Below are 57,671 nucleotides of genomic sequence, written 5' to 3'. Positions count from 1 at the left end.
TTGCGCACAGGCGGTGGCCGAAGGACACACCCAGGCCCTTCGCTGCCAAGGAGGCGCGAGTGCTTGCTGGGAGGATCTCTTTTTTCACGATGGTCAATCTATAACTCACCTGAAACTGCAAGGCAAGTGCAACACACTAATTTTTGATCCTTTTATTGGTTAGGTCAGCACCTTCCGCTTCTTTTGAGTGACCGAGGGTGTTTCTGCTGGAGGCGGCTTTGAAAGGAGCTCGCAGAGACGAATCAAATCCTCTTCCGTGATGTCCACAAAGGAATCCAAACTGCGCAATGCACTGACAATCTCTTCATGGGAAGGCGCAGGACCTGCGCCTGCTGATCGGCGACGGTGATGATTTAAATAGGCTGGATAACGCCGCCAGTGAAAGCACGCATTCAGCAGCACTGCTAGGCCCACCAGGAGAAGGGCATTGCTCAGAATGGGGAAGAAAATGAACCCAAACCCCAGATCATGAACGCTAGGCCCTCCGATCACCGCCGTTAGCGCCGTGGCACCGCCCGGCGGGTGAATGCATTTGCACTGGTGCATCATGCCGATGGCCAATCCTACCGCACTGGCACTGGCGAGTGCCTGATGTGGGATGTAACGGGCACAAAGAACGCCCACTGCGGCGGAAATCCCATGCCCTGCAATCACAGGCCAGGGCTGGGATAACTGGCCGTGAGGAACGGCAAAAAGGAGCACGGCGCTGGCCCCCATGGAGGCCACTACAAAATGCCCCCCGCTGCCATCCAGCCCAAGTTCTGCGAGCAGGATAAGAATAAGAATGGAAGCAATGCCTCCAGCGGTGGAGATCAGTTTTTCTTTGTAGCTCACAACGCTGAGCTCCAGGCCGAGCTTTTCTTTCCAGGAGTCCATATTCAATGAATGGAACGCTGTGTTGACGGATTGGGCATGGACAAAAAGCTCATGTGGATGAGTGCGGTCGCTGGGAAATCATGTCGGCATTGCTTTGAACGAATCAATCGTTCCGCGATTATATCGTGTTACGATAAAAGTCAAAACCAGCCTCTGCTTTTGGCATGGTTTGTGATTCATCTTGGGCATCCAATCCATGCCCACTCCTCGCAAGATCACCCAGAAACAGTATGAGACTCTAGCGGCCTTTCGTTTTGCCCTGCGTCAATTTTTACGTTTTAGCGAGCAGGCCGCCCACGGGGCTGGGGTGACTCCGCAGCAACATCAGGCATTACTAGCCATCAAGGGGTTTCCGGGTCGTGCCAAAGTGACGGTGGGAGAGTTGGCTGAGCGATTGCAAATCGCTCATCACAGCACTGTCGGACTGGTGGATCGGTTGACGAGTGAAAAACTGGTGATTCGGGAAGCTTGCAAAGAAGATCGTCGGCAGGTCCATGTCAGCCTCACGAAGCGTGGTGAGCGCTTGCTGGAAGGGCTGTCTTCATCTCACCAGGAGGAGTTGCGCCGCATTGGGCCTGAACTACGTGATTTGTTAGAGGAAATGGCAGGGCCCAAAAAGGAAAAGTAGCAGGCTTTTCTCCCTCATCTAGCGGTTGAAGAATACGGCAGTAGGGCCTAGCAAATGACCACATGAAACTCTCCACCTGGAACGTCAATGGCATCCGTGCTTCCCTCAACAAAGGTCTTCGGGAATACTTGCTGGAGAGTGATGCGGATGTCATTTGCCTCCAGGAAACCAAGGCCATGGAATCCCAGGTAGATCTCTCCTTTCTGAACGGTTATGAGGCCGTCTGGAACAGCGCAGATAAGAAGGGGTATTCAGGCACCTGCATTCTGAGTCGCCAGCCGTGGCAAAGCCATGCCTTGGGGCTCGGCATCGGTGAGCATGACCGGGAGGGGCGTGTCATCACGGTGGAGTATGCAGATTTTTTCCTCGTCACGGTCTATACGCCTAACAGCAAAGCCGAGCTAGCCCGCTTGCCCTATCGCCTCCAGTGGGATGAGGCTTTCCGCCAATACTTGAAAAAGCTGGAGGAGAAAAAACCGGTGCTCACCTGCGGTGACTTGAACTGCGCTCACCAGGAGATTGACCTGGCGAATCCGAAGTCAAACCGCATGAACCCAGGGTTTAGTGATGAAGAGCGTGCCAGCTTCACTCAGCATCTGGATGCGGGCTTTCTCGATGTCTTTCGGGAGTTTGATCCGAGCCCGGGCCGGTACACTTGGTGGACTCAACGCACTCCAGATGCACGGGCAAAAAACATCGGGTGGCGGTTGGATTACTGGCTGGCTTCCGCCAGCTTGCGTCCGAAGATCACATCCTGCAAAATTCGCGACGACATCCATGGCAGTGACCACTGCCCGGTGGAGATCACCATCCAACCATGAACTTCATGAAATCTCTTTTCTTCCTGACGCTTCTCACCACGCTCAGCCTCATCGCTGGTGAGGAGGCTAAGCCTGCCGAGGTCACTTATAAAGAATTGAAGTGGCAGAACGATGTCTATTTCCTCCATGACAAGCCCTTCACCGGGTTGGCAAAGGACAAGCACAAGGATGGCAAGCCCAAGGGCGAATACCCCTTTTTAGAAGGGCGGCTGCATGGGGTGGTGAAAGAGTGGTGGGACAATGGCCAACTTTCCACCGAGACCCATTTTGATAAAGGTCAGCGCCATGGCCTTAACCGTTATTGGTCAAAGAAAGGCAAATTGATGAAGGAGCAGGTTTATGAGCACGACAAGTCGGTGAGTGAGAAGCACTACGACGTCGAATGATTTTCATCACTACGGATCTACCAGCCGTCCTTGTTTGTGACGATAGCCTTGGATGAAACCTTGCCCCAGATCCAGGTTGTACATCTTTTGCAGGTCGGGCAGTTCTAACAGGGTCCAGGGGACGAGGGGGTTCGCTCCATTTTTGGTGTAAACCAGATCGTCCGCGAGGTAGATGCAGGAGTGAAAGGCATTGCCTTGAGGGTTGATAAACATCAGCACATCACCAAACCGATACGGTGCTTCCACTTGCTGGAAGTTTTCCAGCACTGCGCTGGAAGCGAGGTGCGAGTCCAGGTAGTAATCCTGGGCCGTAAAGTTGAAGAAATTCAGAGTCGTCCAGTGACAATCTGGAAAGCGGATGTGGGTGGTGAAGTCATCGCCAGGAAAGGTGTACAGGAGCTTGCGAGGTAACGCGGGAAGAACATGCAGCAAATCCAAATGCTCCATGCCTGACATAGCGGCAGTGGCTTGAAAGAGTGGTTCCAGCTCTTTGCGGCGCAGATTCAGCCCGGTGGACCAGTAGTCCAGCATCTCCTGGATGTTGCTTTGTGGATTTAACTCCAGCCGCGCGATGAGTGTGCGTGTACGCGTGAGTTTCTTTTTGATGAATTGGGCTTCAGAGTTGGTCTTGGCAAGGCTGAGTAAAAAGGGAATGTCACTGAAGGCTAGCGTTTCTCCCCGGTGGTAGGATAACTGACGGATGGTGGTGACCAGCTCTGGCCGCAGGCCGGACCCTTGAGCCCACTCCTCCACATCACCGCCTAAGAAGAAGATGGGAAATTCATAAAATTCGTTGTGCGGGTAACTGGCTAGTTTGGCATAGATGCGCTGGCGTTCAGGTTCGCTCAAAGCTTCGATCAAGGCCCCACTGGGAAAGAGATTGGCGATGCCATTCCGGCGAATGACTCCACGGGGATTGAAGAGTGGGCTGACCACATCATTGGTTAACTCAGTGTTTGATATGAGTGCTTCAAATTCAGAAAGAGCCTCTTCAGGGATTCGCCAACGCGTCTGTGTATCGGGTGTGGGGGCGCGTGAAACCACGTTTTCTGGAGCTTCAAGGTAAAAGTAGTAGCATTGCAGTTTCCCCCAGGGGCCTTGTTTGGTGAAGAAGGATCGTTCCTTCGGTAAGGCATCTTCCTGTGCCTGAACTGGAGCAATAGCGCTCAGCGCGATGATTAAGGCTATCCAGGTGACTGCCTTGGCAAAGGGAGAGGGCGTGAGAATGTGAAGGGCCGCAAACATGGTTAGACGTAGCCTTACTGAAGCCTGCATGGAGCAGCCTCTGCAAGCTCTGAGTGGTAAAGCTTTGGCGTATCAATGAGGGGCAATGCTTTGCAGTCGGGTTGTCCGAGGCTTAGGCGCAGGCAAGCCATCGTCTAATAGCCGTCGAGTGGCAAAACGGTTCAAAATTCGAACTGAAATTAAATCGGTGAGGTACCTACCACCTCATTGAACCGCCTTTTGCACGGCGGGAATTCCAACCCCTAGCCCACCAACCAGCCTGATGAAGCCACGCCGAACAACTCTCCTTTTGCAATCGAAGATCCTGGCTTTCAGCTTGTTGAATGCATGCGCACTTACCGCCTTAGCCTTGGATCCGGCTGCTCCGGCCACTGGTTCATGGAATCTCACGGGTGCCAATGGAAATTGGAGCGAAGCCATCCGCTGGCAGGGCAGTATCCCGAATGGAGTGGATCAAATCGCCGAACTCATCAATAACATCACCGCAAATCGCACGGTCACCATTGATTCGGGGATTCCTGGTTCCAATGTGACTCTCGGTGGCATGCGTCTTGGAGATCTCAGCGGTGGCAATTCATTCACCATTTCAGGTGGAACACTTACACTCCAAGCCTCCGAGGGGAATGCATTCATCACAAAACAAGGGAAAGGTGGCAATGATACAATCAGCTCTGCTTTGCAGCTTAACAGTGCGGTGGATTTTTTGATTGCCGATACCAACGGCAACAGCCTGGGTCTAACCCTCGCAGGAAAAATATCTGGAGGCACAGTCGGCTCTGCCACCATGAATTTGGCCGCCGTTGACGGTGAGAACTTCGTTCGACATCTGCTCTTGAATAATAACACGAACGACTTTGCCGGACAGATCGTTGTGAATTCTGGTTTACTCCGTCTAGAGGGCGGTGCACGCGGGACATCAAATACTTTTGGGGCACGTGTGGCAGGCCTAAGAGGCGTGGGCAATGAGGTGTGGGTTAAAAATGGAGGTCGCGTGGACCTGCGTGACAGCGACTTCGATGTGCAGGCGGACGATACAGAAATTTTCATCATCGAAGGATCGGGCATGAACGGTCTAGGCGCCCTGGTCAATACTGCCAATACAGCATCCTTGTCCCATTTGGCTCTGTCAGGAGATGCTTCCGTCGGAGGGTATTCAAGCATCGAATTAAAGCGCTATCTGAATGCCGCAGGCACCTCAGAAATAGCCGCTGTGCTAGACCTTAGTGGCCATGATCTAACAAAAATTGGATCTGCAATGCTGGTCATTGAGAATGCAGACATCCGCAATGCCACAGGCTCGGCTTTCAATATCCATGAAGGTTCTCTGATGTTCCGAAATAAGGGAGGTTTAGTGGGTGGCGGTTTGATCGGTGACACCGCTTATGGGAACCAGATTGATGGATTAACTTTCAATGTGGCCTATTATGACGGGGCCTTCGATGGTCTGGATGTGACTCAGGGCAGCCGCACTTCGGACCCCTTCAATCCGAATCGTCTCGCCAGTGATCTATCTGGTAACACCGTCATCGCGGCGCGGCTCATCTTCCGCACCGATTGGGGGACGGGAACGACTCACGTTCCCAATCAAAAGGTGGTCGAGACGTATGATAACCTCACCATCAATCTCAACAACGGCTCACTCGTCCGAGAAGGGAATGGTGAGACGGGGCGCACCTTTGACCACATCTTTGGTCCTGGCACCGTGGTCAATTTAGTCGGGGGCGGATTGGAGGGAAATATCCTCACCATGGGGGGCGGTGCTACGGGTTACAACAGCGCCACAGATCGCTACGATCACCCCGGTGTGACAGAGATCCAGGGCCAGATTGATAACACCACTGCTGACAATGACGGGACGGGATTCACCAAGCGTGGAAACCGCGAACTACGTCTCACTGGCAACAACGTTAATTTTAACGGGGATGTTTTAGTCAAACAAAATACCGGGCGCTTTTTGCCTCCGCAGTACACAAACACGTCTCTCACTGGGGCGGCGGAGTCGCAGTTTTTCAGTCTATCCCTAGCGGGTGCGCAGGGTAGCCTCAATCAGGCCAACTCCATCACCCTGAGCCGATGGGGATCCCTGGCGTTGCTGAATAATTCCCAAAACGGTATATATGCGAGCAGCAACAATAACGACCGACTCAATGACCAAGGGACGCTCAGCCTCCGGAATGGATTTCTCACTCTGGAAACGGATGTGGCTGGCACCAATACAGAAAACTTCGGGAATGTGGCCGTGAATGCTGGAACGAACTACCTCTATTTAGACACTCGCGCTGGGGGGCAGTTCGATGGTAGTTTTAACTCCCTCACGCGGAGCCAGGGCGGCATTCTGAAAATCTACAATCTCAATGGCAGTCACACTTGGGGAACTGGTGCCGCAGATGATCGTCTTAAACTCAATAACACCACGGGCATCAACTTGATCGGTCAGTCTGCCCCTGGCAGTGCTGGGCAGCAGGTCATCCCTGGACTTTTTGGCGGGAGCTTGCCAGCCAGCTTCGCCGCAAGCATCGGTGCTGCGGCCAATCGTACAGCTTACACGGTGCAGAATGCCTACGCTTATGGTGGTTCAGGCATTGGCCTGATGACTCTGGAAAATGGGTATCTACGGCCACTAACGGCCAATGAGTACAGCGTGGGTGGCAGTCCGATTGCTGGAACAAACTGGTTGTTAGACCGATACCTCGGTTCTGAGAATGCTTTGGGTCGCAGCAACTACGCGAATCGCAATGTCACACAGGATGTGGCGGTGAATTCTCTCACCCTCGCGTTTAACTCCACCACCTCGGGCCAGGCTGCACCTGTGGCCGCCCGTGACTACCTCATTATCGAGCCTGGTCGCACGCTGACGATCAATTCTGGGATCATCAATTTTGCGTCGTTCATCGAGTCTGATAACTCCAATCCTGAAGCCATGATTCGTGGTGGGACCATCAATATGAATGGTCAGGCGGCGATCATTAATTCGGCCCTGTCACGCCATGATCTGGATGCCAACAGTGGCTCTTTTGGCACCTTCATGCCTGGTAGCAATGCTTTCATGCGTAGCAACATCGTGAATGCGACGGATCTTGTGAAGACCGGGCGAAACAATCTTTACCTAGATACCTGGAATCAGGTTTCAGGGAACATTTATGTCAGCGAACAGGGCGGCCTGCTGGTCCGTCATTCTGGAGCCCTCGGGGCAGGGGCACCCGGTCGGGAAGTGGTAGTCGGGGGAGCAGGAAACTTCTATCTGGAGTACGGAACCAACATCACAGGTCTGAACCTGCGTGTGAGCAGTACCTTTGATACGAGTCGTACGGTGCTGCGGAATGAGGGCACCACTCACAGCACTTGGGGAGGGGACGTTATTTTCGACATCGCCGATGAAGCTGGTTCGGGCGAATTTCAGTCCCATGTGATCACAGCTCGCAACAACGGCACACTCTCTATTTACGGGAATATTTACACGGCGAACAATCAGAATCAGTCGGACAACGATTCCTGGAATGATCCTACCATCCTTTCGACATCCATTGGTGAAAGTGCGACGATCAATTTTCGAGGACAGTTCCGTGATCTTGAATCCGGTTCATTGAGCAATGTTGGAGCCACGGGAGACAATGCGACCCGGCTGGATCGCAATCACTCGCTGGTCTTTCAAATGCGCGGGCATGATGAGATGAATGTGAATGCTTTCCAGCAATGGGATGCCACGGGATCCATCTTTGCGACTCAGGGGTATTTCCGTATCCAGTATGATCCCTCCGCTGCGGGGCTAGATGGTACCGGCTTTCAGACTCAGGATGCACGGCTGGCCATCACGCAGGACAATCAGTGGAACCAAATGTGGTTAGGCAGTCCACAAAACTTTTTGGGCGTATCAAACATCGCGACCAATGTCTATCATGGGCACGTTTTGCTAACGAAGGCAGATCAGGTGTTGAACTACGCAGACCGCATCAACATCAGCAACAATAACCGCAATCATACCCTCACCCTTGGCGGTGAACACACGAGTGGAAATGCCTACATCGGCAGTGCCGATAATAGCTTGCCCTATCGCATCCTTTTCCAAAATGCCAATACGGAGCGTGACCTGCGCTTTCTCCAGGTGCGTGGGGGAACTTTAGTGGTGAATGCACGACTCGAAGATAGCAACACCACAGCGGATAGTTTTAACGCCACCATCTCTCTGGTTGGTCCCGGGACGGTGATTTTTAATCGAAATGCTGTGGGTAACTCGAATGTGGATCGTTGGAACTTTATGGCAGGCACGGCGGTTTGGGCTGGTATGAATGGGGATAACCAGTTTGCACGCACTCGCACGACCGGAACAAATGCTCTCGCGGCGATTTCGACATGGGGCGGAGGAAATTTGGTTCTTGAACAACCTGCAGGAACCACCATGCGCACGCAAACTTTGGATGGAGATATTTACCTGCTGAATGGGGCCAGCTCTGCAACGACGAATACCAATACCACGCTGACTCTCGGTGCCGCGACCCGTTTGCTCCAGAGAGATTCAGGGTCTTCTCTCGCCTTTCTGGAAAATGGTAATGGGGCCATCAACTTCAGTGCAAATGGACTTTCCACCACGGCAGGGGCTTTCCTGGGTAGCTGGGCCGTTTATGGCAACTCTACAAGCGGCGTGACGGACTGGGCTGCTCGCCAGGGAACCACAGGGGTGCAAGGATTTACGGCTTACAGCAACGATGCTTTTGGTGCAGCTCTACATACCAACCTAACGGGAAGTGCAGTTTTAACAGGCAATACGGAAAGCCAGACTCTTCGCTTTGGGGCTGCGGCCCAGCTAGACATCGGCGCAGGCAATACACTCACTTTGAATCAAGGCGGCTTGTTGATTCCTTCGTCTGTGACTGGTGATGTAAGCTTCTCAGGCGGCAGCATTACCAGCAGTTGGTCACAGGGATCCAGGGACTTGATGCTGCATCATTACGGTCAGGGGACACTGACCGTCGGCTCGGTCATTTCGAACGACGGTGCGAATAAGGTGAATCTCGTTCATGCAGGAACTGGCACGACCATTTTGACGGAGGATAACACCCTCACCGGGAACGTGTATCTCAACAATGGCGTGTTGAAGATCAGTCGTGATTCTCAGCTTGGCCAAGTGAATGGCTCCATTGCCCAAGTGGTCTTGGTGAATGCAGGCAGCAGCTATACCAATAGCCAAAATAATGCTGTTGCGTCTCTGTTAGGCGGTAATGGCACTGGGGCTTCGGTGACTTTTAACACTGGTACAGGAGTGGTGAGCGCTATCAATGTGGTGAACGGCGGGAGTGGTTATACCGAAGGGGTGCGAGTGACACTGGATGGCACTGCGGCAGGGAACAATGCTGGGGCTTGGGCGATCTTGGACAGTGGCAATCTTTACTTTGACGGTGGGGTGCTGCACGTGACAGAGAGTCTGGCGCTTAACAGCGGGCGCACGCTTTTCCTAGGGGGTAATGGCGGCACTCTGCGTGTGGACCCCAGCAAGACGCTCATCGTGGATGGGTTCATCAGCGGTAAATACAATCATGCAGACACGGATTACGGTTACACGTTGTCGGATAGCTTGGGTAGCCCCTGGGAGGCTTCATCTGTGCGGAATCCTGATATCGGAGACCTCACCATTGATGGCGGTGGCACGGTGGTGTTTCGTTATGCACCGCTGGGAGATGGCTCCACTCCAGCGAATCTGGGCCATGTTTATGGCGGCATCACTTGGATCAATGATGGGGTTTTGAGCTTGCAAGGGGTTGGCAGCACGGGTGTCACAGGGGCTCTAGGCACCCATCGCTCTTTCCTGGACAGCACCGTCATTGGTAACAATGGCAGTTTGGACCTGTTCTTCAGTTCTTCAGATCCGAGCCTTCTTGAGTGGATGACACTGCGTGGCAGTGGTTTTGAAGGCGGCGGAACGATTCGTTCCATCATCACTGGAGCGACTCGCTCTTATAACCTCACTGGGCAGATCCACATTGAAGAAGATGCCATCTTTAAGATCTTCAACTCCCACAATATTTACATCAACAACGGCGGTGGGGATCTCTTCGGTCAGGGTGACCTCACCCGCATCGGCAATGGGGATTTCCGCTTTTATGGGAATAACCCTGAGTGGAAAGGTGCCTTTCTTTCAGCCAGTGGAACAACACGCCTCATTGGAGCCGGATCGCTCGGTGGTTTGACCCGAATGGAGTTGGATCGCAACTCCATCTTTTATCTCTCCACGGCCAGTACCACGATCAATGAATTTGGTGATCGCCTTCCAGATGATTTAACCATCACCACAGATGGCTACATCCGTCTGCGCATGGATGCCACCGGGGGGGTGCATTCTGGTTTTGAGAAAGCTGGAGTCATCACCGCCGAGGCTGGCGTGCTGGGCTTGGAATACAATTTGGGGGCTGATTATGTCACCACGGCAGGTGTCACGTCAAACCGTCTTCAGGGAGACTACGCAGGCTGGCATTTCACGGAGATCGTTCGTCAGCCTGGAGCCTCGGTGCATTTGAGAAACTTCGATTCGGGAACCTCTTTTGCAGGACGAGATTTTTCCAGTGGCAATGTCACGAACAAGGCTGTCTTGCAGGTGGATGTGGCGCCTCTGGTCATCGGCAGTGGCAATGGACTCAATGGCAATGCTCCAATCGTTCCCGGTTTCTTTGGTGGCACACGCGATCTCTTGGTTGCTTCTTCCGATGGGGTGACTCAGAGGTTTGATGAAGCTTACACGTCTTTCAGGCTGGTGACGCTGGATAGTGATGGCAATGGCAATCATTTTCTGCGCCCGCTGGAACTGTCTGAATACAAAACAGTGGCGAATCCCGATGGTGCTGTGACCACCACCGTCTCACTGGATGATCAAGGACTCACCAGTGATCAGAATTTGCGCATTGTCGGGCGGGATTCGGATTCTTTGGAATCAGGTCAGCTTGGCTCGACTCGGCAGAATTCGCTGCTCACGCTGAATGCCTCTAAAACGGTGAACTCACTGAGTTTCAATTCCGAAACGTATGTGCAAAACGGTGCTGCTAACCCCACTTCCGCTGCGACTCAGGGGGGGGATCATACCACTCTGCAAATGCGGGATGACACGAAGCTTACCGTGGCTTCAGGGATGATCCAGGCGGCTAACTTTGGGGTGCTGGACCGTATGGGCATCACCAACAGCGGAAATTCTAACTTGGACATTCGTTCGCAAATCAATGGCGGCGAACTCGACTTCGCTGGACGAGAAGCCCATATCTATGTGGGTGGTTTTTTCACCCGTTATGATACGGCAGGGCAGCCCAAGGGGTATGAGGGCATTGATGGTGACAATACCACGCTGACGATTGCCTCCGGCATCACGAACTCCAATGGGTTGGTCAAGACAGGGCCGGGAGCTCTCATCCTCACAGGTTTTAATACCTACTCGGGAGATACGCATGTTAACCACGGCACACTTTACGCACGCAGTGATTTTGCCCTGGGGCAAAGTGAGAATGTGAATGTGACTGGCGGAGGAAATTTCTACCTCGGCCATGGGGCTAATGTGCTTGGCGCGGATATACGTGTGGGCAACATCAGCGGAAACAACATCGCCTTGGCGATCGAACAAGGCGGTACTTGGGGTGGAAACATCATCTTGGATAATGTGGACAATGCGGGGGCTACAGGTTACACCCGCAACTTTATTCCCCGCGTCTTGGTGAACTCGACCAATATCGGGACGGTGCGGGGTGATATTTATGGCGGGGCAGGTCTGCTAGCTGCTGGGGTACAGGCCACGGAGTCACGTATCTTCACCACTTACACGGGAGCGGCGGGGATCCTGGATCTTCGTGGGCAGGTTCGTGACAATGCCTCGGGCCCAGTGAGTTCCCTGGTGACTGCGGCCAATCAAAATCAGATTCTGCGCATGGAGGTGATCGCCACGACGAATGAGGCGAATGTGCAGCTTTGGCAGCCTTATGATTCGGCAGGCCAGATCATTCTGAAACGCGGCTACCTGCGCTACTCGGGTGAGGGGCAGTTTTACACCGCAGCTGCGGCGGCAGCCCTGAATCCAGACAATGCCATGTCCGGTTTCCACATCGGAGGGCGTGGCCTCATCGCCAGTGGCACGGCGGATGGACTGACCACATCGAATGCGACCTTTGTTTTAGCCAATGAAGGCTCCAGCTTTAATCTGGCCTCCTTCACGGTGGGGGGAGATGTTACTGATCCTAACAATGTATTTGGACATGGAAATTGGGGTCTGGGTAATACCACGGGCAATACCACCATCGGGGGTGAAAACCGTTCGGGTGAGGTGGTCTTCGGCACTGGTTCAGGCACTATTCGATTCACTCCCTACACGACATTGGCAGATCGCGACCTACGTCTGTATGCCGCCCCAGGAGGTGAAGTCACCATCCGGGCAAACTTCGTGGATGGTGGAACGACGGCAAATCCGGTGAATACCTCCATCACTAAAATCGGAGCTGGTCAGGTGAATCTTCAGGGTTCCAGCGCTGGCGCTGGCACGGTGGAAGGCTTGAACGTTCTTGGCGGGATGTTGTTACTTGAAGGTTATGATGTTAACCCCAGCCGCCGCGTGGGCCTGAATGCCAGCTTGTTGATGGCTGGCGGCACCCTGGCTGTGGATGGCGGACAGGAAAACTTCGGTAGTTTGAGGCTTAATGCAGGGGGGAGCGCTCTGGCCGCTATCGGGGCCGCGCAAGTGGATATTGCTTCCTTGGGCACACGCAGCAATGGTGGCACGTTGCATTTCCAGAGCATCGCTGGCGGCACGCTTCGTCTGGGTGGAGTAGCCAGTGGCACCCGTTTAGGATCGTACGCCACTTTTGGTTCGGCAGTAAACGGCGCACCCTTGGCTTCTAGCTGGGCATCCGTGAATGGAATGGGGCAAGTGGTGGCTTTTTCTAACTTTGCAGACAATACCTTTGGTGCCGGGTTGCACACGGATCTCACGGGCTCATCCATGGTGGGTGGTGTGACGGAGTCCATTCGATTCAATACTTCTGGAGCTGCGGTGACCAGTGGGACTCTCACGGTAAATGATGGAGGGCTGCTATTTACCAATAGTTACTCTGGTGGCACGGCCATCGCTGCAGGAGTGAATGTCACCTCCAGTGCAGGAAGGGACCTCATCTGGCATAACTATGCCTCGGCTCCAGTCACGGTGGCTGGCAATATCACAGGCGGGCAGAATGTGGTCTTCACTGGCGTGGGAGAGACCATTCTCACCGGTTCCAATACATACACCGGGGCCACATACGTCACGGGTGCCTCAACGCTAGCGATGGATGGCATCAGCCGACTAGGCACGGGAGCACTCCAGTTAAATGGCGGCACGGTTAAACTTACGGGTGCGAATACGGATACCTATGCAGCTAACATCACTTTGGGCAGTGGGGATGGCACGTTGAATGTCGAAAATGAGGATAAGATCCTGGTACTACGTGGGATCATTTCATCGGAAAACAATCCCGTGGCTAGCCTTTCTGGGAACCCTAACAGTGGCGGGCTTCGCATCGAGGGTGCCGGGACTGTGCAGTTTGGCTCACGTACAGATGGAGCGAATCTGGTTGGCGTGGCGAATACCTACACTGGACTGACTATCTTGGGCGATGGCATCAACTCTCTGCGTGTGGATCTCCAGGGCGGTGGGGCCAACAACACGCAACACACGCCTTTCGGCAGCACGGATTCATGGACAGATGGCACCATCGTAAAGAATAACGTGACGCTGGAATTCTCACCTCAAGAAGGTGGAGCAGCGGGCACGGATCAGGTGCGTTATCGTGAATGGATGCAGTTTGGCGAACAAGCCGGAGATCAGATCTTCCTGGCCCACACCACGCGCCGCCAAGTGGTTCTCGACGGTTTTTACAACGTCGTTGGGGATCTGAACATTCACACTCAAAACGCTCTGCTCCCCGGCAGCAGCACGGGTAACCGGGAAGTCTATATCAATCCCAATGAAGGCGGATTGGTTGGCTCAGGGAATATCGTGAAGACGGGTGCTGGCTCGCTTTACTTTTACAATAGCCTTACCGAGTGGACTGGGGACCTGGACATCCGCGAAGGGCTGACTCTGCAATTGATGTATCCAGGGGCATCTCTTGAAAGCACGGGAAACATCTTGTTAGGTGATCCATCCGGGGTCTCCACCACAGCCCTGCAATATCGTGTGCAGTCCCGCTATGGGAATTCGGATACAGCAGTGGACAGTGGCCGCCAGACCTATCTCATCCCTCGTGACATCCAGGTGCGTGACAACATCAAGCAAGAGGTCCGCATCGGTGGCAGCTATGCTTCTGAATCCACCTTGGAGTTCACAGGTGATATTTATCTGGGCTCTGGCAGCACGGGTGGAGGTGGCGCCCTTTCTGCCAACCACGTGCGTTTCTACTATGAAGACTCCACGGCCTACAATGCAGCTGTGGTGGGGCATCAGCAGCACGTTCTCATGAATTTCCGGGGTAACCTCAGTGGTTCAAATAATTTGATGCTGGAAAATTCAGAAGATGGCTCGGCGAACAATGATCCTTATGACCAGTTTGTGACTTACTTTTTGAGTGGAAATAACAGCGCTTTCACAGGCAAAGTCACCGTCGGCGGAGAGCAAGGGGTGGGCACCAATAACTTTGATCGTGATGACAATGAGATTCTCCGCATGGGTTCTTCCACAGCGCTGACTTCAGCGAATATGGTGGAAATGCGGAATTTGAGCACTCTCCAAGTGGGTGGTCAGGGCGTGACGATCGGGGGATTAATTTCCAATGATGGTGTCAGCACCTCAGGATTGTATTCTTTCACGAGTCCAACCTGGGACCCTACACGGCAGACCACCGCAGACCTGGCTGCGATCAATGCCAATGTGGATGCTGCCTCTGGCACGCTGCATGGTGCTACAGGTACGGCGAACTTCACCCCTGTGGGGAACAGTTCGGCCATTGTTGAAAATGCTTCCGTGACTCCTGGCACTCTTAGCATTGTGCAAAACGGCAACACGTCTTGGGATGTCTATTTCCGGGATGGAGTGCCTTCCGCTCAGTATGAAAACAGTGCGGCCACACCGGGTTCATTGAGCTTGGATAAGCAAGGCACCGGAGCGGCTACCCTGACCATCTTCAATGACTATACGGGAACGACCACTGTCTCCGCCGGAGCTCTGCAAGTGGGGCAGGGGGGGACGGGTCAGTGGGACTTTGTGAGTCAGGGTAGCACGGCTGTATTTACTGCCACCACCGATACCATCGGCCGGGTCGCGGGCAGCACGGGCACAGGGATGACCACGGTCCTGGCGGGGGCCACGCTGAGTGGATCTGGCCATGTCAGAGGCGGCTTGACCATGAATGGCAGGCTAGCTCCTGGAGATGCGATTCTGGATGTCGTCGGTGCGGCTCGTGGTACCTTGTTCATTGGAGATAGCAACGGCGGCAACATGGTGTTCAATCCTGGGGCGATTCTTTCGATGCAGCTCATGGCACCTTCTCTGGTGGATGCTGAACTCTCTGCCGGTAACTTCATGATCGGTGGTTTTGAATACGAAGACTACATCTCCGTTCTGCCGCTGTTTAATCCCTCCTCGAATGCTTTCCCTGACTACTTTGGGCAGCCTGGTACCGGGATTTCCTCTGTGGCGCATGACCATCTCGAAATCGGTGGAGACTTAACTTGGAATGGCGGGCGGATCGAAATCAGCTCTACGGTGACTGGCTTCTCACCACAGGCTGGCCATGTTTATAATTTGTTAGACTGGTTTGGCGTGTCAGACTGGGGTTCCTTCAATTCTGGGTCCAACCGTTACCTCGTCGGAAATGGTGATGACAATGGCGACCTCGACCTGCCAGACCTTTCAGCCTATCCGGAACTGCGCTGGGATACGGGCCTCTTCAACAGTCATGGTGTCTTGGTCATTTCCACCATGATCCTCGTGCCTGAACCCGGACGTGCGATGCTGATCTTGGTTGGCTGTATGTGGATGGCTTTCCGCCGTCGTCGTTGAAGATGGTTGTTTGAGGAGGGAGAGAAGCGCTCTCGCAGTGTGTTTCTCCTTCTGAGTGGTTGTCACCGCTATAAAGCAGCTTTGACCAGCGTTAAATGCGACTCTTCATGCTACGCTTTTTCATTGTCTTCTTGTTCTCATGGCCTGTATTCGCTGCGCCGAATACGGAGCCTTTCCCTAAACCTGCCAGCATCAAAGGTCTTCAGGTGCAGATGGTGCCAGATGCTCTCGATCTAGGCATTCACCATGCGGGTATTAATATCAACCTTACCGCCCTGCCGGACCTAGCGAAGAAACCGGGTAATCCCACCCACACGGTGGAGGGCCAAACCTTTGCTTTTAACGCCAGTTATCTGGCCAGTCTGGATCGTCAGATCAAACCCCTGTCTGACAAAGGCGTCGCGGTTTACCTCATTCTCATCGCTTACCCTTCTAAGGAACCTGTACGCGATGCCTTGGTCATTCATCCCCAGGCGCGTGCCGACTACAAATACAGCGTGGGCGCCTTTAACAGCGTAACTCCTGAAGGCCGACTCTTGCTCCGCGCAGTGACGGAATTCCTAGCGGCCCGCTGGTCGGGGAACCAGCCTCAGCATGGCCGCGTGTGGGGCTGGATCGTGGGAAATGAGGTCAATTCTCACTGGCTCTGGTACAACCTCGGCAAGATGCCCTTGGAGAAAGCGGCCAGCGAGTATGAAAACGCCTTTCGCATCGTCCATCAGGCCGTTCGCACCGCCTCTGCCCATGCACGTCTCTACATTTCCTTCGATCATCACTGGGCCGCTTCCATGCATGGCATCAGCGCAGAGGAGGCCACTCCTGGTCGCGATTACCTGGACACCTTTGCCCGTCTTGTGCGTGAGCGTGGAGACCTGGACTGGCACGTCGCTTGGCATCCGTACCCGGAGGATCTGGGGAATCCTCGAGCCTGGGCCGACAAGAGCGTAACCAACGATGATACCACGCCAAAAGTGACTTTTAAAAATCTCCAAGTCCTACCGAAGCATCTGGAACAAAAAGAGTTGCTCTATCAGGGGCAGCCTCGCCGCATCATCTTGTCAGAGCAGGGTTTTCACACCCTACTCATCCCGGAAGGGGAAAAACTTCAGGCTGCTGCCTACGCCTACGCTTGGGAAAAATGTCTCACGCTGCCCACGGTGGATGCCTTCATCTACCACCGCCATGTGGATCACGCGCAGGAGGGCGGTCTGCGTTTGGGCCTTTGGCGTAATGCGCCCGGAAGCATCGCCGATCCTCATAGCAAGAAAGCCATTTGGGATTTGTTCCAGAAAGCCGGGACGGTCGAATGGAAAGCTGCAGCGGCTCCACTGTTGCCAGTCACTGGAATGACAGGGTGGAGCCAGCCTTAAATTACCGCGCCAGCAATTCCTCGCCGCGATAGATCACCCGCTCCACCAGTCCCTTCAGCGTCTTGTTCAAGAACGGTGTGTTGATGCTCTTCGACTTCATGAACTCAGGAGTAAAGGTGGTCGTGCGCTCCGGATTAAAAAGGATGAAATCGGCGATGCCGCCTTCTTTCACAGGCACAGGCTCCAGTTTCATCAGGCGGCGCGGCTCAGCAGAGTAGCGTTTGACGATGAGGCCCCAGTCCAGGATGCCTTTGGAGATGAAACAATCATAGAGGCTCGGCAGGGCCGTCTCCAGGCCAGTGATGCCGAAGGGGGCGCTAGCGAAGGCTTGGTTCTTTTCAAACGGCGTGTGTGGCGCGTGGTCAGTAGCGATGACGTCGAACCACCCATCTTTGAGCCCTTGCAGCAGCAGCGCATTGTCTTCCTTCGTGCGCAGTGGTGGGTTCATTTTGTAATGCGTGTCATAGTCGCCGATGTCCTCATGACTGAACATGAGATGGTGGGGCGCGATCTCGCAGGTGACGCGGATGCCCCGGTCCTTGGCGCGTTTGATGGTGCCCATGCCTTCAGCAGTCGTGACATGTTGGATGTTCAGATGCACCCCCGTGTATTCCGCCAGCCGGATGTCCCGGGAGATGCAGATCTCTTCGCTGATGCTGGGGATGCCTTGCAGGCCCAGGGCGTAGCTGATTTTTCCCTCATGCATGCTGCCTTTGCCGCTGAGTTCCTTCACCTCGCAGTGGCTGGCCAGGGGGATGTCAAAGTCCCGCGCGTATTCCATGGCGCGGCGGAGCACCTGCGGGTTGTCCACGGCGTAGCCATCATCTGTCAGCATCACACAGCCGGCGGCCTTCATGCCGGCGATGCCTGCCAGTTCCTCCCCCTTGCGCCCTTTGGTGATGGCTCCGGAGGTGTAAATGCTGGCCCCGATGCGGGTGCGGCGTGCGGTTTCCAACACGGTTCGGACGACCCCGGCATTGTCGATCGCGGGGGAAGTGTTCGGCATCATGACAAAACCCGTCACCCCGCCGTTGATAGCAGCCTCGGCACAGGTGGCGATGTTCTCTTTGTCTTCCTGGCCCGGCTCACGGGCGTGGACGTGGATGTCAAAAAGAGAGGGCAAAAGGATGCGGCCCGTGCAGTCAATGACCTCGGCATCCATCACTCCGGTGATCTCCTCAGCCACGCCGATGATGCGATCCCCGTCCACCAAAACGTCCCCGCGCAACAGTTGAGCGGAGTCTTCGGAGGCGATTTGGGCGTGGCGGTAGAGACGTTTCATGAATGATGACCATGATATGACGCGCGAAAGCCGGGTGGCAAGGGGGACGCTGAAAGTTTGCACGCCCCTGAGCAGGGGATGTTGGTCTCCCGTGGATTTTTTTTTTCATCGCTACGGAATATCTTTGCCTATTGGAGGCTCCCAAAGTGCGGGTGGAATTTGCCGTTCCCAGACGTAACCAGTCAGGTCACGGCGAAAAATCCTTTCCTGCGTCGTAATTCTCCCCCCAATGCAAAGACTCCTTGCCCTCAGCCTGGTGCTGGCTGCGCTTTCCTCCTGTGAGCGTTCTCAGCAAAAGACCGCCGCAGCCCCGCCGCCTTCCCCGGTCACGGTGGCTAAACCTCTGGCAACTGAACTGACGGAGTGGGACGAGTTCATCGGCCGCCTGGATGCTCCCGAATCGGTCGAAATCCGTGCCCGCGTTTCCGGTTACTTGGAAAAAATCCATTTTCGGGAAGGTAGCGACGTCAAGGCTGGTGACCTGCTGTTCACCATTGATCCGCGTCCTTACCAGGCCGTGGTGGACCGCACCCAGGCCGATGTGGAACGCGCTCAGGTACGGGTGCAATTGGCAAAAATGGAGGCCGAGCGTGCCAAGGAGCTCATGGAATCCAAGGCCATCGCCGTGGAGCAGATTGATCAGCGCAATCAAGCCCTGGCGGAGGCCGAGGCTAGTCTTCGCTCTTCCCGGGCCACGCTTCAGCAGGCGCAGCTAGACTTAGAGTTCACCCAGCTTAAATCCCCCATTTCGGGGCGCACGGGAGATGTCCTCATCACTCAGGGAAACCTCATCAATGGCGGCAGTAACAATTCCAATGCCACGGTGCTGACCACCATCGTCTCCGTGGATCCCATTCACTGCTACTTGGATGTGGATGAGCAGTCCGCCCTAAAATACCGCGAACTTCGCCGCCTGGGGCAGCGTGCCAGCGCCCTGGACCAGAACATCCCTGCCGAGATGGCCCTGGCCAATGAGCAGGGTTACCCTCATAAAGGGGTGATTGATTTTGTGGACAATCGGCTTGACCCCGGCACGGGCGTCATCCGTTCCCGTGCCCTGTTTCCAAACCCAGATGGTCTCATGGCCCCCGGCTTTTTCGCGCGCGTTCGCATTCCTGGCAGTGGCAAATACAAAGCTCTCCTGGTGCATGACAACGCCATCGGTAGCGATCAGGGAAAGCCGTTCTTGTTCGTGATTTCCACGGATGGAGTCGCTAAGCAGGTGCCGGTTGAGATCGGGCCGCTGCATGAAGGTCTGCGCGTGGTGAAAACGGGCATCGCCCCAGATGACCGGGTGGTGGTGGAAGGCATGGCCCTCGTCCGCAATGGAGCGATGGTCTTGGTGAAGGAAGAGCGCGAGATGAAAGTCGCCCCGCTGCAAACCGCCACGAAATAAAGCCGCATGAACATCTCCCGCTTTTTCGTGGACCGGCCGATTTTTGCCACGGTTCTCAGCATCGTTATCACCCTGCTGGGTGGCCTATCTTATTTCGGTCTCGCGGTAAACCAGTACCCCGACGTGGTGCCGCCCACCGTGGTGGTGAGTGCCACTTACCCTGGAGCCAATGCCCAGGTCATTGCCGATACCGTCGCCACACCGCTGGAGCAGGAGGTCAATGGGGTGGAAAACATGCTCTACCTGTCCTCGTCCTGCACGAACGATGGGCGCATGAACCTCACAGTGACCTTCAAGCTGGGCACCGATCTGGATCAGGCCCAGGTGCTGGTGCAAAACCGTGTGAATGCGGCCCTGCCACGTCTGCCGGAGGACGTGCGCCGTCTCGGCGTGCAGGCGCAAAAGCGCTCGCCGGACTTGACCCTGGCCGTGCAGTTCTTTTCGCCGGATGACTCGCGTGACGTCATTTACCTCTCCAACTACGTCCTGCTGCAGGTGCAGAATCAGCTCGCCCGTCTGCCGGGTGTGGCGGAGGCCTCCACTCTAGGTGGGCTGGATTTCTCCATGCGCATTTGGCTGGACCCAGACAAGATCGCTGGACGCGACCTGACGGCTGGCGATGTGCTGAAGGCCATTCGTGAGCAGAACGTCCAGGTGGCTGCGGGGCAGCTCGGTGCCATGCCCGCCCCTGAAGGCACCAGTTTTAATTATACCCTCACCACCAAAGGCCGACTGATCACCGCCGAAGAATTTGGTGACATCGTCATCAAGACGAATGCCGATGGCCAAGTCATCCGCGTTAGCGATGTCGCCCGCATCGAACTGGGGGCCCGTGATTATGCGGTGAAGAGCTACATGGATGGTAAGAATGCCGTCTCTCTGCGTATCTTCCAGCTTCCGGGCACCAATGCTCTGGACACAGCGGATGGCGTGTATGCCAAAATGGCAGAGTTGAAAAAACGTTTTCCACCAGGGGTGGACTATCGCATCAACTATGACCCGACTCGTTTCGTTCGTGCCTCCATGGAGTCGGTGCTCCACACTTTGGTTGAGGCCATCATCCTGGTGGTTCTTGTGGTGGTGGTGTTCCTGCAAAACTGGCGAGCCTCTTTGATTCCCTTGCTGGCTGTTCCTGTGTCCCTCGTGGGCACCATGGCGGTGATGCAGGCGTTTGGCTTCACGCTGAATAACCTTTCCCTCTTCGGTCTCGTGCTCGCCATCGGGATTGTGGTGGATGATGCCATTGTCGTGGTGGAAAACGTGGAGCGTTTCATTGCCAAAGGGCATTCCCCACGGCAGGCCACCCTGCTGGCCATGAAGGAAGTGACCGGGCCGGTTGTCGCCGTGGCTCTGGTACTTACTGCTGTGTTTGTACCCACCGCTTTCCTTGGTGGCATCACGGGGGAATTTTATCGCCAGTTCGCCCTGACCATCGCGGCTTCTACGATCATTTCAGCGTTCAACTCGCTCACGCTCAGTCCTGCTCTCACGGCCCTGCTATTGCCTCCACATGGAGCTAAGCCGGATATGCTGCAGCGTACGATTGACCTGCTCTTCGGCTGGTTCTTCCGGTTGTTTAACAAGTTTTTCAATGGCCTCTCGAATGTCTTCGGCAGCATCGTGGCCAAGCTGGTCCGCATTGGCATCGTCGTGCTCTTGGCCTATGGAGGCCTCATCGGGCTTTCCGGTCACCTGTTCAAGATCACGCCCACTGGGTTCATTCCCACCATGGACATGGGCTACATGCTCGTGGTGGTGCAGCTTCCAGATGGGGCTTCGTTTGAGCGCACGGATGCCGTGGTGCGCGAAATGGACGTTATCGCCCGCGAGACTCCAGGCATCGCCCACACCTTCGCCATCTCGGGTTATTCCTCTGTGCTCCAGGCGAACCAGAGCAACGTCGGTGCCGCCTTCCTTATCCTGGAACCGCATGACAAACGCACTCCGGAGCAGACTTCGGATGCACTCATCAATGAGATGAAAAAGCGCTTTGCTGGCATCCAGGCCGGGCGTGTCATCGTGCTGCCGCCTCCAGCCCTGCGCGGTCTCGGCAATGCAGGCGGTTTCAAGTTCCAGATTCAGGACTTGAACAACACAGGCCTGGCGGGTCTTCAGAATGCGACCAACTCCCTCATGGATGCCCTCCGGACTGAGCCAGGCTTCACCTCCATGATCTCCGGTTTCCGCTCCAATGTGCCGCAGTACTACCTCGACATTGATCGCCAGGCCGCCAAAAACATGGGCATTTCCCTGGCCGATATCAATGAGACCCTGCAGGTGTACATGGGCTCTGCCTATGTGAATGACTTCAACCTCTTTGGCCGCACTTATCAGGTTACGGCCATGGCTGAACCCCAATACCGCGTACGACCTGAAGATGTGCTGCGCCTGAAAACGCGTAACCAAAAGGGTGAAATGGTGCCGCTGGGGGCCCTCGTGAAAATGAACCGTATCGGCGGTCCAGACCGTGTGGCCCGCTATAACATGTACACCACGGCGGATGTGAATGGCAATACCCTGCCCTCCGTCAGCTCGGGTGAGATGGTTAGCCGGGTGGAGGCGATGGCCAAAGAAAAGCTGCCGGATGGTTTTGCCATCGAATGGACGGACCTCACCTATCAGCAACTCCTCGCCGGTAACACCATCGTGTTTGTGTTCCCGCTCTGCGTGCTCTTTGTCTTTCTCGTATTGGCTGCCCAGTATGAAAGCTGGAGTCTGCCTCTGGCGGTGATTTTGATCGTGCCCATGTGTCTCCTCAGTGCCCTGGTGGGCGTGTGGATTCGGCAGATGGATAACAACATCTTTACCCAGATCGGGCTGGTTGTGCTCGTCGGTCTAGCGGCGAAAAACGCCATTCTGATCGTCGAGTTCGCCCGCCAGCGTCAAGAGGCTGGCATGGATCGCTTCGCTGCTGCTGTGGAGGCGACTAAGTTGCGTCTGCGCCCTATTCTCATGACCAGCTTCGCCTTTATTTTGGGCGTGCTTCCTCTGGTCATTGCTAAAGGTCCGGGTGCAGAAATTCGCCAGGCTCTAGGAACGGCCGTGTTCTACGGCATGATTGGCGTCACCTTCTTCGGACTGCTATTCACCCCTGTGTTCTTCGTCCTGCTGAGCCGGAATGTGAAAAAGCCAGTGGTCGAGGATGATCACTCGCACGTTGCTGAACTGTGAAGCTGCTCTTTCTCTGCTCTCGTAATCTCTGGCGCAGTCCCACCGCGGAGGCCATTTATCAAAACGATCCACGGGTCCAGGTGCGCTCCGCCGGAGTCAGTTCATCTGCGCGAACTCGGGTGAGTGAAAAGTCGCTACGTTGGGCCGATGTGGTGTGCGTGATGGAGCACTGGCAAAAAAAGCGACTGCGTGATGACTTTCCCGAAGTCGTAAGTGACTTGCAGATTGAGGTGCTGGATATTCCTGACGACTATGAATACATGGACCCAGCACTCATCGAGTTGATCCGTGAGCGAGTCGAGCCCCTGATTGTGTAGGATGCACAAAAAAAGCGGCAGGACTGAGCCTGCCGCTTGGAGATGTGAAAAGGAGGATTACTGGCGCACTTCCTTGATGTGCTTGTCTGGAGCAGCATCGAAGGTGGCTTTGCTCGCCGTGTCTGCAAAGGCGACTTGGCGTGTGTAGGTCACGGTTTTGGAGGCATCCACCTTCTTTTTGCTCAGCGGGCATTGCACGCCATTGGCGCTGAGGATGTTGCTGAGATACGCCTTAGGTGTGGCATTGAATTGAGATTTGCAGCGGTCACAGCAGACGGCCACTGTTTTGCTGTAGTTGCTGGTGATGGCTGCATTCGCAGGTTTACCCGAAATGGGACAGACCTTATTCAGGGGTTCTGCAGCAGGGGCCAGACTGGAAAAAGCGGCGACGGCAAGGAGGGCGAGGAGATGTTTCATGGGCTAGTTTTTTACGTGTGTGTTTGGACGTTACAACGGATAACGGATTCAATCCTTTTGCATCAATCAAAAATCTTCCCGGATTTGCTCTCATGCTTGTTCCTGAAATCCTCATTTGTCTCGGCATCGGTATTCTCAGTGGCGTGGTCGCGGCTCTGTGTGGAGTCGGCGGCGGTGTGGTGATGGTGCCAGCTTTTTTACTCCTGCTGGACATGCCGCAGTCGTATGCCAACGCTGGTGGCACGGGCGACCGACGCGGTGCCAGCTTTTTTACTCCTGCTGGACATGCCGCAGAGACAAGCCGTGGCCACCAGCTTGGCCATCATCATCCCCACGGCTTTCATGGCCACGCTGCAAAACTCCCGCAGTGAATGGGTCAACTGGAAGGTGGCTGCCATTACTGCCCTCTCGGCCTCCCTCTTTGCCTATTATGGAGCGGGCTGGTTAAAGACCCTGAGCAATGAGACCCTCAGCCGAGTTTTCGGCGCGGTTCTGGTCATTTTTGGCCTGCGCATGCTGTTGCTGGGGAAGGCGTGATCTTTCCTTGCGTGAAACGCAGGCTGCCGCCACCATCGCGCCATGCTAAAACTAGGTCTGATCGGATGCGGTAAAATGGGTGGTGCTTTGTTGCGTGGAGTGGAAAAAGCTCTGGGCAGCACGGAGCTGTCGGTGGCGCTGAGTGATGTCGTCCCTGCGGCTGTGGAGGCCTTGCAGGAATCCCTCACTTGTCAGACTTTCACGGGCACTCCCGTGGAATCTGTAGGGGTATCAGAAGTCATCCTGCTGGCCGTGAAACCTGGGGATATGAAAAGCCTGTGTGAGGGCCTTTCCACCTTAGATGGAAGTCGCCTTTACATAAGCATTGCCGCAGGCATTTCCATCGCCCAACTCGAAGGTTGGTTAGGGGCCCGCCAGAGGGTGATCCGCTGCATGCCTAACACGCCTGCGCTTGTCGGCACCGGTGCAGCTGCTTTTGCACGAGGAACCAAAGCCACCTCTGAAGATGGTGCTGTGGCCAACAAAATTCTCGGCAGCGTCGGTACTGCCGATGAGGTCTCTGAAAAGTTGCTGGATGCGGTCACCGGTCTGAGTGGCAGCGGTCCTGCGTATGTTTACACCATGATTGAGGCCCTGGCAGACGGCGGGGTGCTCATGGGCTTGCCGCGTGCAGCCTCCCTGCGCTTAGCGGCCCAGACCGTGGCTGGTGCTGCGAAGATGGTTTTGGAAACGGGAAAACACCCCGCATCTCTTCGTGATGAAGTCACTAGCCCGGGGGGGACGACCATCGCCGGATTGGAGCAACTTGAAGCTCACGGTCTGCGGAACGCGCTGATCCAGGCGGTGCGTAAAGCGACAGAACGCAGCCAGGAACTCGGGGCCTGACGTGTCCAGGTCATGCCTGGGTGGCATCCAGGTCGCCTGGGATGAGACGATGGACTTCTGCCAGCAGTTGCGCTGCCGTGTAGGGTTTACGCAGCAGAATCGCATCTTCCGGCAGGACGGAATCACGGCGGAAGGTCTCGGCCGAATAACCGCTGGTGTAGATGATTTTGACCTCCGGTTTCAGTGTCTGGAGTTGTGCAGCGAGCTGATGCCCAGAGACACCACCGGGCATGATCATATCTGTGAGCACTAGATCCACTTCGGGGCCTATCTCTTCCCAGAGAGTCAGAGCTTCTTGGCCACTGGTGGCCTCATGGACTTTGTAACCATGAGCCGTCAGCACGTGTTTGACGATGGTGCGTACCGTCCCCTCATCTTCCACAATCAAGAGGGTGGCCGTGCCTCGGGTGCCTAGTGAAGAAGGTAGCGCGGTCTCCTCCTGGATAGAAGGCTGCTCGGGGATGCTCAAAAGTGGCAGAAAAACCTGGAAAGCCGCGCCCGCACCCCACTGGCTTTCCACAGTGACCCAGCCGCCATGCTGCTGGGCGATGCCGAAAACCGTGGCCAGCCCGATGCCCGTCCCTTGGCCGATCGCTTTGGTGGTGAAAAATGGTTCAAAGATTCTTTGCAAGTGCTCCTCAGGAATACCAGTCCCCGTATCTCGCACCTCCAGGCAGATGTAATGACCGGGTAAGGCCTGAGAGGGGGCTTCACGCGGAAGTTGTTTGAGGAGCAACTGACGAGTGGTCAGGGTCAAGGTTCCCCCTTGAGGCATGGCATCACGCGCATTGACGGCTAAATTCAGGACGATCTGCTCCATCATGCTCGCATCCGCAAGCACCAGGGCCGGGGTGCTGCTGAGCCTGAGATTCACTAGGATGTGTTCACCGATCAGCCGCTGCAGCATGCGGTTCATATCTGAGACAATCTGATTGAGGTTAAGGCTCGTTTTGTTGACAGGTTGCTGGCGGCTGAAGGTCAGCAATTGTCGGGTCAAGGTGCCTGCTCGATTGGCTGCATCTAGAATTTCACTGAAGGCACGAGTGGTCATCTCAGGCGAGAGTTTGACGATCTTGGCCAACGAAGCGTTTGCTTGGATGACGGTCAGCAGATTGTTAAAATCATGAGCGACTCCACCCGCGAGTTGGCCGATGGCATCCATCTTCTGAGATTGGCGAAGCTGGTCTTCCAACTGTTTTTGATCCGTGACATCATCACTGAAGACGCACACACCGGTCACTTCGCCGCCATGGCGGATGGGATTGAAGGAAGCCTGGAAGACACGGGTTTTCCCGCGCACGTCTTCATTGAATGTGGCCTTGAATCGCTCGCCCTTCAGGGCGCGTTCATAGTAGGGACGCCATTCAGCAAAGTGCTCCTTGGGTTCCACCTCGGGCAGGAGTTGGCCGAGTTCAGCCTTCAGACCGCCTAAGGCTAGGATGTGATCAAGGTAGCGTGAGTTGAAGGTGAGGTAGCGCATCTCTCGGTCCATGGACCAAATGGATCCCGAGCTGTTTTCCATCAAAGCCAAAAGGTTCGCTTCAGAGATGCGGCGTGCATTCTCGGCCCCTTTTCGGTCCGTGATGTCATAACCCTCCACCATCATGTAGAGCAGGGATTGATCCTCAAGTCTGACGGCACGAATGGAGAAATCGATCGTATGGAGGTTTCCACTCCGGTCTGGATGGACTGTTTCAAATCGACCGCCCTCTTTCCCCTGTTGGATCTGGCGGATAGCCTCGCGAAGTTTTTCCTGCTCCGTGCTGGAATGAGTCCACCAGACGGTGTCCCAAAACCATTTCCCCACCACTTCATTTATTTCCACTCCCGCAAAGGAACGGGCGGTGCTATTGGCCTCCACCAGCCGTCCTTCGGCATCCAGCAGGCCTTGCAGTTGAAACGTATTATCCAGGATGGCCGAGAGCTTTCGCTGGCCTTCCCGCACCTCTTGAGTCCGTAGCTCTACCTGATGACGGAGTTGCAGCGTCCACAAAGTCGCCAGGCCGCCGATGACACTGAGGATGACTATGCTCCACAGTAAGGGTTTCAAATCAGTTGAATTCTCTGGGGTCCAAATGAAGCCCTGAAGATTAAAGCTTTCTTTGACGACCTGGGTTTCAATAAACGTTTGGGCAATTCGGTCCCAACGCCCGGCATTCATGTGGCCTACTTCGACAAGGTCGGCCTGGATCAAAGGCACCATCTCGCGTGCCTCCACTTCCAGGTTTTCCCGCTGGATGCCGCGCTGCCTCACGCCGGGCATTTGCAGGATGTGCTCGATCAATTCATCCGGGTGCTTCATGGCGTAGTCCCAGCCCTTGAGGGAGGCTTCCACAAAAGCACGCACGAGGGCGGGATCTCGTTTTACCAAACCCTCTGTGGTGAAGAGGGTATCGCCATAAAAATCCACCCCGTAATCGCTGAAGCGGATGTAAGAGGGCTGGACACCTCTTTGCCGTAGCTGCGTGGGCTCGACCGTACTGTAAGCAGAAATGGCATCGACCCGCCCTTCGATGAGGTCTTGGTTATTCCAAGTGTGAGGAATAAAGGTGATGCGATCTGGCGGCAGTCCCTCGCGCTGGATCATGGCCCTGACTTCCGCTTCTCCTTGGTCGGTCGCCACCATGAGACGTTTGCCCACAAGATCAGAAGGCTTGGTGATGTTACGCTCCGCCAGGCTCATCATGATGTACGGGGAGTGCTGGAAAATTGCCGCGCATACCACGACTGGGCTACCCCTCATGCGTGCCAGCAGGACATCACAGTCTGTCACCCCAAAGTCGGCATTCCCTGACTCGACTGTTTCCAGCGAACGACGGAGAGGTGAGCCCTCCCGCAGATCTACCTCTAGACCTGCCTCGCGGTAATATCCCTGAAGTTGCGCGGCATAGTAGCCTGCGAACTGAAATTGATGATGCCACTTGAGCTGAATGCTCACTTTTTTCAGTGGAGCTGGGGTGGCTGCTTGGGCCCTGCCATTGAGGATCAGGAAGGCTAGGATAAGCCCTATGAAAACCGAGCGGTGGGCGATAAGATTTAAAGACGAATTGCCGCGTTTTCGGGGCAATGTAATCGGTAAATCCATGGCGCTATCGCAATATAAAAGGGTCAATCGGCTTCAGAAGTGCGCACAGCATCCAGCGTAAGTTGCCACTGCTCTTCGCCCCGCCAAAAGTTTCTTTGCACTCGCATGGCAACATCCCACGGAGGTTTCGGTAGATTTTTCAGCGGTGCGTTGAACCAACGGGCTTCCATGGAGGCTCCATCTTGGCTCAGCATCACGCGCAGGTGCTTCTCCTTCATGAGACGTCCCGGCAGGCGTGGCATGACGCGTTTGCAAAGGAAGACGGGCTCATGATTGCGCTGCCCGAAGGGCTCCATGAGTCGAAAATTGCGCAGGAATTCCAGGGAAAGATCACGCAGCCGTACTTCCACATCCAGCTCTAGGACGGGCGTCAGCGCTTCCTCACTGAGGGCGCGCCGGGCCGCCTCTGAAAAACGCTCGCGGAAGATCTCCAGCTTGTCTTCGTGAACCGAAACACCCGCAGCCATGGCATGGCCACCGCCGCGTACGATGTGTTCACGGCAGAATTCGATGGCTTCCACCAAGGAAAAACCTGGGATGCTGCGACCGCTGCCTTTGCCCATACCATTTTCGTCAAAGGAAAACAGGATGGTAGGCCGATGCACAAGCCGGGAAATGCGTGAGGCCACAATGCCAACCACGCCCGGGTGCCATTTGCGCGAGCCCAAGACCACAGCGGGGATGTGCTCCAGATCTCCCATGGCCAGCAGTTGCTGCTCAGCCTCATTAAAGACCTCCAGTTCCACCGCTTGGCGGTCGCGGTTATGGTTTTCTAGAAGAACGGCAAATTCATTCGCCACCAGCGAATCCTCCGCCAGCAGCAGTTGCAGGGCGGTGGAGGCCGTATCCAGGCGCCCGGCGGCGTTCAGGCGCGGCCCGAGGCGGAATCCCACGTGATGTGTCTGGATGAACCCATCCACACCCGCGATTTCCTTCAGGGCCCGCAGGCCGATGCGCTCCGTCTGCGCCAGGGCCTCAAGTCCGCGACGCACCAGCAGGCGATTTTCATCAATCAAAGGCACCAAGTCAGCCACGGTCCCAAGGGCCACCAGATCCAGGGCCTCTTTGAGATCAAAGTCCACCCGGCGTGTCTTAAGCAGCGCGTGGGCCACTTTGAAAACGAGGCCTGCTGTGCAAAAGTAATGATAATCCGCTCCCAGCTTAGGATTTACCAGTGCGACACAGGGGGGGCGGCCAAACGGCGACAACTCATGGTGATCTACAATCACGCAGTCCACGCCCTGTTCTTGGAGCCAAGTTAGCTCCTTGATGGAAGTGGTGCCGCAGTCCAGTGCCAGCAGCAGATCAGGCTTGCCAAATTCCTCAAAAAGCCGGGCAAAGCCATCCATGCTCAATCCATAACCTTCTTCCATGCGAGAAGGCAGAAAGAGGTGGGTGCGCAGGCCGTACGCCTTCAGCGTCAGGTGCATCAGCGCCATGGAGGTCACCCCATCCACATCATAGTCGCCATAAAGGGCCACGCGTTGGTTTTCATCCACCGCCTTCAGGATGCGCGCCACCGCGATGTTCATCTCTGGCAGAACCGTTGGGTCTCCGAGCGAGGCCAACTTAGGCACCAGGAAATCCTGAATCTGGTCTGACGAAACCAGCCCACGCTGGGCTAGCAGCGTGGTCAGCAGCAGGGGCAGGCCCGTATCCGCAGCCATATCCCCGGCGGCTTCCGGCACGGGCTTCAGCAGCCAGCGCGGGGGCAGGGTATTGGGCAAAGGGATTTCAGAAGCGAGGGCCATTTTCAGGTGTGCAACCTCCTTGTATGGAGCACGCTCGTAGGCTAGTCAAAGCATCCCTCCCCCATTCATGTCTTCCGCCCCCGTTTCCTCTCTTTCCGGTCGCCTTTGGCTCGCTGGCATGGGCCTCTTTTTGGCCATGGCTGGGCTGCTCTTTACCTGGGTGCTGTGGACATCCTGGCAGCGGGCGGAGGAGACGCGCCGCTGGGTGGCCACTCCCTGCCGAATTATTTCAGCGCAAGTCCATAGTGAGCGCCCCACGCCTCACTCCAATCCCGCGCACAAAGCCGACGTACGCTACTCGTACACATTTGAGGGCAAAGCCTTGACGGGCACTCGAATCAAGCGGGTGGACTCCGCCAGTCAGCACGAGGACAACGCCCGCAAAAAGCTGGAGGACTACCCCATCGGCCAGGAAACCACCTGCTACGTCAATCCTGCCCAGCCGGACATCGCCATCCTCAAGCACGATTCCCGTGCCGCTCTGTACTCCATCTGGTTCCCACTGCTCTTCGTCTTCGGCGGTTTAGGCATGGCCTGGAATGCTCTGTGGCGGTAAGGGAGTTGGCTGATTTTCAAAGGTTGTTCTATACGATTGGGCGTTACTTTTTTGGAGGTTCGGTAGCTGCAAATTTCTGGGTCCGATCAAGCCCATGGGGCTTGTGTCATCCAGCCCGGGGTTGGCACAACCCCGGGTCGTCTGTTTGCGATAGGGGTGCCAGCTATGAAGCCTGAAAGGCTTCCGTCCGTGGCCACGATTGACGTGATAGTGTCCGGTTCCTTGGGCGTCGGACGAAACCTCGTTGAGATTCGACTGATGCTGGGCTGCTTAGCGGGCGACAACCCAGGGTTGTTCCAACCCTGGGCTCAATGCTGCAAACCCTTTGGGTTTGAAGGGCTGCTTCAGGGTGAGAAAATAACCCCCACTTCCAACGGTTTACCCCGCAGAAAATCTCCTGCCGCCAGGCGTTTGCCGCCTTCGGCCTGCACTTCTTCCAGAGCCAGGAGACCCTGACCGCAGGCCACGATGAGGCCGGTCTTGGGATCACTCTCGACCACGGTTCCGGGCGCAGGGCAGGCTTCGGCGTCGGGGATGACTCGTGCGCGATGCACCTTCAGCGGTGCGGGTTTGCCGTCACCTGGCAGCAGGGTAAAGGTGCCGGGCCAGGGATTGTAGGCGCGGATGAGAAGCTCCAGTTCGCTAGCGCTGCGTGTCCAGTCCAGTCGGCCATCTTCACGTTTCAGTTTGCCGCAGTCACTGGCGAATTCATTTTCCTGCGCCTTGCGTGGCGCTGGGCCTGAAGCAATGAGGTCCAACGCTTCTTCCAGGCTAGCTGGGGCGGCCAGGGCCAGCTTGTCATGCAGGCTTCCGCCTGTGTCGGTCGGTTCGATGGTGACACGGTCCATTAACAGAATGTCGCCTGTGTCCAGGCCTTCATCCATGTGCATGATGGTCACGCCCGTTTCGCTATCACCGGCGCGGATTGCCGCCTGGATGGGGGACGCCCCGCGATACTTGGGCAGCAGGGATGCATGGATGTTGAGGCAGGCCAGCTTCGGAACGTCGAGCACTGCGCGAGAGAGGATCTGCCCATAGGCCACCACCACGGCCACATCGGCATTGAAAGCTTTCAGCTCTTCGACGGCATTTCGGATTTTTAGGGGCTGGATCACGGGGATGCCCGCAGCTTCCGCCCTGACTTTGATCTGCGGTGGCGTCAGCACTAGCTTGCGCCCTGCAGGCTTGTCCGGCTGGGTTACTACGCCCACCACTTGGTGTTTAGGCGTGTAGAGAAGCCACTCCAGCGAGGGCAGACCGATGTCCCCGGTACCGATGAAAAGGATGCGCATGCAGGGTTTCTTACACCTTCATTTGCTCGATGTCACGCCAGGCCTGGAGGGTCATCACACCGGCGAGGATGTCGTAAAGTACCTTGGCTGGCGGCTGGCTGGCATCAATATCCACAATACGGTCGCCCTTGTAGTACTCCAGGATTGGCTTGGTCTCGGCCTCGTAGGTGGCGAAACGCTGCTGGATGACGCTTTCATTCGCATCATCAAAACGATTGTCTTTAAGCGCCCGCTTGCGCAGTCGGCGGGCCAGTTCCGTGCGGTCGGGGCAGGAAAGGTGAAACACCTTCAGGACTTCGATGTCCTCTTCCATAAATTTTGCCTGATCCACATTGCGCGGGATGCCGTCCAGTACCAGGAAATCAATCTCTGGCTTGAACTGGTGACCATCCACCTTTTGTTTGATGTTCGCGCGCCAAAGCTGCACGGTGACATCATCCGGCACCAGTTCTCCACGGCTGGAATATTGGACAAACTTCTGTCCCAAAGCCGTGCGTGTATCCAGAGAGCGGAACACATCTCCACAGGCCAGATGATGAAACCGCGGGATGGAACCGAGCACTTTCCCCTGGGTGCCTTTGCCGCTGCCGGGAGCGCCGAGGATCAGAAGAGTGCGAAAACGAGGTTGGGATTCAGCCATGATGGAAAATCTTTAGCATGTCACGGGAGCGTCACAAGCTAAGGCTTGAGGCGAGTTGTGGGCTTATTGTTATCGGTACGGCGACAAACGTTCCATCACCACAGGGATGACCTTTTCAGGAGTGAGCTGCGCCCAGTCCCCGTTTTCTGCCCGAATAATGCTGACACCCGGCTGGGGTGGTGCCCAGATGTCCGGATTGGTCGGCCCGAAAAGCAGCAGGCAGGGAACCCCGCAAGCGGAAGCGAGGTGGGAGATGCCGCTGTCGTGGCCGAGGAAGAAATCGCAGGTTGCGAGGTGATCCACCAGCTCAGGCAGGGGCAGCGCGTGCCAATGATGATCCGCCTGGAATCCGGTGGGTGTGATGCCGCGTTCCAGTTCCACCTCCCCAGTGATGATCGCCAAATCTAGCTCGGGTCGCTGCTGCTGAATGGCTGCCGTTACCTCTTGCCAATTCTCGATTGCCCAATTTTTCTTTGTTGAGCCGCTGCCTAAGTGAAGGCCGATTCGGCTCTTTTTTGAATCCGCGTTTGGCCGCGCAAACAGCGGGGCTCGCCAGTCCGGTTCATCCAGATACATCGCCAGTTTTTCCAGCGGCTTCGCCAGTTGCTCCGCAGCATGGCCCTTGCCTGGTTTGACTGAGTGAGGGCACTCCAGCAATGTCTTCACGCCGATTTTTTCAAGCTGACCACGCAGGACGCCATCGGGATCGAACAGGTAACTGACGATAACATTGAAGCTCAGAAGATACTCCACCAGCGCTGGGTCCAGCGGGGCTCCCTTGGCAAAGAGCAAAGCCATGGAGCGATGCTCTAAACTGCGGGCAGAGTCTGCCAGGCCGGCCTTGAGGGCCAGTTCCATGATTCCTGGATAGCCCAGGACCTCCACGTGGCAGCCCACCAGGGTTTCCCGGATCAGCCGGATCGCCGGCAGCGTGAGGATGAAGTCTCCGATAGCCCCGCCGCGAATGACCAGGATGCGCGGTTTTGGGCGCTCCATATCCGTCTTAGTAGGTCGTGACGGCCAGCACCAACAACAGCGCGCCATAAGCCACGCCCGACCACACGGCTAGATTCCACCGGGCTGGCTTGGCCAGCAGCCAAGTGGTCCAATCTCGCATCAGATAAGGCATGCCGACAAAGAACATGCCTGCGATGATCCAGGCATACGCTAGGATCGGAAGAAGGAGGCGGGTCACTTGAGGTTGAAGGAAGGCGGCAGCTAGCACCGGACCCGCAGCTAGCAACATGAGAGAGCCTAAGGCTCTCACGGCGAGAAACTCCTTCACATACAGGAGCACCAAAACGAAGCCGATGGGGACTAGCATGAGGAACCATTTCCGCAAAAAGAAAAACTCTCCCATGTCCATGTTAAACAGGCACATCATGCCCCAGACAAAGCCGATGCTCAGCAGAGCCACACCCCAGCCGTAGTGACGAGGGAAAGCTTTCAAAAAAGCCTTGGCGCTATCTGCGTTTTTCCAGGCCCACAGATGGCTCGCCAGCAAGGCTAGCCCCAGCACGATGCCTGTTGGCTTGAGCGGAATGCCGCCTGTGGGCTCAAGGTGATAAAGATAATTGTGCAGATCTGTGAGCATGTTGGGCCCTCAACCTGTCTCTTCTCGGCTCCGAATCAATCAAATCACATCATGCAAAGCGCCGATCTGACAAAATCCTTGGTAAAAATTCTGCGCGTTTTCACCCAGCATGCTATTCTCACTCAGCGAATTTCCCCGCACGTCATGAAACCTATCTCGCGTTTTGGGCTGGCTTCAGCCCTCTTTTTGGCGGCCTTGCTGCCCACTTCTGTCTCTTTGGCGGCTCCTGAGAAAAAGGGCCGCGTCGAAACCAAAGCCGAACCCGTTTTGGAAGCGGATTTTTCCATTAATCCGGCGGAGCTTTCACCCGAAAGTACGCTGGAAGTGGTCTTCCCCACACCGATGATTCCCAAGGAAAAAATCGGTACGGTGGACCCTGAATCGCCTTTGGTCATTAAGCCTGCGCTTGCAGGCAAATTTCATTGGGTGAGCACGCGCAGTGGTCAATACAAGCTGACCCAGGCCCCGAAGTTCAATGCCAGTTACGACTTTGTTCTGCGTGCAGGTCTCCGTGATGTCGCAGGCAAAGTGCTTTCCACGGAGCCGCTAGCCTCGGTCAACAGCGCCCAGTTCCGCGTCATTGATCAATCGCCGAAGTGGTTCAATGACAGTGAGGCTCGGCGAGTGCCGCACTTCCTCTTTGAGTTCAATGACAACGTGACCGCGGGGGATGCCGCCGCCCACATCGTTTTTGTCTCGGAAACTCCGCCTTTGACGATTCCTGCTACTGCCCGGCATGCCACGAGTAAGGACTTTGATAAGTACAGTGAGCCTCAGCCGACCTGGGCTGAAGAGATCGCCAAGGTGAAGCCGACTTTGGCCGAAGGAGCCACTCGATTGAGTGCCATCGTCGTCGAGCCGAAAGAACCGTTACCCGTTGCCAACAAATGGAAACTCGTCATTCAGCCCACGCTGATGAATGCTTCGGGTTATGTCAATCTCGCCGCAGGTGATGCCATTGCTTTAGGGGATGTGAAACCCTTTGAAGTACGCCAAGCCAGTGGTCACACTCCGTTTGATCAGCCTTATTACCTCGAGATCGCTTTTAACAAAGCCTTGCTGCCTGCCCAAGACACTCCAACAAAGCCAGAAGAGATCCAGGCTCTGGCCGATAAGATGGCCACAGCCATTCATATCGAACCTACGGTCACGGGCCTGAAGGCCGAGATTCAGGGCTACAGCCTTCGCCTCAGTGGGGGCTTTGCTTTGAAGACCCCCTACCGTGTGGTGGTGGAGCCTAACATTATGTCGGGTGATGGGCTGCCCCTGTCAGCCGTGGCTGAACACGAGGTGACTTTCATCCCGAATGCTCCGTACGTCGCAGCCCCAGCTTTTGTGCGGACGCAGTTGGCCAAAGGCACGGGTGAATTTGAAATCTCTGCTGCCAACGTTCGTGAAGTCCGAGTGCGCGCGAAGAAACTCACGGGGCCAGAACTTCTACAGACTACCCAGAAGTATGAGGCCTACCGCAGTGCCTTTTATCAGAACGAGAAAAAGAAAAAGGAATTTAAACCCGAGTCCTTAGAGACCTATCCAGGTACCGTTGTTTTTGATCGCACCTTTCCGGTGACTAAACCGCTGGATCAAAGTGAGATGCTGAAGCTCAACTGGCGTGAAGTGCTGGGTGGGGATGTCGCTGCCCCTTTGTTCCTGGAGTTTGAAGGGCGCGCGGCAGACGGAGTGGCCGAAAAAGGTGTCATCACCCAAACCCTGGTGCAGTTCACGGATCTAGGGCTGATGCAAAAGAGCAATGGACGTGAGACCTTGGTTTTTGTGACGTCCTTGCAGACAGGCAAACCCGTGAGTGATGTGCGTTTGACGGCGGTGGATGCGGAGCAAAAACTCATTGGTTATGCCGATACAGATGCTAATGGAATTGCTCTTCTCAAAGGGGCCAATCCTTCTCTTGTTCTGGCAGAGAAAGCCGGTGATTGCACCGCCTTGGATTGTGATGACTCGCACATCGGTGGTGCCATCCCGTATGACATCCCCACGGCCTGGGAAGATGTGTGGAAGCCTGTTCGCCGCACCTTTGTCTTTTCAGATCGCCCTCTGTATCGCCCCGGTGACACCGCTCATGTGAAGGCGCTGACACGTACTCGAATGGCGGATGACCTAACCATTGATGCAGAATCCTCCAAAGCCCGCGTGGTCATTCGCGATCCACGTTATCGCGTGGTGATGGAAAAGGAAATCACCTTCAGTCCGAACGGTTCTTGGAATGAAGATTTTAAACTGCCTGAAGGCCCCATGGGCTGGTATGAGCTCATGGTGCACTTCGATGTTCCCGGTCAGGAAAACCAAGGAGCCAGTGGCTTCTATTCCTTCCGCGTGGATGACTACAAGCCCAATAGCTTTGAAGTAAAGTTGGATGGCAAGAAGCTCGATGTCTTGGCAGATCGCCTGAAGTTACCCCTGACGGCGAATTATTACATGGGCAAGTCTCTCAGTCGTGCCAAAGCGAGCTGGACGGCCTCCTCCTCACGTGCTTTCACGCCGCCGCAGGGCTATGATGATTACCACTTCGGCGATGCACCTCGCTGGGCTCACTACGGCAAAGATCGCGATGCCAATGGCGACTTCGATGACAGCGATTCCGAAGAAGAAAGTGAATGGTGGGTCAATGGGGATGTGTTTCTCAACGATGAAGGTGTGGCTACGTTGGAAATGCCCATGCCGCCGCCTGATCGCGCCGCCTTGCCTCAGCAGGTGCGTGTCACCGCTGAGGTGACGGACATCAATCAGCAAACCATCAGTTCGGCCACCGAATTCGAAGTGCCAGGTGCCGACTATATTTTAGGGCTGAAAGGCCCCCAGCTCTTTGGTGCTGTGGGTCAAGAGGTGCGAGTGGATGTGCTAGCCATTGATTCCAAAGGTCAGCCTGCAGCTGGTCAGATCAATGCCGAGGTGAAGGTGGAACGCCAGGAATACCACACCCTGAAAATTGCCACTGCGGGGGGCGGTTCAACCACCAAAGATCAAGTGATCTTACGTGAAGAACTAAAACAAAACATCGCTCTGAAATCGCCTGCGGCCAATAGCGCACCGACGGCGCTCATCAGCTTCAAGCCCACCCGTGGGGGTGTCTATTTTGTCACGGCCGAATCCATTGATGCAAAGGGCAAAAAGATGCTTTCACGCCTGCCCGTGTATGTGCTGGGTGGTGGTGAATTTCCTTGGGCTATGGAAGATGGCGCGCGCATCAATCTCCAGCCTGAAAAGAAAAAGCTAAAGCCCGGCGAAGAAGCTGTGATCGTGGTGAAGACTCCCATCGCCGGCACGGCCCTCGTCAGTGTGGAGCGTAACAAAGTGCATCGTCATTTTGTCACCCAGATCTCGCCAGAGCAGCCTGTGATCCGAGTGCCCGTGCAGGATGAAGAAGCGCCGAATGTGTTCGTCTCGGTCGTGCTCGTTCGCGGCAGTGATGGCAGCCCGAAACAGCACAAGATGCCTGAATACAAGGTGGGCTATTGCCAATTGGAAGTGGATTCAAAAGCTAAGGAACTGACCGTGGCCATTGCTCCGGAGAAGCCCGAGGTGAAGCCTGCTGAATCCTTCAATGTCACAGGCACCATCACGGATTTCCAGGGCAAGCCTGTCATTGGCAGTGAGGTGACTCTTTATGCGGTGGATGAAGGTGTGCTCAGCCTCATGAAACACGAGACGCCGGATCCTTCGGCCTATTTCTATGAAGCCCAACCGCTGGCCATTGATAACTACACCTCCTTTGATGACATCCTGCCTGAGGAGTTCGCGGCCCGTGAGCGGGGTAATAAAGGATTCGTCATCGGTGGTGGTGGCGAGCTGGATGAGAGCGCCTTGCCCGTGCGCAAAAACTTCGTTGCTACACCTCTCTGGTTAGCCACGGTGATGACGGATGGCCAGGGTAAGATCAGCACAATGGTCAAGGCCCCGGATAATCTTACCCGCTACCGCTTGATGGCCATCGCTAGCAGTGGTGCAGATCGTTTTGGCAGTGGTGAATCAGCCTTCAAAATCAACAAGCCGCTCATGGTCGAGCCAGTGGTTCCGCGCTTTGCCCGCTTGGAAGATGAAACCCTGCTGAAGGCAGTGATTCACAACACCACTCCTCATTCTGGAGAGGTAGAAGTGCGCCTGGAGCTTGATGAGACCACAGACTTCATTCGCGAAGAGCGTGCCTTCATTCCCGTCAGCATCAAGCCCGCAGCTTCTGCCGAACCTAAAGTATGGTCGCAGACTGTCTCCGTCAAAGCTGGCGAAACCACGGCAGTGGCCTTCCCGGTTCGTTTCGCTAAGCTAGGCACAGCCCAGTGGAAATGGTCGGCCAAAACGGTCAAATGGACAGCCGGTGCCCCGTCTCTGAATGACGCCACCATTTCCACGTTTGAAGTGACCTATCCAGTACCCGAATTGAAGGAAGTCCGGTATGCTCGCTTAAGTGCTGATGCTTCGGTGGAGAACTTGGCCAAGCAGATAAACCCCGCCCTGCTTGAAGGAGAAGGCAGCGTGCAGGTGAGCATCAGCACCTCGCGTCTCTCGGAGGCGAAGGATGCTCTCGAATACATTCTGACCTATCCCTATGGCTGTGCCGAGCAGACCACCTCCGCCACCATGCCGTGGCTGGCGCTCGGCGGTTACCAACCGCTTTTCCCAGATCTCATCACTACAGAGAAGACTAAAGACGCTATTCAAAAAGGTGTGAATCGTCTCCTGCAAATGACCACGGAAGAAGGTGGCCTTGCCTATTGGCCGGGCGGCAATGAGCCATCTCTGTGGGCCAGCGCCTACGGCGGTCTCATGCTGCTGCGTGCTCGAGATGCCGGTGCTGCGGTGCCACCGGAGGTAGTGGATAAACTCCTCGAATACCTCTCCAAAAAACTGCGCGGACTGGAAGAGGAAAAAGATTTTTATAACATCACCGACTGCTCCCTCGCACTCTACACTCTGGCGAAGGGGAAGAAGGCAGAACCGGCCTACCAAAATTTGCTTCATGGCAAACGTGATCGCCTCCCTGAGGCGGCCCGCCTTTACACCGCTCTCTCCATGTGCCTCACGGACGCGCCGAGCCAGCAGATCCAGGAAATGGTGGGCTGGACACCGCCTGCTCCTCCGGAAAAACCCACGGCGAAAAAAGCGACAGCTAAGAAAAAAGCGATCACGCCTCCTCGTCCAACAGCTCCCGTCTGGTCTCATTGGGCAGGCAATGGTGTCAACAAAGCCCTACGGCTCATTGTTTACACCCACCTAGGCCTGAAGCAGGATGCGGAAAAGTTGGCCACCTCCATGCTGCAAAGTCGCAATGGCCGTGGCGAGTGGGGCAACACCTTTACCAATGCCTGGACGCTGACATCCCTGGCTGCCTATGAACGCAGCCTGAAATCCACCTCGGAGCCCCTCCTTGCCAAAGTCTTGTGGGATGCCCAAGAGCAGCCATTGAGCATCCCCGCTCATCCAGGGACGGCCCAGGTTTCCTTTGCCCTCAATGACAAGCTGGCGGCAGCGCCTCTGAAAGTGGAGCTTCCTGCGGGACGTGAAGCTTTCTCCCGCATCCAGGCCAGTGCCTACCCGCCTGCTCGTGATTTTGCAGGTGAGAACAAAGGCTACGCCATTGAACGCAGGTATCAAAAACTGGCCGATGACGGCACCCTCTTACCCCCAGATAATCTGCGAGTGGGAGAAATGGTCGTGGTGACCCTCCAGATCGAAATTGGTGGCGGTGACCGTTACCTCGCCATCAATGATCCTCTGCCGAGCGTCCTGGAGGCGATCAACCCAGAGTTCGATTCCCAGAGCGAGCGCGAAGGCGACCAACTTCCAGAAGGCGTGGATGCCTGGTTCTGCGACCATCGCGAAGTCCGTGCAGATCGTGCACTCTTCTTCACTGATTTCGCTCCCGAGAAGGGCAAGTTCCAGCTTCGTTACTTGGCCCGCGTGATTGGGGAAGGGGATGCCATCGCTCCTCCCGCCCGCATCGAGGCCATGTATGAGCCTAACAAATACGGCCTCAGTCCCAGCCAGCGCCTTCGCACCCTACCATCCGGCGCTGGACAGGTAGCTGGAAAATAAACCGCCTTACCGATGACCTTCTCTGCCCCAGTTCCCATTCTCCGCATCTTCGATGTGGGGCGTGCAAAGGATCACTACCTGTCCTTCCTCGGCTTTCAGTTGGACTGGGAAAATCGCCAAAGTGAGGATGGGCCTCTGTATTGCCAGATCTCCAAAGGTGACTGCGTGCTGCATCTTTCGGAGCATCATGGCGATGCCTGCCCAGGCGCAGCGGTGCGTATCGAGACGAGTGGCCTGCGTGAATTTCATGCCTTGCTGCACAGCCAGCCTTACAAGTATTCGCGCCCGCCCATTCAGTCCATGCCTTGGGGAACGGATGACCTCACGGTACCTGATCCTTTCGGCAATCGGGTGACTTTTTGGCAGCTCACACCTGAGGCGTGAGGCTGGTTTTACCAAGTTGTGTGTCTCTCGGCAACGGATGCCGATTGACACACCCCCCGCCTTTCCTGCATTAAAGAGGCTGACCATGTCTGAATCTGTTCCCCCCACTCCAGCCGTGACCGTCGAAAACCTAACCAAGGTTTTCAAGGCGGGCTTGGGCAAAAAGGCATTTATCGCCGTGCGCGATCTTTCGCTACAAGTGCAGCCTGGAGAAGTCTATGGCCTCATTGGACCCAATGGATCTGGTAAATCCACGACCATGAAAGCCATCCTGGGCCTGCTAGCTCCCACTCAGGGGAAGACCACCATTTTTGGCCGATCCAGTGCTGAAGTCGCCAGCCGTCGCGAGGTGGGTTTCCTCCCTGAGAATCCGTATTTTTACAAGCATCTCAATGGCCTGGAGACACTGCTGTTTTATGGCCGCCTGTGCAGCATGGGAGGCAAGGAGTTAAAAGACCGCGCCCGCGAAATGCTGGCCCTCACCGGCCTGGAAGATGCGGCGGACCGCCGGGTGGCCGGTTACTCCAAAGGCATGCTCCAACGTTTAGGCTTGGCGCAGGCTCTACTGCATCGCCCACGCCTCATCGTTTTAGACGAACCCACCGCTGGGGTTGACCCGGCGGGTTCCCGCAAGATTCGCGACCTTGTGCTGGGTTTTAAGGAGCAAGGAATCACCGTTTTGGTCACCAGCCACTTGCTGGAGCAAATGCAGGAAGTGTGTGACCGTGTGGGCATCATGGCCCATGGTAAAATGATGCGTGAGGGCCGGGTGGATGACCTCATTGCGGTGGAGAATCACACCGAGCTCGTCCTTGAGGATGCCTCGCCAGAATTGCTCGCCCAGATCAGCCGTCTGGTGCAGGAAAACGGCCATGCCAAGCTGCTGAGCAGCGGCCACCCGCGCACCACTCTGGAGCGTCTCTTCCTGGAAGCCACCGAAGAAAAAAAGGGCTGATTTTCTCGCCCTGCGTTCACCGACTCCGCTCCTGAATTTCCCCCCGTTATGCCGCATTCCAATTTTTCGCCCGCCCGCATCTGGACCCTGGCGACAGCCACTGTGACCCAGCTCATGCGCATGAAGATCCTCGCCTTTTTGGGCGTCTTCAGCGTTATCGTGGTGGCTGCCAGCTTTGCCTCCCCACTGCTGAATCCAGAGCAGCAGTTGAAACAGCTCAAGGACGTGTCCTTCGGGGCCCTGCAGATCTTCAGCGTCGTCATCGCCATCGTCGCTACCGCCTTGCTCCTGCCTCGGGACCTGGAGGACAGGACGCTTTACACCATTTTGTCCAAGCCTGTGCCCCGTTATGAATACCTGCTGGGCAAGCTCCTCGGCGTGCTGCTCCTCATCGGGGGAGGCCTCATCCTCATGGATGCCGCCTTCAGTGTTGTGCTCTGGCTGCGCGAGAAACTGCTGCTCGCCCAAATGGTGCAGTCCCTCAATGCTCAGCGGCCCGAAGACCTAGCTCAGATTGAGGCCTACGTGGCCAAGCAAGGTCTGACGTGGAATCTCCATCTCGGTGTTCTGGCCATCTTTCTCAAAGCCGCCGTGGTCTCTGCCCTTGCCCTTATGGTGTCCTGCTTCGCCAGCAGCACCCTCTTCACCGTGGTCATCACCAAATGTGTGGTCATCATCGGCCATGGGCAGACGCTCATGCGGGAGTTTTTCCTCAATGGCAAAATGACCGCATGGGTGGAGCAAGCGCTCTCCGCTCTTCTTGCCATCCTGACCCCGGACTTGGCTGTTTTCGACATCGTAGAAAATGTCATCCAAGGGGAGGTGGTCACTTGGGGGGCTGTGCAGATCATGCTCGGCACCAGCGCCATGTATGTCGTGGGCTACTGCGTCGTGTCACACTTATTGTTCGTCGAAAAGGAGCTGTAAATGAAACGCAAACTGCAAGCGCTCCTGGTTCTGCTTATCCTCGGCGGTCTGAAACTGCCCGTGGAGCAGGCGGCTACACGCTATCTGCGTGAGGCGAAGTTGCTCAGCCCTCCGCTAGATATGAGTGTGCGGGATAGCATTGGTCAGATGGGTTTTGCAGCCTCCCTCGGTGGCCTGCGATCCCTGGTGGCTAGCATCACCTACCTGCAAGCCTACACCGCTTGGACGAATGTGGATTGGGCAAAGGTGGATGCCTACTTCACCCTCACCACCAGCCTCCAGCCTCGCTACGAACGTTATTGGGACGAGGCCTCCTGGCACATGGCTTACAATGCAGCCTCGAACTACCGCAACAACCCGAAGCTCAATGCCGCCGTTCGGGAAAAGCTCTACGCGGACCACATCCAGCGTGGTGTGGATATTCTGAAAAAAGGCCTTCATCTCCTGCCCAATAGCGCCCTGCTGTGGAAGACCCTGGGGGAGACCTATGAGCGCCGTTCAAGGGAGCCAAAACTTGCCGCAGATGCTTACATGGAAGTGTATCGTATCACCCAGCGGCTCCACTATGCCCGTCTCGCGGCGTATCAATATGCGATCACTGAAGACCCTTCCCTGTGGCGGAAAGCCTACGATTTGCTGAAGGACTCCTACGATAAAAATCAACGTCCTCCATCTTTACTCAGCACGATCAAAGAACTGGAGGAGAAGCTGAAAATTCCGCTCCCCTCCCGCATCCCAGATGTGACGAAGCCCTGAATCAAACTCACACGTCGGGCGCTAAATCTGGACTTCAGTCAGCCTTTATTTGGCAGGGGAGCTGTCCTTGCCTTCGGCCGTGCTGACACGATCTTTAGGAACACCAGCGGAGGCCCACTCGTAAACTTGTTTGCCGTCATGCTTGAGCTTGATCACCACGCCTTCGATGGCGTCCTTCTGGCGTGAGCGGCTACCGTCGAGGTAATAAAAACCACCTTCCAATTTGGTGGTGGTGAGTTTCAGTTCTCGCAGTTGCACCAGCACCTCCTCCAGGTGCTTCACGCTGGGAACATCAGCCCTGCCAGTCATCTTGCGCGTCACGGCCTGTTTGCCACTGACTTGTGTGTAGTAGATTTCATAATCCATTTTGATGCCATCCAGCGTCAGGTTGGATCGATTCACCAATTTCACATTGCATGCCCAGGTATCCGTGGTGATCTCCTCGTTGTTCTTGCTAGACTTGCTGCTGTCGCGTTTATCTTTGGTGAAGGTGGCCGCAAAGTTGTATTTGATGGCCATGGGATTCGCCTTTCGCCACTCAGCTATAAAGGCTTGATCTGCCTCACTGAACTTGCTGATCTGCACGGCCAAAGGGGCACCATTGGTGAGCTTCAGCGTCACCATATCCGAGGTGGCCGACTGAACTTCCGCCTGCAGTGTGCGTCCATCGGGGCTGGTAAAGGTGCGCATCTCGGCTTGCACCGCTGGAGTCAGAAGCGCGAGACTCAAAAAGGCCCAGGTTTTAAAGGTGGCTATTTGGGAAGCAGAGTGCATAAGATTTTTTCGAAGAATAGGGTGAATCTAGGGGGATACTACTAAGGGTGTCAATCGGTGAATCCTTCATTGAAGCAGCCACTTTCTGAGGGCTTCTAAAAACGCCACAAAAAGCAAGAATTCAGTTCTTTCTCTCACGCTTGGTTAGGCTTGAGTGGAGGGTGATCTCACGCCTCTCTGTCTTTTTCTTTTGGGTCGGTTTTACTGTTGCCTACGCAGCCAATACTCCTCTTACCGTGACCCTTTCGGGCTCCCCTGGCATTTACACCAAAGCTCAGTGGAAAAAGGACTGGCCAGGTTGTGCTTTCGAAGGAGGCATTGCACCTGGGCGTGTGGAGTTGGTCAAAAAGGATTCGATCTCTGCCCTGCGTGTGAATTTCGCCCCCGGCCAGATCGGACCTGAAAAAGGTGGGGCTGGCTGGCGCTTTCCCCTCGGCACGCATGAAGGGGCCGAGCTACGATACACCCTGCGCTTTAGCCCTAACTTTGAGTTCATCAAAGGTGGCAAACTGCCGGGACTCTGCGGTGGCCCAGAAAATGTCAGTGGCGGGCGTCGTGCCGATGGGGCCAATGGCTTTTCCGCACGCCTCATGTGGCGGCGTGAAGGCCGGGGAGAAGCCTACATCTACCACAAAAACCAGCCCGAAGACTACGGGCACAGCTTCCCCTTTCCTGCCGATTTTCGTTTCCCCACGGATAAGCCCGTGCAGGTACGGCTCGCCGTCACGATGAATCAAGTGGGGCAAAAAGACGGCACGCTGCGGGTCTGGATCACCCTGCCAGACCAGTCGGAAAAACTCATGGTGGAGCAAACGGACATGGAATGGCGCAGTGTGAAAACCTTTGGCGTGGACGGACTTTACTTTGAAACCTTCCACGGCGGTGGTGACACCTCCTGGGCACCGAAAAAGCCCTGCTGGGCTGAATTCAGCGCTCTCGAAGTGAGGCCCGGGAAATGATCTCTTAGATCCACCAGCGCATTCGCAGCCAGCGGGTGAATTTGCGCAGAAGCACCGCCCCGGCGGGCTTTCGACCAAGCTCGATTTTTGCACGTCCAGTTAGGCCGGGGCGCATCAGCGGCTGCATGGAATCAGGGATTTCCACCTTCGGAAGGGTGATGCTGAACCGCCCACCCTCCGGGCCTGCTTGTAGGGCCGGGCTGATCTGCTGCTTGCTGGCGAGCTGGCCGTGCAGTTCGCGGGCACTCTGGGTGTAGAGCAGGTAATCCACCGGTAGCGGGGTATTATCATCCAGGGATTCTTCAATGAGGCTAATGTCAGCTTCGGCGATCTCCATGCGTAGATCCCATGCATCCACGCTGGCGATCTCCGCCATGACTTCCCCGGCTTGGAGAAATGTGCCATTTTTCAAATGCACGTCTTTGGTCATCACGATGCCATCCAGGGGCGAGCGCAGTTGCGCCAGCTCGATCTCCATCTTCAGTCGTTTCTCCATCTCGGCCTGGGCCTGGGCATCCAACATGGCCATGCGTGCCAGAGCTTCTTTGCCCTGGGCTCGCTGCCGCTCAGCTTCAGCCTCCAGGCGTTTACGTGCCTGCGTGGTGGTGTCTAGCTCACTTTGCAGACGCCGGGTGTCCAGTCGGGCGATGATTTGATTTTTGGTTAGGCGGTCGCCCTCCCGCACCAGCACTTCTTCGATCCGGCCCGGTGCCTCAGCGGTCACGAGAGCCCTTTTTAGTGGCAGCAGTGTGCAGTCACCTTCCACCCGCACCTTCATGGGCCATAGGGCGGCGAGGATCACCAGACCGGTCAGAAGTGTGGTTTTGAAAACCCAACGTCGTTTGCGTGTGGACGAGACTTCTTGCTGCCAGCGGCCTACCTTCGCCAAAGATTTACCAAAAGGCATGGCTTGATGAGCCAGGGCGGCATTCAGTGATTTTCCCGCTAAACTCGCCAGCCACTGCGCCAGTGCCAGGGCAGGCGGGCGTGGATCTCCTGGGCTTCCAGCCGTACCAAAGCTCGCAGCGTCCGTGCTCTCACACAGCAGGCTACCCAGCACACGTCCCTCGGCCCCATCTCGCAGAGGAACCAGGGCTGCAGATTGCATTTGGCTATCCAAAAAGTAAGGCTCCTCGGCTGCTAGCACCACCCAAGGCTGATCCTTGGCCTGGCGGGCAACAAAGGCCAACATCTCTGTGACCAGACGGCTGCGTTTATCCACCGATTCCTGGCCTGAGATGGCCACCACTCGCCAGCGATCTCCTTCACGCACCAGGATGCTCACGCGGTTGATGCCTAACAATTCACGTGCGTGCGCCGTCGCCAGCTTGGCCCCCGTCTCCGCATCCAGCACCCCGGTCAAATCGGAGGCCAGTTGCAGCAGCCGTTGTTGCCGCTGGCTTTGGGCTCCCAGCTCGCGCAATTGACGCGAGCGCAGACGCGGCCCCAACTCCGTCATCAGGGCCTGGATCATCAGTGCCAGCTCGGCCAGTTTCTTCGGGTCGCTCTGGGCAGGGAACCACAGTTGTACAGCTCCCAGATGATCATCGCCACTGCGTAAAGGGGCACCGATGATGGCATGTGGCCCCAGGTTCACCAGGACTCCCGGAGTCACCGGGCCTTGATCCGGTGGGGACGGCATCAGCACCAGCGGCTGTGACGAAAGGATGATTTCCGTCGCCGCCCGCAGCGCCTGCTGGCGTTGCTCTGTCTCTGGAGCGCCCGCCGCCGCCTCGACATGGAGACCTGCGCCTAACCGCAAGGAGATCTCTTGGCCTGATCGCTGCGCTACCAACCACATGGCCCCTCCTAAAGCCTCGGTCGCCCCGGCCAATCGTTGCAAAATGGCCTGATAAATGTCTGCCTCACTCGCATTCTGTCCGGCGATCTTGGACAGCTCCGCAGAGAGGGCCTGCAGTGCCTGCTGTCGTTCTGGGGAAGGGGGCGGCATGAACAGGTTTAGCGTGGGTTTTTCACGGCTTGGGGCTGACGGCGGCTGCGGTCAATGCGGATGCCTTGGCGCTCCAGCAGGCTGCCACTCACTAGGGCAAGCTGGGTGGCCGCCTTGTTGTAATCCGCCAGCGCTGCAATCTGGCGCGTGCGGGCATCCACCACATCGCGCTGGGCCTTCAGCACATCAAAGGTGCGCGCCACGCCTTCGCCCAGCCGTTTCTGCTCCGTCTCCAGCAGCCGATCTCCCAGGCGCACGGATTCGCGGGTGGAGTCCAGTCTCGCCTTGGCTGCCTTCACTTGTGCGATGACGGTATCAATTTCCACCGATACATTCAGCTCCGATCTCGCAATGTTCAGGATCGCCTGCTGTTCACGACTGGCCGCCACGGCGCTGTTGGCCTTCGCGGTGCGATTGCCTAACGGAATGGAAAACTGAAATCCCACCTGGGTGTCGTAGCCCTGGCGGTCAAAGGCCCGTTGATACGCGCCGCTACGGTCGCCGCTCAGACCATTCGCGGTTAGTGTTGCCTGGAGATCCAGCCGGGGCAGCAGTTGATTACGGGTGTATTTGACAATGATGGCCTGTTTTTCAGCCTCCTCGATGGCCGCCCGGTGATCCGGCCGTCTGGCCAGTGCCGATTGCAAAAGTGTGTTCCGCTCGGTGCGTGGGGCGATCATGGGCAGCGAGTCCCGAGGCAGAAAGATCAGCCCGCCCCCTTCATCCAGAGAACTCAGGATCTGGCCTTTGATATTGCGCTGTTTTTCTACGGCAAAGCTGAGGGCTGAGATCACCTCTTCACGCGCCACCGCCACGGCTACTTCCGCCTCCTGCACATCCGCCGGCGAGAGCAGCCCAGCTTCCAGCCGCTTTTCATTTTCGCCCACCAGTTTTTGGGCAAAGATCACCACATCCCGCTTCACCGCCAGATTTTCGACGGCGAAAATCAGGTCATAATATTCCAACATCACTTGGGCGATGGCTCGCTGCAGCCGCACTTCCCATTGATGATCGGCGATGGCCTCATTCCTTCGGCTCACTCGAACCTCGGCCAGATTCACGCTGGGGCCGAAACCCCGCAGTAGGGGCTGCGTCAGCGTCACCCCCACCGCCGCTGCATATTCAGGGTAAAAAATGGCCGGTGGCTGCTGGCGGTTCAGGTCATTGCGAAATTCACCCAGGCTGGCAAAAAGACGGTATTGAGTGCCTAGCGGCAGCAGGCCCTCGATGCCCGTCTGGCTCAGAAAGCTCTGCTGCTTGAACATGTTCGGCTCATCCAGCGGCACGAAGCTGCCGCCTGTCTGCACATACTCCAGGGCATTCTGCGGCAGGTTGGATTCCCGCCAGGTGGAGTTCAAAAAGTAGGCCGGTTCAAACTTGCCCCAGGCCGCATCCGTTTGCGCATCTGCCACAGCCCAGTTCAGCCACTCGATCTTCACATCCAGGCTCTTTTCCAGCACCTTGTGCAGCGCCTCGTCCATCGTCAGATAACTCGGCTGCAGCCCCAGCGTCTCCTCAAACGTCTGCGCCCGCAGGCCTGAGATCAGGCATACGCAAAGGGTGAAAAACAGCAGCGAGCGAAGCACAGGTGCAAAGTGGGGCAGCAAGGCCGCATTGCAAGCAGGCGCATTCGCCGCAGGATGACACACAGGATAAAACTGGATACATCATGTCTTGGTGATTGACCCTGGGGGCTGGCTTCGTTTGGAATGGCCTGCGTTATGCGTCATCCTATCCTTTCTCTCCTCACTGCCCTGGCCATGGGCACCACCGCCGCTGCTGAAGTGGCCTATGAATTCGCCCCGAATTTCATCACGCCGCCTCCTGGTAAGGAAACCATCGGCAATGGCCATGGCGAAATCGCCTGTGACAGCGCGGGCAACTTTTACGTCAGCGTCCAGGGCCCGGAAAACAAAGACGCTGGCGTGCAGGTCTATGGCGCTGATGGCAAGTTCGTCAAAGCCCTCAAGCTACCCAATTCCCTCCATGGTTTTGTTATCCGCAAGGATGAGGGCGAGGAATACATTTTCGCCGCCGTTCTCGGTGAGAAAAAAGTCATCAAGGCCAAGCTGGACGGCACCGTCGTCCTGGAAATCCCCACCAGCGCATTCCCCGAAGGCAAAGCTGGCCCGAAAGGTCTCGCCCTAACCAACTGTGATGTCGCTCCCAACGGTGATATTTATGTGGTGGACGGCTACGGCCAGAGCTGGATCTTTGTTTTTGATCGCGCAGGCAAATACAAGACCGTCTTTGGCGGTCCTGTGGAACCCCTGAAGCTGGCGAATACGCACAAGATCTTCATTGATCGCCGTTTTGAACCTGCCCGTATTCTCGCTTGCGACCGTGGCAACAATCGCCTCTTGCACCTGGACCTTGCAGGCAACCTCATCAGCGTCATCGCCAGCGAAGGTCTGCGCCGCCCCAGCAGTGCCTCCTTCCATGGCGACCTCATGTGCGTGGCTGAAATCGCCGGACGAGTGAGTGTTTGGGACAAAGAGGGCAAGCAGGTTGCTTCCCTGGGCGTGAATGATACGCCTGGCCAAACGAATACCCCCAAAGTGACCCCGCCAGATTGGAAGCAGGGCACTGTCACTTCTCCTCACGGTATCACCTTTGACAACCAGGGTAACATCCTGGAGACCGAGTGGAATGTCTTTGGCCGCGTGCTGCGCTGGAACAAGAAATGAGCCATCGGTCTCTCATTCTTTTTATTCTCGCAGGGGGTGCCGTGATGGCCCCCCTGTTTGCTTTCGGCCACGCCTGCGAGTTCCTCGTCGCGCGGTTGGAGGTCAAAAACGGCACGCTTCAGTTGGAAATCACGGCGGACTATGGCGGCAACCCGCTCCTTGCCGATGAAGCCGCTGCCCGTGAGGCTCTGCGAAAAATTCTCCAGGTCCGCTCAAAAGGGCAGGGGAGAACCCTGGAAGAACTCTCCCCGCTGAAGATGGAACGCCGCACCGATTGGGACCCCCAGGCCCCTACCGCTTTCGCACCTGCTCCTGATGGGCAGCCGCACCAACTCCTAACCGCCCTCTGGCAGTGGCGAGCCGATGTGGCTGACCTCACCCTGGCCGTGCCAGAGGGCAGCCTCCACGATGTCTTGCTATGGACACGGGACGAACACCTGCCTGGAAAACAAGCCAAGTGGATGATGCTCATCGAAGGCGAAAGCACACCGCAGATTTCCATTTCACGGCCTGCTTCCTGGAAATGGTTGTCCTGCATCGCATTCATCGCTGTAGGATTAGGTCTCTGGCTCTGGCGCAAGTCTCACACATCCAGGCTTTCCTTTTCAGCATCGCTCAGGTAATTCACCCGCATGGCTGTTTCCATCACTGTTGATTATGAAGGCGGACTTCGTTGCCGCGCCACCCACGGTCCTTCCCAGAACCAGTTTGTCACGGATGCCCCCGTGGACAATCACGGCAAAGGGGAATCCTTTTCCCCCACGGACCTCGTCGCTACCGCGCTGGCCACCTGCATGGCTACGGTCATGAACATCAAAGCCCAGCAAAAGGGGTACGACCTTGTGGGCATGAAAGTCAGTGTGGAAAAACACATGAGTGAGGATTCCCCTCGCCGCATCGTGCGCCTCCCCATTGTTATCGAAATCCCCTTTCCCGAAAGCCATCCCGACCGCAAGATCCTCGAGGCCACGGCTCTCGCTTGCCCGGTGCATCACAGCGTGCATCCAGACATTGATAAGCCAGTGTCGTTCGTCTGGAACGGCTAACGTGCGAAAAGTATCAGAGCCCGTGCCTTTCACCGAGAAAGACCACGGGCCAGGGGCACGATTCCTCTGTTGATCATGAATCGCCGCACCCTTCTCCAGCAAACGTCCGCCCTTGGGATCACCACTGCCTTTTCTTCTCTCAGCCGGCTGCGTGCTGCAGATCAGGCGGGTAAAAAGCTCAAGGTCGCCGTTGTGGCCTTGGGCCGTGGCATGGCGCACGTGCAAGCACTCTTGAAGCTGCCAGATGTCGAGATTGCCTACCTCGCGGAGACCGATTCCAATCGCCTGGAAAAGGGCCTCAAAGTGGTGGCGGATCAGCAGGCCGTCTCCTGCCAGGGCGTGAAGGACTTCCGCAAAATCCTCGAAGACAAATCCGTGGATGCCGTCTTCATCGCCACGCCGAATTTCTGGCACACTCCCATGGCCATCCTCGCCATGCAGGCAGGCAAACACGTCTATGTGGAAAAACCCGGCAGCCAGAATCCTGGCGAAGCTGAGGCCCTGGTGGCCGCAATGAAAAAATACGATCGTGTCGTGCAGATGGGCAATCAGCGCCGCACCTGGATGAAAGAGGCCATCGAAGCCCTGCACGGTGGCGTCATCGGTCCCGTCCGTTACGGCCGTGGGTTTTACTACAACTCCCGCAAAGAAGTCGGGGCACCTGTACAGCCTGCACCTGCTGACATGGACTGGAACCTCTGGCAGGGGCCCGTGCCGGATGATGCCAAGCATGACATCAAAAAATACGCTCACTACGACTGGCACTGGCTCTGGCACTGGGGCAATGGCGAGCTGGGCAACAACGGCATCCACACCCTCGATATCCTGCGTTGGGGCATCAAAGGTGATTATCCTCTCAAGGTGACCTACAATGGTGGCCGGTACTTTTATGATGATGTGCAGGAAACCCCAGACACCGGCACCGCCGTTTATGACTTCGGCCATGCAGGCATGAGCTGGGAGTGCAGCAGTTGCCATCCCCGTGCAGCGGAAAAACCTTTGTCTGAGGTCGTCTTTTATGGTGATAACGGCACCATGGGCATCGGTCGAGATTCCTGGACGATTTATGACCCGAAAGGCAAAGAAATCAGCCAAGGCAAAGGCGCCGGCGGTGGTGACCCGGCCCACATGGGCAACTTCCTCGATGCCATTCGTGGCAAGGCCAAGCTCAACAGTCCCATTGATGAAGGGCAGAAGAGCACCATGCTTTGCCACCTGGGTAATATTGCCTACCGAACCAACACCGTCGTCCGTTGCGATCCGAAAACAGGCCGCATGATCGATAACCCCGAAGGTGAAAAACTGTGGACGCGTGAATACCGCGCAGGTTGGGGGCTTTAAGGCTTCTCTAGCGGATTGTCCCACTCCACCACAAACCCTGTCGAGACCTTTTTGGGCAGGGGAGTGGTGGTTGCAGCGGCATCATTCCAGCCCCCTGGTTTTTCAAAAGGGAGTGAAGAGACGAACTCCAGGCGAGCTTCCTGATCAGGGGCTATATCGAGGGGTTCCGTCTGCCCATCCATGTGGCGACCCCACGCCGTGAATTGCCAGCGTTCTCCGGTGACCCATTGCCAGGGACCCTTTGCAGGTCTTTGGCCGCCCAGGTAGATCTGTTCTGCGTAGCTCGCCATGTTTTGCAGAAACCACCCGTACTCTGTGGGATCTGTGATTGTGACAAGGTGTCCTCCCAGCGTCTCGGCCATTTTCTGTGCCTGCTCCCAGTCTCCCGTAAACGGGATGAACTGATAACGGTGTTTTTTAAAGGAGAGCTTGGGACTGGCGCTAGGCCCTTCCTGATGATCCCACTCCACTAAAAATCCATTTTGGAAATGAGCCCCCACTGGATGCCGACTCTCTGGCCGATTGTCCCATCCCCCTGGAGGAACAAAAGCGGCATAGGTGACGAGATGGAGACTGTTTTCGGGCAGCGAATTCGCACCGACTCTATCTTCATTCAAAGCGGACTCTCCACTCACCGTCTTGGCCCAGGCCTCATGATCCCAGGTTTCGCCTGTGATCCAATACCAGCGGTTGTTTTCTCCACGTCGCCCACCTAGCCAGAGGCCCGTGTTTGTGCGGGTAAGAAAGGTGCGCAGAGCCCACTCAGATTCCTCAGGCGTGGTCAGAGTGGCTAGGTGGCCACCCATCGCCTCAGCGTAAGTTTTCGCCTCCAGCCAAGTGAAGGCCCCGCGAATGAATTGATATCGGTGTCCACCAAAATTCAAAACTTGGATAGGCGCATCCTGGATGCTGCTGGCAGGCATTTCACTGGCCACTAGGGATGTCCCTCCCGGCATTCTTGCCCGCGTCATGGCTTCCTTCAGCGTTAACTTATCCACGGGCAGATACTCCACTTGATCCACCGTTAGATTGGTCGTGGGGTGGAATCTCAGGGCTAGCTGGGCCGCTGAGGGATTCGGGTCTGCCACGTCGAAAAGAACCATTTCATTGAGGGCCACGATCAAGCGCCCTCCCATGCGCCAGAGCCAGTAATCATGGGTTAGTCCCTCCACGACAATGTCATCTCTCTCATCCAGCTTTAACGGAGATAGGCTTTCATGTCGGCGATAATAAGACATCACGGCATGCTGGCTGGAAAAGTTGACATGAAGATCGGAACCATCCTCATAGTACATCACCAATCCTGCGCCTGTGCTGCTACGATGAGTGCCACGCACATGCAGCGCGGCTGCTCGGCTGGCAGTGCCTAACCGCCACTCTTTGGGGCGGGGTAACAAATAGCCTTTCTCCATCCTCTCTAGCTTTGCCACGTCGTCCTTCAGGGGCGGCTCTGTCAAAGCATCGGTCCAGGCAGAGGCTGAATGGATGGTTAGGCTAGGCGAAAGAGGGGCGATGCTTTGACTCAGCCGGGCCTGTTGCAAGGCTTTTTCTTCGGTCAATCCATTCAGGTTGATAAACTCGATTCCGCTGAATGCTTCACCCGTATAAATCCCACAGATCCCCTGAGCGAGCCCTTCATCCATCACCACTGGATACTGAGTCTCATTGACTCGCACGTAAAATTTATTTCCAATCGCCCAGAGCTCCAGTGTGTAAGGCATTCCTGGGAGAATCGGTGCATTCAAAGCATGGTTCAGGATGACTCGAATGTTACGCTGGTCTGGCCAGGGCTCTCGGCGAAAATGCGCTAGTTCCACTTCGTTTCTATCATTCAACATCAACTGGTAAGTCTGCAAATCAGTCGGGGTTTGCCGCTTGCGAATTTGAAGTTGTCCATGCTTGTCATGGGCGCGACGAAAGCGCGCTCTTACGCCCCAGTTCTTTCCCTCCGTATTGCTTGGAGAAAGGGTGAAGGGGCGGGTGGGGGTGATCCACGGACTGCCGGGTATTTGGGTCAGATTCTGTTGGTGCTCTTTAGGCAGGTTGAGAATCTGTTCCGCCACGGGCACCCATGTCCCTGGTGGGTACTCGGCTTGGCTAGACAACACGGCCTCGGAAGCTTTGCCTAACTTTGTTTGCTCAAAAGGCAATGCTGTGCGTGGGGCTTCCTTCCCGGTCATGTCACGCAACTCAATGCTTTTAAACTCACCCATCCGTTTCAGTGCCTCCCCTTCGCTCAAACCTTCAAGATTGATCACTTCCACATCGCGGAAGCCATTTTGGGCAACGTCGTAAAGCTTCATATCGGTGCCTAATCGGGGCTCCTTACTTAGATCAAGACGATACGTGACTGTTTGGCCGTTGAGCTGAGCGATGAGAAGATCTCCGATGGCAGAAAAGGCCATGGTGAATTCCTCCCCACTTTTGGGGATCGGCATAAAAAAACGTTTCAGCTCCGTTTGACTGCGAGTCTTTGGATCATTCCTCCGGAGGATCAGGCAATCCCCATTCGGGAAGATGCTATATCCAGCGCTGTCTGCAAAGCGCAGCAAGAGTTGAGGAGCGACGACTTTTTCAGGCGATCGCTTGAACCGCACTCGCACCCCTGCATTTGAAGTTGGGGGCCCAGTTACGGGTGCAATGACAATGGGGGGATTTACCGTCACCCAGCCGTCCTGAGATACCGAAACATTATCAGCACTTTGCATGCGCTGCTGAATGTTGACCCATTGCCCAGGAGGAAAGGTGAAGGGCGGCAATCTACTCTCTCTGGAGCTCGTTGGTGGGGCCACAGAACCGAGGGTCAAAACCCAGGCCGCGATCATTAGAAGGCTGGCCCCGATACACAGTCCCCATTTCCAGACTTTGGTGAGCTTTCTTGCATTTGATGATCCTTTGACGGACGTGTCATCACTTGTGTGAGGCGATGCCTCACCGGACCTCAATCGGGCTGAAGAGCCGCTGGGTGACAAATGGCGAAGTTCAGTGATGTCCTTTCGAAAATCTGTGGCCGAAGAATAACGCTGCTCACGATCCGTCTGTAAGGCCCGGTCCACAACGGCATCCAATCGCTCATCAATCTGAGAAACCAGTTTTGAGGGATGTTGAAAGCGACCTCTAGGCACGTGGCCCGTCAGCATTTGGTAAAGCATCACTCCCACCGCATACAGGTCAGATCTTTGATCCACTTTGGTGCCCGGCACGAAGACCTCTGGCGCTATGTAATCTGCCGTGCCTAAGGCCCAATCGCTTCCAGTGAGAAGACTACCCTGTAAATCCAATGTGCGGGCTAGACCAAAATCGGCGACTTTGACGCGGCCTTTCTTGTCCAGCATCACATTGGAGGGCTTAATATCCCGGTGGATGATGCCCTCCTCATGGGCGAAGGCCAATGCGTCACACACATCATGGACGATCTTCAAAGCCTGTGCAGGTGCCAATCTGCCTTGAGCCGCGATCATTCGCGCGACATCCGTCCCCTCGATGTACTCCATGACAAAGTAGAGAAGCCCGTCTTCCGTTTCCCCTGTATCATACACAGCAACGATATTTGGATGGCTCAACTGCGCCATCACCCTCGCTTCTCGCTTAAACCGCTCTAAAAACAAACTGTCAGCTTCCCCCAATTCCTTGGGGAGTACTTTAATCGCAACTTTTCGGTTTAAAGACTTCTGGATTCCTAGATAAACGGCACCCATCCCACCGCGAGCCAGAAATTCGATGGACTCGTACTGTGTCAGCACCCGCTGCAGATCATCCACTTCCGGGGGACACCAGTCCTTCAGCGCGGTGGGGCGCTGCGCTTGTGTTTGGCCAATCGCCGCTGCGAAGAGATTTTGAACTTCGCTATCCGAAATGATCAATGTGGATGATTTTTCTTCACCTAACCCCGAGGGTGAAGTCTTGGGTGAAGTGCCTTCAGGCTCATCCATGCGATAAGGGCCGAAAGAGGGGACTTAGGGGCAGATAAATGACGGAATACGATCAGCCTATTCTCCCGATTTTTAGACTAGGATCGGCTTGCTAAAGGATCGACCCCTCAGAGCCATCCACATCCAGCTCACGCACTCGTTTGCGATCACGTTCCGTTTGCACCGCTGTGCGCAGTTTTTCACGCACTGCTTCAACTCCCGGAATCGCCTTGATCGCTACATGGGGGCTGCTCGCATCCGACGTCACTAAAGTCAGGTTACCAAGACCTAAAAGACGCAAAAACAGCGGCTGATCCATGGCATAGTCCTTTACTCGGAAAAGCTCCAACTCATCCAGCTTACGATTTAAAATCCCGCTGCTGATCTTCAGGCGCTGAGTGGTCAGTTCATAAGAAGTACATTTCGTCACCCACCACCGGACCACCCACATTAATAAAGGGATCACTAGACCCAGGGCCGATAGTCCGGCCGTGAATGCTGCGCCGACCACGCAGCCCACTGCGATCAAAAGGCAGAAAAAATAATACCAAAAATGGACCCACTGCGACGTGTGCCCTTGCCAGAGTGTGGTTTCAGCAGGTGTGTTGGCCGAAGGAGGTAAGGAAGTGGACATGACACAAATGAAAATTCAGCTCCACAACCTACGATGAAAGCAAGGGCAAGCCACGACTCTTTCTGGAAATAGCAAAGATGTATTTAGATTGCGTGTAATATGCGAGCTAACACATTTATAACAGCTTCACATCAATAGCCAAAGAACGGTTGCGTTCCCATTTTGCCACCCAACCCTCATTCCTTCGACGTTACGTTGCCAATGAATTTTGCGTCTGGTGGGTATTGGAAAAACCTTTGTTTAAAAACGGGGTAAATCTTTACGCTTGGTTTTATGTCAAGAATTTTGCATGATACTTGCTGCGTTGCAGGATGGAGTCATTAGAAATCAGATCCTTGCAAAACGAAATTCATTTAATTTGAATTTAAAAAATATTTTCCATATTAATTTTAAATTTCCACGCAACGTTTTTCCATCAAACCAACAGTTAAACCGCATCAAAAAGGCAGCATGAGGGAGAAAATGTCGCAATTTATCTCAGGTTGACAAAAGGAGCGCTTAAATTTGACAATCCTTGTGCACTCCATATAATGCGAGCGCTTGATAGAAACTAAAACCTAAAATTATTTACTAATTCTCATTTTTGAGATAAACTGTTTGCTAAAAGAACTTTTGGTCTAAATTATCAAAGCAATCCATTTCGTGTGTAACCTGAGAAGCCAAGTCACGTACTGCACAGTATGACATCCATTTTGATACGTCTTTTAACGCTCCAAGCGGAGAATGTGATCCCCGAGATCATATGGGCGCTATTGGCCATCTATGCTCTGAGCGTGCTCGTCACCATCACCAGTGTGTGGGCAACTTTTAAAAGTGTTCAGGTTCGGTTTCTTTGGATTCTACTTGTCGTTTTCGTCCCCTTTCTAGGAATTTTCGCACATTGTGTTCACTCTTTGACGCTTGCGGACACCACTTCGTTGAAACAATTTGGCTTTTTCTCCAAGCGGTCAGCATAAAGCAAAGCCCCGAGGTCCCGACTCATTTTTAAATTTATGGCAATGCATCACAATCTGCTATCTCATGTCTCTGGGCGTTTATTGCGCAATGCAGGGATCGCTTGCTCAATAGCGGCAGCGTTGAGTTTTTCTTCATC

General features: G+C 55.6%; 38 protein-coding genes (1 of these 38 cut by a window edge). 23 read left to right on the top strand and 15 right to left on the bottom strand.

Annotation, left to right across the window (positions count from 1 at the left end):
- Positions 1–159 precede the first annotated feature (159 nt).
- Complete coding sequence (locus tag HNQ64_RS00925; RefSeq protein ID WP_184204410.1) at positions 160–876, bottom strand: HPP family protein; 717 nt, start codon at positions 874–876, stop codon at positions 160–162.
- A 196-nt stretch (positions 877–1,072) separates the two neighbouring features.
- Between HNQ64_RS00925 and HNQ64_RS00920 the strand changes: the two genes are divergently transcribed.
- The 3 genes from HNQ64_RS00920 to HNQ64_RS00910 all read left to right on the top strand — a co-directional run bounded on the left by HNQ64_RS00920 (position 1,073) and on the right by HNQ64_RS00910 (position 2,711).
- On the top strand, positions 1,073–1,504 hold the full coding sequence (locus HNQ64_RS00920) for a MarR family winged helix-turn-helix transcriptional regulator (protein ID WP_184204409.1): 432 nt from the start codon (positions 1,073–1,075) through the stop codon (positions 1,502–1,504).
- Positions 1,505–1,566: 62 nt separating this feature from the next.
- Positions 1,567–2,325 carry an exodeoxyribonuclease III gene (locus HNQ64_RS00915; protein WP_184204408.1) on the top strand — a complete coding sequence of 253 codons (759 nt, stop codon included), beginning with the start codon at positions 1,567–1,569 and terminating at the stop codon, positions 2,323–2,325.
- 5 nt (positions 2,326–2,330) lie between these two features.
- Entirely contained in the window at positions 2,331–2,711 is a 381-nt protein-coding gene (locus tag HNQ64_RS00910; RefSeq protein ID WP_184204407.1) for a toxin-antitoxin system YwqK family antitoxin, read from the top strand.
- Between the two features lie 9 nt (positions 2,712–2,720).
- On the opposite strand, the gene HNQ64_RS00905 is transcribed toward HNQ64_RS00910, so the two are convergent.
- A complete protein-coding gene (locus HNQ64_RS00905) occupies positions 2,721–3,956 on the bottom strand; it encodes a hypothetical protein (protein ID WP_184204406.1) in 1,236 nt (411 codons plus the stop codon).
- A 262-nt stretch (positions 3,957–4,218) separates the two neighbouring features.
- Between HNQ64_RS00905 and HNQ64_RS00900 the strand changes: the two genes are divergently transcribed.
- Positions 4,219–15,951, top strand: coding sequence for an autotransporter-associated beta strand repeat-containing protein (locus HNQ64_RS00900; RefSeq protein WP_184204405.1), 11,733 nt, complete (start codon positions 4,219–4,221; stop codon positions 15,949–15,951).
- Positions 15,952–16,058: 107 nt separating this feature from the next.
- Positions 16,059–17,321 (top strand): DUF5722 domain-containing protein, encoded by a 1,263-nt coding sequence (locus HNQ64_RS00895; protein WP_184204404.1) that lies wholly within the window; start codon positions 16,059–16,061, stop codon positions 17,319–17,321.
- Position 17,322: 1 nt separating this feature from the next.
- On the opposite strand, the gene HNQ64_RS00890 is transcribed toward HNQ64_RS00895, so the two are convergent.
- Entirely contained in the window at positions 17,323–18,603 is a 1,281-nt protein-coding gene (locus tag HNQ64_RS00890) for a dihydroorotase (protein WP_184204403.1), read from the bottom strand.
- Between the two features lie 229 nt (positions 18,604–18,832).
- Between HNQ64_RS00890 and HNQ64_RS00885 the strand changes: the two genes are divergently transcribed.
- The 3 genes from HNQ64_RS00885 to HNQ64_RS00875 are packed head-to-tail and all read left to right on the top strand — an operon-like array spanning position 18,833 to position 23,487.
- Positions 18,833–19,999 carry an efflux RND transporter periplasmic adaptor subunit gene (locus HNQ64_RS00885; protein WP_184204402.1) on the top strand — a complete coding sequence of 389 codons (1,167 nt, stop codon included), beginning with the start codon at positions 18,833–18,835 and terminating at the stop codon, positions 19,997–19,999.
- 6 nt (positions 20,000–20,005) lie between these two features.
- Positions 20,006–23,170 (top strand): efflux RND transporter permease subunit, encoded by a 3,165-nt coding sequence (locus HNQ64_RS00880; protein ID WP_184204401.1) that lies wholly within the window; start codon positions 20,006–20,008, stop codon positions 23,168–23,170.
- The gene (locus HNQ64_RS00875) at positions 23,167–23,487 is read left to right on the top strand and encodes a protein tyrosine phosphatase (RefSeq protein ID WP_184204400.1); all 321 of its coding nucleotides are present in this window, start codon (positions 23,167–23,169) and stop codon (positions 23,485–23,487) included. Before HNQ64_RS00880 ends, HNQ64_RS00875 begins: the two co-directional genes overlap by 4 nt.
- Positions 23,488–23,544: 57 nt before the next feature.
- On the opposite strand, the gene HNQ64_RS00870 is transcribed toward HNQ64_RS00875, so the two are convergent.
- Positions 23,545–23,904 (bottom strand): hypothetical protein, encoded by a 360-nt coding sequence (locus HNQ64_RS00870; protein ID WP_184204399.1) that lies wholly within the window; start codon positions 23,902–23,904, stop codon positions 23,545–23,547.
- A gap of 92 nt (positions 23,905–23,996) precedes the next feature.
- Between HNQ64_RS00870 and HNQ64_RS23845 the strand changes: the two genes are divergently transcribed.
- Genes HNQ64_RS23845 through proC form a run of 3 tightly spaced genes read left to right on the top strand, consistent with a single transcriptional unit; the run spans position 23,997 to position 25,287 of the window.
- The gene (locus HNQ64_RS23845) at positions 23,997–24,275 is read left to right on the top strand and encodes a hypothetical protein (protein WP_246430956.1); all 279 of its coding nucleotides are present in this window, start codon (positions 23,997–23,999) and stop codon (positions 24,273–24,275) included.
- Positions 24,190–24,441 carry a sulfite exporter TauE/SafE family protein gene (locus HNQ64_RS00865; RefSeq protein ID WP_246430935.1) on the top strand — a complete coding sequence of 84 codons (252 nt, stop codon included), beginning with the start codon at positions 24,190–24,192 and terminating at the stop codon, positions 24,439–24,441. Before HNQ64_RS23845 ends, HNQ64_RS00865 begins: the two co-directional genes overlap by 86 nt.
- Before the next feature lie 42 nt (positions 24,442–24,483).
- On the top strand, positions 24,484–25,287 hold the full coding sequence (gene proC / locus HNQ64_RS00860) for a pyrroline-5-carboxylate reductase (RefSeq protein ID WP_184204397.1): 804 nt from the start codon (positions 24,484–24,486) through the stop codon (positions 25,285–25,287).
- A 10-nt stretch (positions 25,288–25,297) separates the two neighbouring features.
- Here proC and HNQ64_RS00855 read toward each other — a convergent pair whose 3' ends face one another.
- Complete coding sequence (locus tag HNQ64_RS00855; protein WP_184204396.1) at positions 25,298–28,372, bottom strand: ABC transporter substrate-binding protein; 3,075 nt, start codon at positions 28,370–28,372, stop codon at positions 25,298–25,300.
- Between the two features lie 23 nt (positions 28,373–28,395).
- A complete protein-coding gene (gene recJ, locus HNQ64_RS00850) occupies positions 28,396–30,123 on the bottom strand; it encodes a single-stranded-DNA-specific exonuclease RecJ (protein WP_184204395.1) in 1,728 nt (575 codons plus the stop codon).
- A gap of 67 nt (positions 30,124–30,190) precedes the next feature.
- Between recJ and HNQ64_RS00845 the strand changes: the two genes are divergently transcribed.
- A complete protein-coding gene (locus tag HNQ64_RS00845; protein ID WP_184204394.1) occupies positions 30,191–30,679 on the top strand; it encodes a DUF3592 domain-containing protein in 489 nt (162 codons plus the stop codon).
- Between the two features lie 344 nt (positions 30,680–31,023).
- On the opposite strand, the gene fmt is transcribed toward HNQ64_RS00845, so the two are convergent.
- The 4 genes from fmt to HNQ64_RS00825 all read right to left on the bottom strand — a co-directional run bounded on the left by fmt (position 31,024) and on the right by HNQ64_RS00825 (position 34,205).
- On the bottom strand, positions 31,024–31,971 hold the full coding sequence (gene fmt / locus HNQ64_RS00840) for a methionyl-tRNA formyltransferase (protein WP_184204393.1): 948 nt from the start codon (positions 31,969–31,971) through the stop codon (positions 31,024–31,026).
- Between the two features lie 10 nt (positions 31,972–31,981).
- A complete protein-coding gene (locus HNQ64_RS00835; protein ID WP_184204392.1) occupies positions 31,982–32,611 on the bottom strand; it encodes an adenylate kinase family protein in 630 nt (209 codons plus the stop codon).
- A gap of 69 nt (positions 32,612–32,680) precedes the next feature.
- Positions 32,681–33,607 (bottom strand): glycosyltransferase family 9 protein, encoded by a 927-nt coding sequence (locus tag HNQ64_RS00830; RefSeq protein WP_184204391.1) that lies wholly within the window; start codon positions 33,605–33,607, stop codon positions 32,681–32,683.
- 7 nt (positions 33,608–33,614) lie between these two features.
- Positions 33,615–34,205 carry a hypothetical protein gene (locus tag HNQ64_RS00825; RefSeq protein ID WP_184204390.1) on the bottom strand — a complete coding sequence of 197 codons (591 nt, stop codon included), beginning with the start codon at positions 34,203–34,205 and terminating at the stop codon, positions 33,615–33,617.
- Positions 34,206–34,349: 144 nt separating this feature from the next.
- On the opposite strand from HNQ64_RS00825, the gene HNQ64_RS00820 reads away from it, so the two are divergent.
- The 5 genes from HNQ64_RS00820 to HNQ64_RS00800 all read left to right on the top strand — a co-directional run bounded on the left by HNQ64_RS00820 (position 34,350) and on the right by HNQ64_RS00800 (position 43,275).
- On the top strand, positions 34,350–40,253 hold the full coding sequence (locus HNQ64_RS00820; protein WP_184204389.1) for an alpha-2-macroglobulin family protein: 5,904 nt from the start codon (positions 34,350–34,352) through the stop codon (positions 40,251–40,253).
- A gap of 12 nt (positions 40,254–40,265) precedes the next feature.
- Complete coding sequence (locus HNQ64_RS00815) at positions 40,266–40,637, top strand: glyoxalase superfamily protein (RefSeq protein ID WP_184204388.1); 372 nt, start codon at positions 40,266–40,268, stop codon at positions 40,635–40,637.
- Between the two features lie 85 nt (positions 40,638–40,722).
- Positions 40,723–41,592 (top strand): ABC transporter ATP-binding protein, encoded by an 870-nt coding sequence (locus HNQ64_RS00810; protein WP_184204387.1) that lies wholly within the window; start codon positions 40,723–40,725, stop codon positions 41,590–41,592.
- Positions 41,593–41,640: 48 nt separating this feature from the next.
- Positions 41,641–42,519, top strand: coding sequence for an ABC transporter permease subunit (locus tag HNQ64_RS00805; protein WP_184204386.1), 879 nt, complete (start codon positions 41,641–41,643; stop codon positions 42,517–42,519).
- Complete coding sequence (locus tag HNQ64_RS00800) at positions 42,520–43,275, top strand: hypothetical protein (protein WP_184204385.1); 756 nt, start codon at positions 42,520–42,522, stop codon at positions 43,273–43,275.
- 45 nt (positions 43,276–43,320) lie between these two features.
- Here the strand turns inward: HNQ64_RS00800 and HNQ64_RS00795 are convergent, their stop codons facing one another.
- On the bottom strand, positions 43,321–44,049 hold the full coding sequence (locus HNQ64_RS00795) for a hypothetical protein (protein WP_184204384.1): 729 nt from the start codon (positions 44,047–44,049) through the stop codon (positions 43,321–43,323).
- Between the two features lie 161 nt (positions 44,050–44,210).
- Here HNQ64_RS00795 and HNQ64_RS00790 point away from each other — a divergent pair, with 161 nt between their 5' ends.
- Positions 44,211–45,008: a polysaccharide lyase gene (locus HNQ64_RS00790; protein WP_184204383.1), complete on the top strand. Its 798-nt coding sequence runs from the start codon at positions 44,211–44,213 to the stop codon at positions 45,006–45,008.
- Between the two features lie 4 nt (positions 45,009–45,012).
- On the opposite strand, the gene HNQ64_RS00785 is transcribed toward HNQ64_RS00790, so the two are convergent.
- On the bottom strand, positions 45,013–46,959 hold the full coding sequence (locus HNQ64_RS00785; protein WP_184204382.1) for an efflux RND transporter periplasmic adaptor subunit: 1,947 nt from the start codon (positions 46,957–46,959) through the stop codon (positions 45,013–45,015).
- 8 nt (positions 46,960–46,967) lie between these two features.
- Positions 46,968–48,545, bottom strand: coding sequence for a TolC family protein (locus HNQ64_RS00780; protein ID WP_184204381.1), 1,578 nt, complete (start codon positions 48,543–48,545; stop codon positions 46,968–46,970).
- A gap of 135 nt (positions 48,546–48,680) precedes the next feature.
- On the opposite strand from HNQ64_RS00780, the gene HNQ64_RS00775 reads away from it, so the two are divergent.
- From HNQ64_RS00775 to HNQ64_RS00760, 4 genes are all read left to right on the top strand, one after another.
- Positions 48,681–49,646, top strand: a complete 966-nt coding sequence (locus HNQ64_RS00775) for an NHL repeat-containing protein (RefSeq protein WP_184204380.1) — start codon at positions 48,681–48,683, stop codon at positions 49,644–49,646.
- Positions 49,643–50,269 carry a hypothetical protein gene (locus HNQ64_RS00770; protein WP_184204379.1) on the top strand — a complete coding sequence of 209 codons (627 nt, stop codon included), beginning with the start codon at positions 49,643–49,645 and terminating at the stop codon, positions 50,267–50,269. Before HNQ64_RS00775 ends, HNQ64_RS00770 begins: the two co-directional genes overlap by 4 nt.
- A 9-nt stretch (positions 50,270–50,278) precedes the next feature.
- On the top strand, positions 50,279–50,692 hold the full coding sequence (locus tag HNQ64_RS00765) for an OsmC family protein (RefSeq protein WP_184204378.1): 414 nt from the start codon (positions 50,279–50,281) through the stop codon (positions 50,690–50,692).
- Between the two features lie 75 nt (positions 50,693–50,767).
- The gene (locus HNQ64_RS00760) at positions 50,768–52,033 is read left to right on the top strand and encodes a Gfo/Idh/MocA family protein (RefSeq protein ID WP_184204377.1); all 1,266 of its coding nucleotides are present in this window, start codon (positions 50,768–50,770) and stop codon (positions 52,031–52,033) included.
- On the opposite strand, the gene HNQ64_RS00755 is transcribed toward HNQ64_RS00760, so the two are convergent.
- On the bottom strand, positions 52,030–55,965 hold the full coding sequence (locus tag HNQ64_RS00755) for a protein kinase domain-containing protein (RefSeq protein WP_184204376.1): 3,936 nt from the start codon (positions 55,963–55,965) through the stop codon (positions 52,030–52,032). The two genes, HNQ64_RS00760 and HNQ64_RS00755, sit on opposite strands and share 4 nt — an antisense overlap.
- A 91-nt stretch (positions 55,966–56,056) precedes the next feature.
- Positions 56,057–56,578: a PH domain-containing protein gene (locus HNQ64_RS00750; protein WP_184204375.1), complete on the bottom strand. Its 522-nt coding sequence runs from the start codon at positions 56,576–56,578 to the stop codon at positions 56,057–56,059.
- 992 nt (positions 56,579–57,570) lie between these two features.
- Here HNQ64_RS00750 and HNQ64_RS00745 point away from each other — a divergent pair.
- Positions 57,571–57,671, top strand: partial view of a hypothetical protein gene (locus HNQ64_RS00745; protein ID WP_221305298.1) — the beginning only. Its footprint extends 1,615 nt past the window's final position; only the first 101 of its 1,716 coding nucleotides appear in the window; its start codon is at positions 57,571–57,573; the stop codon falls past the right edge of the window.

The organism is Prosthecobacter dejongeii, from assembly GCF_014203045.1.
Taxonomy (GTDB): domain Bacteria; phylum Verrucomicrobiota; class Verrucomicrobiia; order Verrucomicrobiales; family Verrucomicrobiaceae; genus Prosthecobacter; species Prosthecobacter dejongeii.
Note: the sequence above shows the minus strand (reverse complement) of the source record. Positions and strands in the feature narration are given on the sequence as shown.

What these genes read in the sequence shown, in the direction of transcription:
- HNQ64_RS00815 (WP_184204388.1), top strand. Translation starts at nt 40,266, where the DNA reads ATGACCTTCTCTGCCCCAGTTCCCATTCTCCGCATCTTCGATGTGGGG.
- HNQ64_RS00775 (WP_184204380.1), top strand. Translation starts at nt 48,681, where the DNA reads ATGCGTCATCCTATCCTTTCTCTCCTCACTGCCCTGGCCATGGGCACC.
- HNQ64_RS00750 (WP_184204375.1), bottom strand. Translation starts at nt 56,578, where the DNA reads ATGTCCACTTCCTTACCTCCTTCGGCCAACACACCTGCTGAAACCACA.
- HNQ64_RS00855 (WP_184204396.1), bottom strand. Translation starts at nt 28,372, where the DNA reads ATGGATTTACCGATTACATTGCCCCGAAAACGCGGCAATTCGTCTTTA.
- proC (WP_184204397.1), top strand. Translation starts at nt 24,484, where the DNA reads ATGCTAAAACTAGGTCTGATCGGATGCGGTAAAATGGGTGGTGCTTTG.
- HNQ64_RS00925 (WP_184204410.1), bottom strand. Translation starts at nt 876, where the DNA reads ATGGACTCCTGGAAAGAAAAGCTCGGCCTGGAGCTCAGCGTTGTGAGC.
- HNQ64_RS00905 (WP_184204406.1), bottom strand. Translation starts at nt 3,956, where the DNA reads ATGTTTGCGGCCCTTCACATTCTCACGCCCTCTCCCTTTGCCAAGGCA.
- HNQ64_RS00810 (WP_184204387.1), top strand. Translation starts at nt 40,723, where the DNA reads ATGTCTGAATCTGTTCCCCCCACTCCAGCCGTGACCGTCGAAAACCTA.
- HNQ64_RS00765 (WP_184204378.1), top strand. Translation starts at nt 50,279, where the DNA reads ATGGCTGTTTCCATCACTGTTGATTATGAAGGCGGACTTCGTTGCCGC.
- HNQ64_RS00900 (WP_184204405.1), top strand. Translation starts at nt 4,219, where the DNA reads ATGAAGCCACGCCGAACAACTCTCCTTTTGCAATCGAAGATCCTGGCT.
- fmt (WP_184204393.1), bottom strand. Translation starts at nt 31,971, where the DNA reads ATGCGCATCCTTTTCATCGGTACCGGGGACATCGGTCTGCCCTCGCTG.
- HNQ64_RS00880 (WP_184204401.1), top strand. Translation starts at nt 20,006, where the DNA reads ATGAACATCTCCCGCTTTTTCGTGGACCGGCCGATTTTTGCCACGGTT.
- HNQ64_RS00770 (WP_184204379.1), top strand. Translation starts at nt 49,643, where the DNA reads ATGAGCCATCGGTCTCTCATTCTTTTTATTCTCGCAGGGGGTGCCGTG.
- HNQ64_RS00795 (WP_184204384.1), bottom strand. Translation starts at nt 44,049, where the DNA reads ATGCACTCTGCTTCCCAAATAGCCACCTTTAAAACCTGGGCCTTTTTG.
- HNQ64_RS00830 (WP_184204391.1), bottom strand. Translation starts at nt 33,607, where the DNA reads ATGGAGCGCCCAAAACCGCGCATCCTGGTCATTCGCGGCGGGGCTATC.
- HNQ64_RS00895 (WP_184204404.1), top strand. Translation starts at nt 16,059, where the DNA reads ATGCTACGCTTTTTCATTGTCTTCTTGTTCTCATGGCCTGTATTCGCT.
- HNQ64_RS00890 (WP_184204403.1), bottom strand. Translation starts at nt 18,603, where the DNA reads ATGAAACGTCTCTACCGCCACGCCCAAATCGCCTCCGAAGACTCCGCT.
- HNQ64_RS00785 (WP_184204382.1), bottom strand. Translation starts at nt 46,959, where the DNA reads ATGCCGCCCCCTTCCCCAGAACGACAGCAGGCACTGCAGGCCCTCTCT.
- HNQ64_RS00865 (WP_246430935.1), top strand. Translation starts at nt 24,190, where the DNA reads ATGCCGCAGAGACAAGCCGTGGCCACCAGCTTGGCCATCATCATCCCC.
- recJ (WP_184204395.1), bottom strand. Translation starts at nt 30,123, where the DNA reads ATGGCCCTCGCTTCTGAAATCCCTTTGCCCAATACCCTGCCCCCGCGC.
- HNQ64_RS00825 (WP_184204390.1), bottom strand. Translation starts at nt 34,205, where the DNA reads ATGCTCACAGATCTGCACAATTATCTTTATCACCTTGAGCCCACAGGC.
- HNQ64_RS00755 (WP_184204376.1), bottom strand. Translation starts at nt 55,965, where the DNA reads ATGGATGAGCCTGAAGGCACTTCACCCAAGACTTCACCCTCGGGGTTA.
- HNQ64_RS00910 (WP_184204407.1), top strand. Translation starts at nt 2,331, where the DNA reads ATGAAATCTCTTTTCTTCCTGACGCTTCTCACCACGCTCAGCCTCATC.
- HNQ64_RS00885 (WP_184204402.1), top strand. Translation starts at nt 18,833, where the DNA reads ATGCAAAGACTCCTTGCCCTCAGCCTGGTGCTGGCTGCGCTTTCCTCC.
- HNQ64_RS00835 (WP_184204392.1), bottom strand. Translation starts at nt 32,611, where the DNA reads ATGGCTGAATCCCAACCTCGTTTTCGCACTCTTCTGATCCTCGGCGCT.
- HNQ64_RS00820 (WP_184204389.1), top strand. Translation starts at nt 34,350, where the DNA reads ATGAAACCTATCTCGCGTTTTGGGCTGGCTTCAGCCCTCTTTTTGGCG.
- HNQ64_RS00870 (WP_184204399.1), bottom strand. Translation starts at nt 23,904, where the DNA reads ATGAAACATCTCCTCGCCCTCCTTGCCGTCGCCGCTTTTTCCAGTCTG.
- HNQ64_RS00800 (WP_184204385.1), top strand. Translation starts at nt 42,520, where the DNA reads ATGAAACGCAAACTGCAAGCGCTCCTGGTTCTGCTTATCCTCGGCGGT.
- HNQ64_RS00920 (WP_184204409.1), top strand. Translation starts at nt 1,073, where the DNA reads ATGCCCACTCCTCGCAAGATCACCCAGAAACAGTATGAGACTCTAGCG.
- HNQ64_RS00845 (WP_184204394.1), top strand. Translation starts at nt 30,191, where the DNA reads ATGTCTTCCGCCCCCGTTTCCTCTCTTTCCGGTCGCCTTTGGCTCGCT.
- HNQ64_RS23845 (WP_246430956.1), top strand. Translation starts at nt 23,997, where the DNA reads ATGCTTGTTCCTGAAATCCTCATTTGTCTCGGCATCGGTATTCTCAGT.
- HNQ64_RS00805 (WP_184204386.1), top strand. Translation starts at nt 41,641, where the DNA reads ATGCCGCATTCCAATTTTTCGCCCGCCCGCATCTGGACCCTGGCGACA.
- HNQ64_RS00760 (WP_184204377.1), top strand. Translation starts at nt 50,768, where the DNA reads ATGAATCGCCGCACCCTTCTCCAGCAAACGTCCGCCCTTGGGATCACC.
- HNQ64_RS00915 (WP_184204408.1), top strand. Translation starts at nt 1,567, where the DNA reads ATGAAACTCTCCACCTGGAACGTCAATGGCATCCGTGCTTCCCTCAAC.